The sequence below is a fragment of the Irregularibacter muris genome, from assembly GCF_024622505.1.
Lineage (GTDB): Bacteria > Bacillota > Clostridia > Eubacteriales > Garciellaceae > Irregularibacter > Irregularibacter muris.
Map to the genome: position 1 here is coordinate 230685 of NZ_JANKAS010000002.1, position 57671 is coordinate 288355.

A 57671-nucleotide genomic window follows, 5' to 3' on the forward strand; every position below is an offset into this window, starting at 1 on the left:
AGTTGTTTCAGAAGATGAATACCTAAGAAGTATTCCAGTTAAAGATGGAATACGGGAGAGAGTCCGTGTATATAGTAAAAAAGAAATAGAAATCCCTATAAAAGAAATAGAAAAACAGAAGGTGAAAGTAAAACTAGCATTACCAAAAACAATTGAAGCTCCTATATTAAAAGAAAAGATAATAGGAAAATTAGAACTATATCTTGCAGATGAAAAAATTGATGAAGCTGAAATATATGTTAAAGAGGATATTCCTAAGAAAAACACAAAAAACTTTCTTGATAAAATTATAGATCACTGGTTAGAAAATTAAGTAAGCGAGAAATCGCTTATTTTTTATGATAGAGAAAAGTTAGTCTTGCTAGCAAGGGACTAAATTTTTCCATTTTATAGGTCTAGCAATAACTGTTTTCCTATTAGAAAAAGTTCCAATTAAAATTCTCCATAAATAATCTATTCTATAGGTTGAATATAAAATTAAATTTATTTGACTGTATTCTATGTTTTGTTAAAATTATATTATCATCATAAGATAAAATATATTCACTCGTTGTGCTAGTTAAATGGAAAGTTTGCTTTGTGCAGAGGTCAAGAGTTTGTTAATAAAGCTGAAAGCGTTTTAAATCAAGTGTTTGAGCGTAGCGAGTTTTTGATACTGCTGAAGGCAAATTTACAAACTCTTGACCTTGGAACATGAGAAAATTGGAATTTAACTAGTACAACGGATTATATTAAAATACCAATAGTGCTTTTATTATAAAAGGAGTGAGTTTATATGAGATTACAAAAATATCTTGCCTATTGCGGAATTGCTTCGAGAAGAAAAAGCGAAGAATACATAAAAAATGGTAGAGTGAAAATAAATGGTGAAATAACAAGGGAGTTGGGAAAGAAGATTAATCCTCAAATGGATGTCATTGAATTTGATAACATAGTGGTTAAAAATATACAGGAGCATATGTATATTCTTTTAAATAAACCCATAGGTTTTGTGACTACGGTAGAAGATCAATTTAATAGAAAGACAGTAATCGATTTAGTAAACCAGGTCAATGAAAGAATTTATCCCGTGGGGCGCTTGGATTATGATACTGAAGGATTATTAATTTTAACCAATGATGGTAATTTAACTTATAAGCTAACTCACCCAAAATATGAGATACAAAAGGAATACATAGCAGAAATTAGAGGAATTCCTACCAAAGAAAAGATACAATCCTTCAAAGAAGGTTTGGAAATTGATAACTACATTACCTCCCCTGCAGGATTTGACATTATTCATATTAAGAATGGAAATACAACAACGAAAATTACAATTCATGAAGGCAAAAATAGGCAAATTAGGAAAATGTGTGATAAAATTGGGCACCCAGTAATTACTCTTAAAAGAATAAAAATGGGAAATATAGAACTGGGGAATCTACCTAGGGGACAATGGAGAGAGTTAACTGAAAAAGAGATAGAAAATTTAAAAAATCTAGTAAGGGTAGGGTAGATATAGAATGATTGAATTTACTAAAATGAAGGATGTAGACATTAAAAATTTTTTGAAGTTTATAAATGAAAATGAAATAGAGATAAATAATATAGAAAAACATTTTTTAGACATATTTTTAGTTAAGTACGGAGAAAAAATCTATGGATTTAGCATTCTTACCCTACAAGTAAATCAATGTATTCTTGAAGAAGTATTTATTACGCCTGCTGAAAGATCAAAAGGCTATGGTGATGGCCTTTTGCGTTCTATGTTAAATTATGCCTATTGTATGAGTATAGAAAAAGCATATTATTTAAGGGAAAATCCAAAAGTATATGGCTTTTTATTAAAAGAAGGTTTTAATAGAGAGAAAACTGCAAATAATAATATTATATTCACTGTAAACTTAAAAGATTTTTTCACAAAACCCTGTGCAGGCGGCAAAAAATAGCTTTAACTTAAAAAGTATTTTTGGTATAATTTTGTTCTATATGAAATAAATAATGGGAGGAAAATAATTATGGAAATGTGGTTTACTGAGAAACAAACAGAAAATGTAGGCATAACTTGTAAGACCGGTAAGACTATACATATGGAAAAAACTGAATATCAAGATTTGGCTTTAATAGATACTCTTCAATTTGGTAAAATGTTAGTTTTAGATGGGACTGTGCAAACAACAGAGAAAGATGAGTTTATCTACCATGAGATGATAACCCATGTACCACTTTTTACTCATCCAAATCCTAAGAAAGTCCTGGTTATAGGGGGAGGCGATGGTGGAACCATAAGAGAAATTTTAAAACATCCATCGGTAGAAAAAGCTGTTTTGGTTGAAATTGATAATAAGGTTGTAGAGGTAAGTAAAAAATATCTTCCGACGATTAGCTGCTCTTTAGATGATTCAAGAGTAAGTGTATTGATTGAAGATGGCATAAAATATGTGCAAAATAATAAAAATGAATTTGATGTTATTATGGTTGACTCAACTGACCCTGTTGGACCGGCGGTTGGACTTTTTGCTGTAGATTTTTATCAAGCAATTTATCAAGCCTTAAAAGAGGACGGCCTTTTCGTGGCACAAACTGAATCACCTTTTTATAATAATTCTCTTATTTCTAATGTATATCGGGATATTCAATCTGTATTCCCAATTACCCAATTGTATCTATGTTCTATACCAACTTATCCTAGTGGCTTGTGGAGCTTTACCATGGGGTCAAAAAAATATCATCCATTAACTGTAGAACAGTCTAACAAAGCCGAGATTGATACAAAATATTATACAAAAGAAATTCACAAAAGTGCATTTTCCCTGCCTAAATTTGTAGAAGATTTGTTAAAATAGGAGGAGAATAATGGGCATAATAAAAGAAAGCATAGATAATCATGTGAAATTTATCGGAAGTATGGATCACTATAGTCATGCTGATATTATTATAGTCGGTGCACCCATGGACTATACGGTAAGTTTTAAACCAGGTTCTAGGTTTGGCCCACAAAAAATACGAGAATTATCTCTAGCGTTAGAAACCTATAGTCCATATTTAAATAGAGAGTTAGAGAAAAAGAAGTATTACGATTATGGTGATTTAGAGCTTCCCTTTGGCAATGTGAAAAATAGCTTAGAGATAATTGGGGAGGCAGCACAGGAAATATTGCAAGATAATAAAATCCCTATTTTTCTTGGGGGAGAACATCTAATTAGTCTTCCAATAATTGAAAAAATGGCGTCTAAATATAAGGAAGATTTAATTATTCTTCATTTTGATGCCCATACCGATCTACGAGATGAATATTTTAACGAATATAATTCCCACGCCACTGTGATTAAACAAGCAACTAATTTTGTATCTCCTAAGAATATTTATCAATTTGGAATTAGATCTGGAACCAAGCAAGAATTCCAATGGGCCCAAAAAAATAGTAATTTATTTATGGGAGAGGTCTTGCAACCGCTAAAATCTATTCTACACAAATTACAGGGACATCCCATTTACTTAACTATTGATATTGATGTGCTAGATCCAGCATTTGCACCTGGAACTGGAACCCCTGAAGCAGGTGGTATTACATCAAAAGAGCTGTTTGAATCCATTCATTTGCTAAAAGATTTGAATATTATTGGAATGGACTTAGTAGAGGTTTTGCCCATGTGTGATTTGGGAGATATAACGGCTGCCGTGGCCTGTAAAGCAATTAGAGAGTGTATACTTTCATTTTTATAAAAATATTAACGCTTCCATAGGATATTAACTGCAAAATTTTGCAGTTAATATTTTTATAAAAATAGAGTTATTTAAGGAGGAGCCAAATGGAATTATTGTTTGAGAACATTACTAGTCTTGCACAATATTTTATATATCAAATTATATCCCCTGGGGACTATGCCATAGATGGCACCGCTGGCAATGGCAATGACACTTTATTTTTAGCTAATCTTGTAGCTGAGCAGGGAAAGGTATTTAGTTTTGATATTCAAAAGCAAGCAATTGATAAAACGAAAGAAAAATTAATGAATTCTCTTTTATTTCAAAGGGTAGAATTGCTTCATTGCAGTCATGAAAATATATCAAAATACGTAAATGTAAAAGTCAAGGGAGCAATGTTTAATTTAGGTTACCTTCCGAGGGGAGATCATGCCATTACCACTAAGGGAGATAGTACTGTTATGGCTATAGAACAAACTTTAGAGCTGTTATTGCCAAAGGGAATAATCACTATATGTGTTTATCATGGTCATCCCGAGGGGAAAAATGAACAAAAGCAAGTATTATCTTTTGTTCATCAATTAGATAATCAAAAATATAATGTAATCAAAATGGATTATTATAATAAATTAAACAATCCACCTCAATTAATCATCATTGAAAAGAAATAGAATCATTATTTTTGTAAGTTTTCTTTACAATTTTCATGAACATAAATACGATACTTACGATTACTATGATAGGTAATGATTTTCACTATAGAATAATCCAGGATTTTCATTCCACATAACAAGCAATAATAATTCGATTTATTAATTTTATCAATAGAAGTATTCCAAGCTAAATTACCATACTTTTTCCAACTTTTCCAGCCTGTTTTACATAAACTAGCTCTATTATCATAATCAGCATAAACCCATTTTAATAATTGGTGAAAATGAAAGGGATACTTAGTATATTTTATAAAGTTTTCAGGTAATCCCAGGTTAATCGTATAATTTTCAAAGGAAGACTCAATATGATCTTGGAGGGGATTTTCAATCACGGTACTATACCAATTATATCCTCTTTCAGTAAGCCATATCCTTAAATGATCAAACATATACCCTCTGCAAACATATATTTCTTCATTTAGTGGTACATTGAATTTTTCAAACAAATTTGAAACAATATATACAACATAATTTAAATATTCTTTAGATTTAAAATTTTTTTCATTATAATAATCAATAGGTATAATACCATATTGATATTCATTAGTTTCTATGCGATAAATACCAATTAAAGTACCACCAACTAAGCTACCACTTCCTGCATCATCAATTTGTATCAAAAATATCACTCCTAAGTTTGTTTTGAAATTATTATTCTCATTTTAGATAGTATTTGTAGATAAAGAAAACTTATAATAAAACTGATATAATTTATATATTAGCCCCATAGTAATTTCTTCATATCAAAAAATAAGGAGAGTAAATCATGGCCAATAGTGATAATATTAAATTAATAAGCAGGAAAATAGTAGAAAAAGATGAACAAATTTATCAAATAGTAGATTTTTTAAACAAAAGTCTAAAGGAAAAAAATTTAATTTTTGGATTATGTTTAAAAGATTCTACGAAGATGGAAATTTCTATATATGAATCATGACGACCTTGTTGTGCCAGTTTTAAAGAGATTTGCTTTATAAAAGCTTGAATTTGTTAGTAAAACAGGAAAAATGATGTTAAGGAACCCTTAAAAAATTATTAAAACTTTAAAAAGTAACTCGCTCAATAAAGTATTTTAATCATGTAAAAGGAGATCATTCCATGGAAGAACATAGGAAACTGGAGAAAAGTAATAATTTAATAGAAAATATTAAAAGACAATACCCCAAACTAAGTAAAAGTCAAAAAATGATTGCTGATTTTATCTTATCTCAATACGATAAGGCGGCTTTTATGACAGCTTCTAAGCTAGGGCAGAGTGTAAATGTTAGTGAATCTACGGTAGTAAGGTTTGCAAATACTCTAGGATATAGCGGATACCCCAAGTTGCAAAAGGCTTTGCAAGAATTAATTAAAACTAAGCTTACTACGATACAAAGGATGGAATTATCCAACAATCAAATTGCCCAAGATACGTTAATTAAGGATGTTTTTAAATCAGATATAGAAAATATTCAAGCTACCTTAGAAGAATTAAATAAAGAAGAATTTACTAAAATTGTAGACAAGCTTTATCATTCAAGGAGGATTTATATCATTGGATTTAGGACAACAACAGTTCTGACAGAGTTTTTAGGTTTCTATTTAAACTTAATCTTAGACAACGTTACCGTTGTGACCTATGGTATTAGTGATATATTTGAGCAGTTGATAAATGTAACATCAGAGGACATGGTCATAGGAATTAGTTTTCCAAGATATTCAAGCAAGACTACTGAAATTCTTAAGTTTATTCAAAAGAAAGGTGCCCAGATTATTACCATTACAGATAGTGAGTTGTCTCCTATAATAGAATATAGTGATCATAATTTAATTGCTAAAAGTAATATGGTATCCTTTGTTGACTCTCTAGTGGCCCCCCTTAGCTTAATAAACGCATTACTAATATCTCTGGGTATGAGGGAAAAAGAGAAAATAACCAAGACCTTCAAAGAGTTAGAGAATATATGGGAACAATATGAAATCTATACCAGCAAAGAAAATTTTTCAGAGCAATAAAAAACACATGATTTTATTGCCGATATAATTTAGGAGGAATATATATGAATAATGATAATTTAAATCCATTTAAAATAGTACAAAATCAACTGAAGGATGTATGTGAAACCTTAGGAGTTGAACAAGAGGTATATGATATATTGTGTGAGCCTCAAAAGACATTGGAGTTTTCTATTCCTATAAAAATGGACGATGGAACAACAAAAGTATTTAAAGGATATCGATGTCAACATTCTAATATTACAGGTCCTTTTAAAGGAGGAATACGTTATCATCAAAATGTATGCTTAGATGAAGTGAAGGCCTTAGCCACTTGGATGACCTTTAAGGTAAATGTTGTGGGCATACCTTATGGTGGCGGTAAAGGGGGAATTTGCGTAAATCCTAAGGAATTATCTAAGCATGAACTTGAAAGACTTACAAGAGGCTATATTCACGCTGTTTATCATTTTATTGGACCCGATATTGATATTCCTGCTCCCGATGTCAATACCAATGGTGAAATTATGGCTTGGATGATGGATGAGTATAGCAAGATTGCCGGATATGATGTTCCGGCTATTGTAACAGGAAAACCCGTGGAGATTGGCGGATCTTTAGGTAGAACCCCTTCAACAGGTTATGGTGTGGCCTTAATGGCTAAAATGGCCGCTGAGAAGTTAAATTTACAATTACAAGATTTAAGAGTTTCTGTACAAGGATTTGGAAATGTGGGTTCTTTTGCTGCACTTACTCTTCAAAACTTAGGAGCTAAAGTTATTGCAGTGACAGGTACAAAGGGTGGTATATATTGTCATAACGAAAAAGGCTTAGATATAAAATCATTAATGGCCTATTATAAAGAAAAAGGCACTGTAAAAGGTTTTGAAAAGTATACAGAAGATTGTGATTCAATTCAAAGTACAGATATATTGGGTTTAGATGTCGATGTACTATTGCCTTGTGCATTAGAAAATGTAATAACTAGCGAAAATGCCTCGGATATTCGTGCTAAAATAATTGTAGAAGGAGCCAATGGTCCTACAACTATAGAAGCTAATAAAATTTTAAATGAGAAAGGGATTTTAATCGTTCCAGATATCTTAGCTAATGCAGGGGGAGTAACTGTATCCTACTTTGAGTGGGTTCAAAATAAGATGGGTTATTATTGGACAGAGGAGGAAGTATATTCTAAATTACAGTTGATTATGAGTAAAGCATTTAAAGAAGTTTGTGAAATTGAAAAAATACATAATGTTGATATGAGGACAGCAGCATATATGTTATCCGTTAGAAGGATTAGAGAATCTTTAAAAATAAGAGGGCGAATTTAAACATCAACATACACCTATGACCTATGAAGACCTACGAAAGATCTCATAGGTTTTTTAATGTTTTGAAAAATGCTATAATAGGCATGATATTATTATAGGGAGGATGAATATGACACGTTTATATTTGATTAGACATGGTGAAACCCTTTGGAATAGAAAAGGAAAAGCACAAGGAATGAAAGATATTCAGTTAACTGATGTTGGAATACGTCAGGCCAATTATTTGGCGGAACATCTAAAAAATGAAAATATTGATATTATTTATGCCAGTGATCTTTCTAGAGCCTATGATACTGCTGAAATAATAGGAAAACATATAAATAAATCTGTTATTCCTCTGCCAGGCATTCGGGAGATGAATTTCGGGCAATGGGAAGGTCTTACAACTAATGAAATAAAAGAAAAGTATCATGGTATTTTTAATGATTGGAGCTTAAAACCCCACAATACTCAAATTCCTGAGGCAGAGACTTTATTACAGGTCCAAACAAGATCGCTCAAAGCTGTAAAAGAAATTATTGAAAAAAATCCTAATAAAAATATTGTTATGGTCTCCCATGGGGTTGCTATAAAAACAATTATTTTTGGACTATTAGACATAGATTTAAGCTATTATAAAAAAATCAGGCAAGACAATACGGCTATTAATATTATAGATTTCAAAAAAGACTACAATGTACTTGTACAACTAAATGATACATGTCATTTGAAAAATTTTAAAGAATAAGAGGTAAAAAGAATGGAGCAAAAAATAATTGTAATCGGTGGTGGGGCAGCAGGAATGATGGCAGCAGGAATTGCTGCTCAAAAAGGTCTAGAGGTACATCTATTAGAAAGAAATGATAAACTAGGGAAAAAAATATTTATTACCGGAAAGGGAAGATGTAACTTTACCAATTCAGGAGATATTGACTCTTTAATAGAAAATATAATGAGAAATCCATATTTTTTATATAGTGCATTATATACTTTTTCCAACAATGATTTAATAGACTTTTTCCATGGTTTAGGGGTTCGATCAAAAATTGAAAGAGGTAATAGAGTATTTCCCCAATCGGATAAATCCAGTGATATTATTAAAGCTCTTTCAAATTTTATAAATAGTGTAAATGTAAATATCCATTTAAACCAAAGGGTGAAGGAGATTTTAGTACATAATAAAAAAATTAAGGGTGTTATCTTAGAAAATGGAGAGAAAATTAATGCTAGTAAAGTAATTTTAGCAACAGGAGGACTATCCTATCCCAAAACTGGTTCAACAGGTGATGGATTTTATATGGCTAAAAAGCTAGGACATAATATTATCAAGCCTAGTCCATCCTTGGTACCCATGGTAGTAGATCAAGATTGGATTAGAGAGTTACAAGGGTTATCCTTAAGAAATGTTGAAGTGAATTTAATAAAAAAAGATAAAATAGTAAAAACCGCCTTTGGGGAGATGGTTTTTACTCATTATGGTGTATCTGGACCCATTATCTTATCCCTAAGTGCTTGTATGGAGCAGCCTTATTCCAATTATTTTTTAAGCTTAAATTTAAAACCAGCTCTCACTGAGCAACAATTAGACTTAAGAATGCAGAAGGATTTTGAAAAATACTCTAAAAAACAATATAAAAATTCTTTGCAGGATATTCTACCTAGAAAAATGATTCCTATCCTTATTAGACGCTCAGAAATAGATGGAGAAAAATTTGTTAACCAGATTACTAAAGAAGAAAGAAAAAAGCTAGTAAAACTAATGCAAAACTTTACACTTCCAATTAAAACATTAAGACCTATTGATGAGGCAATTGTAACATCAGGGGGTATAGACACAAAAGAAATAAACTCCTCTACTATGGAATCCAAACTTATTGAAGGATTGTATTTTGCTGGGGAGATAATAGATGTTGATGCCTTAACGGGAGGATATAATCTACAAATCGCATTTTCTACAGGTTATCTAGCGGGTTTAAATTCTTAGTTTTTTGCATCATTTCAATTGACAATGCATACCATAAAATATAATAATTTCAATCATTAGGAGGAAAAAGTTATGAAAAAAAATAAGAAATTAAAAAACCCTTCTACAATTATAGAAAATGCATTGTTAAGATTATCCATATTGGGTTTATTGTCATTGGTTCTTGTACAATTTTCTTTATCTAATAATTCCATAAAATCTATTATACAAAACAATAATGAGGCAATTGCCGTCAAAGAAAGTTCATCCTATATGGTTAAGGGTATTGTAGAGGTAGAAATTGAAAAATATGAGCAATATGAAAAAGTGGTATTTTTAAAAAATGGTGAAGCAATTCAAGATCTTGCTATAGACAACAATATCATAAAGCTGGAAGTCTATGATGGAGATGTCATAGAATTAGATACTACAAATTATGATATACCCATTAATATTAAAATTAAAAATACTAGCGAAAATGTAGAGATACCTGATAAAAGTGATACATATAAAAGTGATGGAAATATAGTATATCTATTCAAAACAAAGATTGCCCAACAATGATAATAGTTGAGTTATCTTTCATATTAACATATAATATGAGTGTTGGAAGAATCATCAAGTTAGCTACCCTACAGGGAAAATCACATTTTAAAGCTATACTTAATTATTTTATCATAGCGGATTTAGTAAAATGAACAGGGGGACATATATGAGTCATATACATATTGCAATAGACGGACCAGCTGGGGCAGGGAAAAGTACAGTAGCTAAGGTAATTGCCCAAAAACTAAATATAACATATATTGATACGGGGGCTATGTATAGGGCATTAACCTTAAAAATTATACAGTCTAAAGTTAAATTTGAGGATATTGATCGTATAATTGAGGTATGTAAAGGAACATCTATTGAATTAGATAATAATAGGGTTATTTTAGACGATGTCGATGTTACAGAGAAAATACGAGAACCTATAGTAAATTCTAATGTATCTCTTATTGCCAAAGTGCCTGAAGTGAGAAAGATACTAGTAGAAATACAACGTCAAACCGCTCAAGGTAAAAGTGTAGTGATGGATGGAAGAGATATTGGTACATATGTTCTACCCAATGCACCTTACAAATTTTATTTAACTGCCGCTATAAGCGAAAGAGCACAAAGACGCTATTTAGAGTTAAAGAATAAGGGGTTTAATATAGGTCTAAAGGAGATAGAAGACGAAATAGCACAACGGGATAAAATTGATCAAGAACGGAGTATATCTCCATTAAAACCTGCACAAGATGCTATTATTATTAATACTACATCTAAAACAATTAAGCAAGTTGTAGAGGAAATTATTGATTTTATATATAGGGGGTAAAATGCATGTTATATAGGATTGTAAAATCAGCAATTAAGCCCTTTTTAAAATTATTTTATAAAATTGAGGTAAAAGGCTTAGAAAATATCCCGCAGGATGGGGGTTGTATCGTTTGCTCCAATCACTATCACTGGCTAGACCCAATTATGGTAGCGTGTTTTACTAATAGACAAGTCCATTACATGGCAAAAAAAGAATTGTTTAAAAATAAATTCCTTAATAATTTTTTAAAAAGAATAGGTGCTTTCCCTGTGAATAGAGGAGCAGCAGACATCTCAGCCATCAAAAATGCGCTGAGGATTGTAAAGGAAAATAAGGTTTTAGGAATATTTCCTGAGGGTACAAGAGTAAAATCAAAAGATCAACTTCCAGCAGAACCAGGCATAGCAATGATTGGTATAAAGGGTAAGGCTACAATCGTTCCTATAGGCATATCTGGAAATTATACATTTAGATCCTCTGTTACAATGAATGTAGGACAACCCATTAGCCTAGAGAAGTATTATGGAAAAAAAAGCTCTATTAAAGAATTTGAAAGTATTAGTGAAGAGATTATGGTTGAGGTAAGAAATCTTATTGATACTATCTAGTATTAGAATTAAGGTATATACTTTAGGTAGAATAATAAAGGAGGTAATTTATAAATGGAAAGAGAATTAGTGCATGGAGAGAATAAAAATAATGAGGAGCTTAGTTTCCAAAAGTCCTTAGAACAGACTATAGTAAATATTAAACCTGGAGATATCATTGAAGGAGATGTAATTTCTATAAATACAGATGAAATAGTAGTAAATATTGGATATAAGGCTGATGGAGTTATTAGAAAAAGTGATTTTTCAAATAAGGATGACATCATTCTTTCTGAGGTTATCAACCCAGGAGAGAAAGTCAATGTTATGGTATTATCCCTCAATGATGATCAGGGAAATGTAATTTTATCAAAAAGAAAAGTCGATGAAAAGATAGCGGAAGAAAAAATCAAAAATGCCTATGAAAAAGAAGAAATTCTAAGAGGAAAAATTATCAAAAGTATAAAAGGTGGTTTTATAGTAGACATAGGGGATAAAGAAGTTTTTATGCCCATATCTCATTATCATGTTAAATTTATTAAAAACCCAGAATTAGCAGTCAATGAAGATGTACGAGGAAAAATCATTGAATATAATATTAAAAACAACAGAATAATTTTCTCCCAAAAAGTTGTCCTACAAGAAGAACAAGAAAAGAAAAAGAAAGAAGTATTGGAAAATCTAGAAGAAGGAAAAATAGTTTCTGGTACGGTAAAGAGTATAGTAAAATTTGGAGCTTTTATTGATCTAGGCGGAGTAGATGGATTAATTCATATTTCAGATTTATCCTGGGGAAGGACAAACAAACCAGAAGATGTACTATCAATTGGCGATATTGTCAAAACCAAGGTAATGGAAGTTAATAAAGATACAGGAAAAGTAAAACTAAGCTTAAAACACCTAGTAGAAGAGCCATGGGCAAAAGTTCTTAGAATACATACTCTTGGTGATAAGATAAAGGCCAAAGTTGTTAAAATAACTGCCTTTGGTGCTTTTGCTGAAATCATCCCAGGTGTAGAAGGACTTATTCATAAATCTCAAATTTCCTTTGAACCAGTGGAAAAGGTAGAAGATTATTTAAAACCTGGTCAAGAAGTAGAAGTTCAAATAATTGACATGGATAAGGATAAGAGAAAAATCGGCTTAAGTATGACCGCTCTTCAGGACAAACCTGTAAAAAAAATACAAGAAAATGAAACTGTTTACGCAGAGGAAGATACGTTAACTTTAGGGGATGTATTCGGGAGTATGTTTAAAGAATAAAAATATATTTGTGTGAGTATATTCCATAAAAAATGGGTAAAATATTATTGACCTCACATAATAACATTGAAACCCCCTTTACATTCTTATTAGGTGATATGCGCCTCCGCATATCACCCTTTTTCTTAAAATTAAAAAGTGCTAAAATTAAAGGAGAATTGATAATGGAAAAAACACTCGTTATAATAAAACCCGATGGCGTAAAAAGAGGGTTAATAGGAAATATAATTAAAAGAATTGAGGATAAAGGATATATAATCAGTGCTATGATGATGAAACAATTATCCAAAGAACAACTTGATCAACATTACGAGGAACATAAAAACAAAACCTTTTATCCTAGTTTAGTTTCTTATATGAGCTCAGGAAATTCCCTTATTATGATAGTAGAAGGGGTAAATGCTATAAAAGGAATGAGGAAAATCATGGGGGCTACTGATCCAATAGAGGCAGAGCCAGGATCAATTAGAGGCATGTATGGAAACAATAAAACTCAAAATCTTATCCATGGTTCTGATTCATTAGAAAGCGCTGAGCGAGAAATAAATTTATTCTTTAATTCTTTTTAATAAAATAAAATGATCTATACATAATGAACTTTAAAAAGGAGGGAAGACTGTTGTTGGATATACAAAAAACTTTAGAATTAATTACACCTATTGCCGGTGTATCCGGTAATGAAATGAAAGTTTCAGGCTACATTAAGGATTTGTTTTCAAAGACCTGCAACACTGTCAAAGAAGATGCTTTAGGTAATATCATAGCTATAAAAGAGGGATCTGGAAACAAAAAGGCAAGAAGAAAAATAATGTTAGCTGCTCACATGGATGAAATAGGGCTAATGGTAAAAAAAATTGACAAGAAAGGCTTTGTTTTTTTTACCAATGTAGGGGGTATGGATTATAGAACATTACTATCTCAAGAAGTTACTATTCATGGAAAGAAAGATATTTTTGGAGTTATAGGAGCAAAACCACCTCACCTACAAAAACAAAATGAGAAAAATAAGTCGATCAAAATGGATGAACTCTATATAGATGTTGGCCTTTCAAAGGAAGAACTAGAAAAATGGATAGACATTGGAGATTTTATTACCATCAATAGAGACCTTACTTCTTTACAGGGTGAGTACATAACAGGTAAAGCCTTAGACGATAGAGGGGGTATTGCAGCTTTGTTGGAGTGTATGAAAGAATTAGAACATATCAATCACCAACTAGATGTATACTTTGTTGCTACCGTTCAGGAAGAAGTAGGCTTACGAGGGGCAATCACTAGTACCTATGGGATTATGCCAGATTTGGGAATTGCCATTGATGTGGGCCATGGAAGAACCCCAGGAGTGCCAAAAGAAGACACTATAGAACTAGATAAAGGACCCGCTATAGGTTTAGGCCCTAATATTCATCCTAAAATAAATAAAAAACTAATTGAAATAGCTAAAAAATTTAATATCCCCTATCAACCTGAAGTTATTCCAGGCAGATCGGGTACAGATGCTTGGGCTATGCAAGTGACGCAAAGTGGAGTACCTACAGGACTTTTATCGATTCCTTTAAGATATATGCATACGTCAGTGGAAGTAGCTAGCAAGAAAGATATTGAATTAACAGGTAGAATGTTGTCCCTATTTATTGCTAGTTTAAATGACATAAATTGGGAGGAATGGCTATGCTATTAAAAAAGCTAACTGAATCTTCAGGTGTATCAGGTAATGAGCAAGAAGTAAGAGCTTTAATTATCCAAGAAATTAAGGATAAAGTAGACCATATACAGATTGATAATTTAGGGAATGTGATTGCCTATAAGAAAGGTAAAGGCAATGTTAACAAAAAAGTAATGCTTTGTGCTCACATGGATGAAGTGGGATTAATCATTACAAGTATTGAATCAGACGGACTTCTTAAATTTAAGCCAGTAGGGGGTATAGATCCCAGAATACTGGTATCTAAAGTAGTTAATATAGGGGAAAATAAAATACCCGGAGTAATAGGAGCAAAGGCAATACATCTCCAAGAGCCCAAGGAAAGGGAAAAGGCATTAAAAGTTAGTGAATTATATATTGATATTGGTGCCACCTCTAAAGAAGAAGCAGAAAAAATAATTGATTTGGGGGATTATGCTACTTTTCATAGTAAATATATTGAATTTGGGGATGGGTTAATTAAAGCTAAGGCCCTAGACGACCGTGTAGGATGTGCGATTATCACCCAGATGTTGGATGAGGACTATGACTTTACATTATATGCTGTCTTTACTGTGCAGGAAGAAGTCGGGCTGAGGGGAGCAGGTGTAGCTGCTTTTGATGTGGATCCTGATATCGCTTTAGTAATAGAAGGAACTACTTGTTCAGACGTACCAGGAACAGCTGAACATGAATATGCTACAAAATTAGGACATGGACCTGCTATTTCCATTATGGATATGGCCTCTTACTCAGACAAGAATATTTCTAGGATGCTATATGAACTAGGAAAATCAAATAATATCCCTGTTCAGTATAAAAAAACAACTTTTGGAGGAAATGATGCTGGTGCAATCCATCTCACTAAAGAAGGGATAAGAACAGGTGCTATATCTATTCCTTGTAGATATATCCACTCTCCTTCATCGGTAATGAGTCTAAATGACTATAAAGGGTGTAGGGATATAGTAAGGTTTTTCTTAGAACATATTGAGAAGGGAGAAATTTAAATGGATAACACGAAACTGAATTTTTTAAAACAATTATTAGATACCTTTGGACCTTCAGGTAATGAAGAACATATTCGAGAACTAATACAAAAGGAAATAAAAGACTATGTAGACGAAATAAAAATAGATTCTCTAGGCAATTTAATTGCCCATAAAAAAGGTATAGGAAAGAAAATCATGTTAGCGGCCCATATGGATGAAATTGGACTTATTATTACTCATATAGATAAAAATGGATTTTTAAGGTTTTCTAATATTGGTGGAGTTTCTGCTTCTATATCTCTTGGTCAAAAAATATCTCTTAAAGATGGCACTATTGGGGTTGTATCTAGTGAGCATTTGGAGGAAATAAAAGAGTTAAAACTAGACAAACTATATATTGATATAGGTGCAAATAGTAGGGAAGAAGCTGAGAAAAAGGTTTCTATTGGAAGTGTTGTGAGTTTTTATGGTCCTTTAAGTGTAAATGATAATCGTGCGATATCAAAAGCTATGGATGACCGAATAGGATGTTTTGTTCTTGTCGAGATCATTAAAAATATGAAAGATAACAATAAAGACTTATATTTTGTCTTTACCGTACAAGAAGAACTAGGTATTAGGGGCGCAAAAACCTCTGCCTATGGCATTGATCCTGACCTAGGCATTGCCGTTGATGTTACTTCCACAGGTGATACCCCTAAATGTAAAAGCATGGAAGTGTCCTTGGGAAAAGGTCCCACAGTAAAAATCATGGATGGTTCTGTAATGTGTCATCCTAGAGTAAAAGAACTATTAATTTCTACAGCTAAGAAATATAATATACCTTATCAATTAGAAGTATTAGAATATGGTGGAACAGATGCAGGTGCCATTCACTTGACGAGGGAAGGTATTCCTTCTGGTGCAGTATCTATTCCCACTCGTTATATTCATAGCCCTGGTGAAATGGTAGACTTAAAAGACGTGGAATATGCAATAGAACTATTAGCAAAATCTTTACAAGAAGAAATATAGACAAGAAAGCGAATAGAACCGCTCTATTGATAGAGGAAAGTTTGGTTCCTTATTCGTAAAACCAACTTTCCTCTATTAAAATAATCAAAATAAAAAAAGGAATCTTAGAAGATTCCTTTTTATTATGTATTCTTTTAAAAAATGGAGCTGGCGATAGGAATCGAACCTACAACCTGCTGATTACAAGTCAGCTGCTCTACCGTTGAGCCACGCCAGCACTACCAAGAAAAATGGTGCCCAAAGGCGGAATCGAACCACCGACACGAGGATTTTCAGTCCTCTGCTCTACCGACTGAGCTATTTGGGCAATTATGGTGGGCCTTCAGGGACTCGAACCCCGGACCGACCGGTTATGAGCCGGTTGCTCTAACCAACTGAGCTAAAGGCCCCAAATTATATGGTCGAGGTGGAGGGATTCGAACCCCCGGCCCCATGGTCCCAAACCATGTGCGCTACCAAACTGCGCTACACCTCGTTATAACGACAATTAATAATATACATCATAAAAGATAAAAAGTCAAATAAAATTTTTAATTTTATTATTTTTTAATAATAGGGGGCAATGATGTCAACCTACTTGCATTATTATTCATAATTTATGAAATAAAATATAAGTTAACTCGTTGTGCTGGTTAAATGGAGAGTTTGCTCTGTGCAGAGGTTTAGAGTTTGTTAATACAGCCGAAAGCGTTTTAAATCAAGTGTTTGAGCGTAGCGAGTTTTTGATACTGCTGAAGGCAAATTTACAAACTCTTGACCTTGGAACATGAGAAAATCGGAATTTAACTAGCACAACGAGTTAAGTTATAAAAAGTTTATAATTCGCACTATAATAATAGTTTTTCATAAAATAATGATAAGAAAAACAATGATTTATCTATGCTTAAAACTGGCAAGAAAAATATACTAATTTAGTGCAGGGATAGGAGGACAATACTATGATACAGGTACGGCGAAGGAATTCAGTAGGGAGAATTGTTAAACTATATCCAAAAACTGCAGAATTTTTTAGTAAAAAAGGTTTAAAAGTAAAAGGATGAGGAAATTGTAAATCCCTTACCATTGAGCAGGCTGCTCAAAAAAGTAAGATTGATATACAATATTTTATTAAAAGTTTAAAACAATATATAGAACATCACTATTATTAAACAAAGGATCTAAACCTAGGATAACTTCTGTTATCCTAGGTTTAGATCCTTTGTAATGAAATAGCTGTTTTATTTCTAAATACGCAAAAGATCTAGGCATTTTAAAAGAACTTTTATTTCATATACAAATATATGTTATAATATTATAGTTATATATTTATATTCAGGAGGACTTACTATGACAAATATTAATATAAACAAAAAAAAATATTATAAAATTATTACCTACGGTTGTCAGATGAATGAAAATGATTCAGAAAAACTGGCTGGTATGCTTAATATATTAGGATATTCTCCTATTGAGGATGAAGAAAAAGCAGATATTGTAATATTCAATACATGTAGCGTAAGAGAAAATGCTGATGTGAAAGTTTTTGGGAATTTGGGGCATTTTAAGCCTCTTAAAAAGCGAAATCCTAATATGATATTAGCGGTGTGTGGTTGCATGATGCAGCAGCAGGAAATTGTTAATAAAATAATGGACAAGTATCCTCAAGTAGACTTGGTTTTTGGAACACATAACCTTCATAAGTTCCCTGAATTATTAGCGAATGCTCAGCAATCTCCTCGAATTGTTGTTGATGTATGGGAAGAGGGAGGAGAAATAGTCGAAGCTCTACCTATTGAACGAAAATATGAACATAAAGCCTATGTAACGATAATGTATGGTTGTAATAACTTTTGTAGCTATTGTATCGTACCTTATACTAGAGGTAGAGAAAGAAGTAGAAGACCTGAACAAATTGTTCAGGAGATTACTAAATTGGCCCAAGAAGGATGTAAGGAGATTACATTGCTAGGTCAAAATGTTAATTCCTATGGGAAAAGTTTAGAGGAAGACATTACCTTTGCCGATCTTTTAAGAAGATTAAACAATATAGAAGGTATTGAGCGAATACGCTTTATGACCTCCCATCCCAAGGATCTTTCTGATGATTTAATAGCGGCTATGAAGGAATGCGATAAGGTTTGTGAACATCTACATTTACCATTTCAGGCAGGAAATAATAAAATATTAAAAATAATGAATAGAAGATATACGAAAGAATCCTATTTGAATCTAATCAATAAGATAAAAGATGCAATACCAGGTATTGCTCTAACCACTGATATTATCGTAGGGTTTCCAGGAGAAACAGATGAAGACTTTGAGGATACACTCGATATCGTACGAGAGGTAAAATTTGATTCAGCATTTACATTCCTTTATTCGGTAAGGGAAGGTACACCGGCCGCTAAAATGGAAAATCAAATACCTGACGAAATTAAACATAAGAGATTTCAAAAACTATTAGATCTTCAACATCAAATTAGTGCAGAGGAAAACAAATTATTGGAAGGTACAATAGCCGAAGTGTTTGTAGAGGGTGTTAGTAAAAATGATACAGAGAAAATGAGTGGAAGAACACGAACCAATAAATTGGTAAACTTTATAGGCAAAAAAGATTCTATTGGTGAACTTGTTCAAATTAAGATTACTCAAGGACAAACTTGGAGTTTGAATGGTGTACAAATTGGTTATGATGATAAAGAATAAATAAATAAATTAAAAATTCGGGTTATCCCGGGTTTTTTAATTTGAACAATAAAAGTTGATGGTGTATCATTATGTAAAAATACATTGGTTTCAAGGGGGAATCGGAATTGTCAAAACTTACTCCTATGATGCAACAATATTTAGAAATTCATAGTCAAGCGAAGGATGCTATTTTATTCTTTCGATTGGGTGATTTCTACGAAATGTTCTTTGATGATGCTATTTTAGCCTCTAGGGAGTTGGAAATAACACTTACAGGCAGGGATTGCGGTTTGGAAGAAAGAGCACCTATGTGCGGAGTACCTTATCACTCAGCAGATAATTATATCGCAAAGTTAGTAGAAAAGGGATATAAGGTAGCTATTTGCGAGCAGGTAGAGGAACCTTCTGAGGCTAAGGGCATTGTCAAAAGAGAAATAACTAGAATTATTTCTCCTGGTACAATTATTGATAGTACTGCTCTAGAGGATAAAAAAAATAATTATCTTTTGTGTATATATAATGAACTGAACTCCTATGGACTTGCTTTTACAGATGTTTCAACTGGAGAATTTAAGACCAGCCAAATAGTCGGAGAGAATTCAACCAATATACTCATGGATGAAATAGGAAAGATAAATCCTTCTGAAATATTGGTTAATAATACTCTATATAAAGCAGAGGAAATAAAAAACTTCATTGAAAAAAAGTTTCAAATACAATTAAGTCCATTTCCTAATAAATATTTTAATTATAATGATGCCAAAGATAAAATAAAAGATCATTTTAATGTATATTCATTAACTGCATTAGACTTAGAAGAGCATATTCTAGGTATTCGGGCGGCTGGGGCCCTAATGGGTTATTTAGAGGAAACACAAAAAACAGCATTGCCTCACATAAATGAAATAAGCAGGTATGATGTTGAAGAATATATGATACTTGACCTATCTACACGAAGCAACTTAGAGTTAACAGAAACCATTCGGGGGAAAGAAAAAAAAGGAAGTCTTTTGTGGATATTAGATCAAACCATTACTGCTATGGGGGGAAGGCAACTTAGGCAATGGGTAGAGCAGCCCTTAGTAGATAAAAACCTCATTCAAAAAAGATTAGATAGTGTGGAGGAAATATACTCGAATATAATACTTAGAAAAGATATCGAACAATTATTAAAAAATGTCTATGATATTCAAAGACTAATATCTCGGCTATCCTATGGTAGTGCTAATAGTAGAGATCTTTTAGCATTAAAACAATCTATCGGTATCTTACCCTCGCTGAAAAAAATACTTTTACAGTGTAAATCCTCATTTTTAGTTGAAATATACAATAATCTAGATTTACTAGAAGATATACATAAATTAATCCAAGATAGTATACATGAAGAGCCTCCTATATCTCTTAAGGAAGGAGGTATTATAAAAGACGGATTTAGTGAAGAGGTTGACCAATATAGAATAGCAACAAAATCTGGTCAAGAATGGATCGTAAAACTTGAAATGGAAGAAAAAAAGAAGACGGGTATACGCTCCTTAAAGGTGGGATTTAATAAAGTTTTTGGGTATTATTTAGATGTTACCAAAAGCAATATTCATTTAGTGCCAGACGATTATATCCGGAAACAAACTCTAGCTAATTCTGAGAGATACTTTACCCCTGAATTGAAGGATATAGAAGCAAAAATTCTCGGTGCACAGGAAAAAGTGGTACAGCTAGAATATCAATTGTTTCAGGATATAAAAAATCAGGTCTTAGCTCAGATTAATCGAATTCAGGCAGTGGCTAAAAATATTGCCTTTCTCGATTCTCTCTGGTCATTAGCGAGTATTGCCTATGATAACCATTATGTTAAACCAGTGATACTAAATAATGATGAAATCATTATCGAGAGTGGACGACATCCTGTAGTAGAGAAGATGATGAAATATAATGAATTTGTACCTAACAACTGTAGTCTTGACTGCAAAGATCAGCGGACAATCATCATAACAGGTCCTAATATGTCAGGTAAATCCACTTATATGCGTCAAATAGCGCTGATTGTATTAATGGCGCAAATAGGGAGTTTTGTCCCAGCAAAAGATGCTCAAATAGGTATTGTGGATAGAATCTTTACTCGTGTAGGAGCATCTGATGATTTAGCCTCTGGCCAAAGTACATTTATGGTTGAAATGAGTGAGGTGTCAAATATATTAAAAAATGCTACCTCTAATAGTTTAGTTATTTTGGATGAGGTGGGAAGAGGAACGAGCACCTTTGATGGCCTTAGTATCGCATGGGCTGTAATAGAATATATTAATGATCTAAACATTATAGGATGCAAGACTATGTTTGCCACCCATTACCACGAACTTACTGTTTTAGAACAACAATTACAAGGGATAAAGAACTATTCAATTGCTGTTAAGGAAGGAAAAGATAACATTATATTTTTGAGAGAAATTATCCCAGGAAGTGCAGACCAAAGTTATGGGATTGAAGTCGCCAAATTAGCGGGTTTACCTGCTGAAGTTATTGAAAGATCCAATGATATTTTATACGCCTTAGAGAATAAAGAAGATTCTTTAAAACATCAAACCGCTATTTGCAGTGAAGATATGATGGTTAAAACCAAAAAAGATCAGTCCTTAAATAATACCAATTTAACCTTGCTTAACTACAGAAAAGAGGAGGTTCTTGAAGAAGTAAGAACATTAGCCTTGGATCAAATAACTCCTCTTGAATTAATGAATATTGTTTCTCATTTGCAAAAAAAACTTAAAGATAGTGGAGTGTTTTAGATGTCAAAAATAAGATTATTAGATGTACGTACCGCAAATAAAATAGCTGCTGGTGAAGTAATTATTAACCCTGCATCGGTAATTAAAGAACTATTAGAAAACTCTATAGACGCTCAAAGCAATACAATTACTATTGAAATAATCAAAGGTGGCAAAGAGCTAATTTCTATTACCGACAATGGTATTGGCATCCCAGCCAAAGACGTTAAATTGGCTTTTCAAAGACATACTACCAGTAAGATTAGCAAGGTAGAAGATTTAGAGAAAATCAATACTTTAGGCTTTAGAGGAGAAGCCTTGGCTAGTATAGCCGCTATATCTAAAGTAAAGATGACCACTAGGGAGAAAGACCAAGAGAGCGGAGTTTTTATTAGTATTCAGGGTGGTAAAGTTGTAAAAGAGCAAGAGCTAGGTTGCCCTAGGGGAACAAATATAAAAGTTGAGGATATATTTTACAATACTCCCGCACGATATAAATATTTGAAAAAAGATTCTATTGAATCAGGCTATATTGGCCAAATTGTCGAAAAAATTGCCTTATCTCACCCAGAGATTTCATTTAGATTTATTAACAATGATAAACAGGTATTTCATACCCCTGGAAACAATGACCTATTTAGCTGTATTTATAGTATTTTTGGAAAAAACTTTGCCCATGATTTAATCGAGATTAATTATACAAATGACCCTCTGCGTATAAAAGGTTTTATTGGTAAACCAGGGTTGTCAAGATCAAACCGAAACCGTCAGATTTTTTACATTAACCAAAGATATGTTCAGAGTAAGATCCTTTCACAGGCTTTGGAAGATGCTTATAAAGGTCTAATTATGGTTCACAAATTTCCTGTAGCCATATTTAATATCGAACTACCACCTGAAATGTTGGATGTCAATGTTCATCCTGCAAAAACCCAAATACGGTTTCAAAATGAAAGCTTGATCTATTTATTAACTAAACAAGCTCTTTCTGACCGTTTGAAGACCACGTCCTTAATACCTGAAGTTAGCCTTCCTAGGACCAAAGTAGACAAGGATCAAAAAAACCATAATGAAATTCAAGCTGAAATCCCTCTTGATCATCCTATTTCTTATGTAAATCACCTTCAAAATCTAGCAGAAGCTAAAGGAACTTCTAGCGATTGGAAGAAAGAGGATTTGCATTATAATAGAAATAAAGAGAAGAAGAAAGAAAAAGTTTATGAAGATAACTTCCTAGGATATAATAATAAAAAATACAATAAAGATCCTATTTCTCCTGTTTTTGAGAAGGAAAAAACAATCCCTAAAACTGAACCACAGATTATAGAAGAACTAAAATTAGGGAAAATAATTGGCCAAATTTTTTCCACATATATCATCCTTGAAATCCCTAAAGGAATATTGCTCATTGACCAACATGCTGCTCATGAGCGAATAAAGTATAATGAACTAAAAAAACAGTATAAAAAGAATGAAGTTGCATCCCAAAAATTATTAGTACCTATATCCATGAACTTGTCTTTTCAAGAATGTCAATTAATCAAAGAATTTTCAACGATTATCCATAGGATGGGCTTTGAAATTGAGGAATTTGGTAGCAATAGCATTATTATAAGATCAGTACCTCTAATATTAAGTCAACCTCAGGGTGATGCCTATATCACCCAAATAATTGATTATTTACAAGAATTGCAGAATGTTGAATCTATAATAGAACGAGAAGATAAGCTTATTTCCATGGCTTGTAAAAGTGCTATCAAAGCCCATGATAAACTGGATGTAAAGGAGATGACACAGCTAGTTCATGATTTAATTTTTACAGAACAACCGTATACATGTCCCCATGGAAGACCAACGATTATAAGATTAACCCAATATGAACTAGAAAAATTATTTAAAAGAATACAATAAGGAGATTTCATAATGAAGAAACCATTAGTAGTAATAGTGGGACCTACGGCAGTAGGGAAAACAGATATTTCAATTAGTGTTGCTAAAAGGTTGAATAGTGAAATAATCTCGGCAGATTCTATGCAGATATATAAATATATGGATATTGGCACAGCAAAACCTACTAAAGGGGAAATGCAAGGGATTCCCCATTATTTAATAGATGAAATTGAGCCAGATGAGGAATTTAATGTTGCATTATTCCAACAAAAAGCTTTTAAATACATTGACTATATTCTTGAAAAAAAGAAGACTCCGATGGTAGTGGGAGGAACGGGACTTTATGTAAATTCTTTAGTCTATCCTTTAAACTTTACCGAAAGTATTTCTGATCCGGAATATCGAATAAAAATTCAAGCCTTAGCAAAGGAAAAAGGAAATCAATATATTCATGACCTTTTAAAACAGGTAGATTCTCTTTCTGCAGAAGCCATTCATCCTAATAATACCAAACGAATTATTAGAGCATTAGAAGTCTATAAGAATACAGGTAAAACAATGTCCTATTATAAAGAAAAAACTCAAATAGAAGATATTCCCTTCTCTCTTGTTATGATTGGACTAATGATGGATAGAGATATTCTATATCAAAGAATAAACCAACGGATTGATAACATGATAGAAGAAGGATTAATAGATGAAGTAAAAGGACTTTTAGACAAAGGATATGATAAAGATTTAGTTTCCATGCAAGGACTTGGGTACAAAGAAATTATAGGGTTTCTGGAAGGACAATTGACCTTAGAAGAGTCAATAAATCTTCTTAAAAGAGATACAAGAAGATTTGCAAAACGTCAACTAACTTGGTTTAGACGAGATAAAAGAATACATTGGATCAAAGTAGATGAATATACTTCAAAAGCAGACATAATAGATGATATAATAATGCTCATAGAGACAAAGTTTCCATTCAGCAAAAGAGTATAAGGAAAAGACTAAATTATTGGAGGGAATAAAATGATAAAAAACAATATTAATCTTCAAGAGGTTTTTTTAAATCATGTTAGAAAGGAACGTATGCCCATCACAATATATCTAGTAAATGGCTATCAATTAAAGGGAATTGTAAAAGGTTTTGATAACTATACTATTGTTTTGGAGAGCGATAATAAACAACAAATGGTGTACAAACATGCCATTTCAACTATTTCTCCTAGTAAACAAATTAATTTTCAAAGCATAACCTCTACCAATGAGCAATAATTCTATTATATAAAATATATAAAAATTTGTTCCTAAATCTACAATAAAACAATCACCTTTTTATATACTCTACATATAATGGTAACACCAGATTTTTATATCACGCTATATTAAATAAAAGGGTGATTATATGAGTTTTTGGAACATATTGCAGACAAAAATTAATCAAACCTCTCTCTTTAAAGAGGAAGTGCCTTCAAAAAAAGAAAAACCTCATTTGTTAACTAAGGATAAATTGGATACTGAAGAAAATATTAATATTGAAGAAATTTATCAAGAACTAAACTCTTTAGTAGGATTAAAAATGCTCAAAAATCTAGTCCGGGAAATTGAAGCTTTTGTGATGATCAATAAAAAACGACAGAAAGAAAATCTAACCATAGAACCCTTGGTTTTTCACATGATTTTCAGGGGGAACCCAGGGACTGGAAAAACAACGGTAGCTCGAATATTAGGAAAACTATTTAAAGGGTTAGGGGTATTAAAATCAGGACATGTCGTTGAGGTAGAGAGAGCCGACCTAGTGGGCGAATTTGTTGGGCAAACTGCTCAGAAAGTAAAAACTAAAATTCATGAATCACTTGGTGGTATATTGTTCATTGATGAAGCTTATTCTTTAGCAAGGGGAGGGGAAAAGGACTTTGGTAAGGAAGCTATAGATACCCTTGTTAAAGCCATGGAGGACTACAAGAATGAGTTCATTCTTATTTTAGCAGGCTATAAAATAGAAATGGACTTTTTCCTTATGAGTAACCCAGGACTACGATCTAGATTTCCCGTACATATTAATTTTGAGGATTATTCAATTGATGAATTAATGAGTATAGCAGAAATAATGGCCCTAAAAAGACAATATGAAATTACCTTAGAAGGTAAAAAAGTTCTGTATAAATTACTTGTACAGAGGCGATTAGACTATGATCATGATAAGTTTGGTAATGCTAGAGAAGTAAGAAATATTATAGAAAAAACCATACGAAAACAAGCATTAAGATTATCAAAAAAAACAAATATCGACAGAAAAGACTTAATTTATTTAAGAAAAGAAGATTTTATGTGAAACCATAAACTACGTAATAATATAAAGAAATGAGTGAATAAGATTTGTTACAAAAAACTAAAGATTATTTAATGGATGAGTTTAAAATTAAAGGAAATATTTTAGATTTCTGTAGTGAAATAGAAAAAAAAATGAATAAGAGATTAAGGGATATAGATGAGATAAGGGAATACAATCAACTTAAAGTTTTGAAAGCAATGCAAAGTATAGGTTTAAGTGATAGACATTTTTCTGTGTCTACTGGATATGGATATGATGATATAGGAAGAGATGCTATTGAACAGGTTTATGCAGAAGTATTTAGAACAGAGGATGCCTTAGTTCGACCTCAGATAATTTCAGGAACCCATGCCTTATCCTTATGTCTTTATGGAATTTTAAGACCTTCGGATGAAATGCTGTCAATTACCGGAAAGCCCTATGATACATTGGAAAATGTTATTGGTATCAATGATATTGAAAATGGGCAGGGTTCCCTAAGAGATTATAATATTCAGTATAAACAGATTGATTTAACCGCTAAAGGTGAGGTTGACATAAAAAAAGTTATGGATACCATTTCCCCTAAGACAAAATTGATTTATATACAAAGGTCAACCGGTTATGAATGGCGAAAAGCATTGACTGTAAATAAAATAAAAGATGCTGTTCAGCAAATCAAGAAACAATTTCCCAATATACTTGTTATGGTAGATAATTGTTATGGAGAATTTATCGAACCTTTAGAGCCTACCGAAGTAGGCGTAGATATTATGGCAGGTTCACTGATTAAAAATCCTGGAGGAGGATTGGCACCAACAGGAGGATATGTTGTAGGCAAAAAACACCTAATTGAATTGGTTGCTAATCGGTTATCTGCTCCGGGATTAGGAAAAGAAGGTGGAGCTACCCTGGGGATAAATCGCACATTTTTTCAAGGGCTATTTTTAGCACCACATATCGTTGCAGAAGCTTTAAAGGTAGCTATACTTGCCGCAAGGGTGTTTGAAGAATTAGGATTTGAAGTTTGTCCTACTTCTGAAGATGAAAGAAGCGATATTATTCAAAGCATAAAACTCGGGACACCGGAAAGTGTTATTACATTTTGTAAAGCTATCCAGGAAAGTGCCCCTGTGGATGCTTTTGTTACTCCTGAACCTTGGGATATGCCAGGTTATAATGATCCAGTCATTATGGCCGCAGGAGCATTTATACAAGGATCCTCTATTGAACTTAGTGCCGATGCCCCTATTAAAGCCCCCTATATTGCCTATTTACAAGGTGGATTAACCTTTGAACATGGTAAAATAGGAATATATATTGCATTACAACGTCTGGCAGAAAAGAATATTATAAAACTGTAAAATGATAAAACCTCTCAGGAGACCCTGAGAGGTTTTATCATTTTGTAAAAAAAGTTTACATTTTTCTAAAAACACCTACAACCTTACCAAGTATTTTTACCTCTTTTACTATAATAGGACTCATATAAGGATTTTCAGGTTGAAGACGAAATGTATCATTTTCTTTATAAAAACGTTTTACGGTGGCCTCATCATCTAAAAGGGCAACCACTATATCTCCATCCTGTGCTATACTCTGTTGACGAACAATAACATAATCACCATCTAGTATACCTGCATTAATCATACTTTCTCCCTGAATCGTTAGAATAAAGGAATTATCATTTTCTGTATTCACAAAATCTAAGGGAAGAGGAAAGGTATCCTCTATGTTTTCTACAGCAAGAATAGGGTGACCAGCAGTCACTTTTCCTACTATAGGAAGTTCAATTAACTCTTTTTTAGTAAAATAAGGATTGTGGTCAATTATTTCTATTGCTCTTGGTTTAGTAGGATCTCTACGGATATATCCAAGTTTTTCTAACTTTTCTAAATGCCCATGGACAGTAGAAGTAGATCTAAGATTTACCGCCTCACATATTTCTCGCACAGAAGGAGGGTAGCCTTTACTAGATAACTCACTTTTAATAAAGTCTAGGATTCTTAGTTGTTTACTGCTGATATTTTCATACACCTATTATCTCCTCCAAGTAATTTCCAAGTTTTTTTTATTATAACATAAAACATAAAAAAGGACAAACAAATGTTCGTAAATATCTTGACAAAAGAACATCTGTTTGTATATAATGTATTTAGAACATACGTTCGAGAATTGGAGGGTTAATTATGATCTTAAATGGAACAAAAATAGTTATTAAAAATAAGAAAAGATTTTTTTTATTTCTCACTTGTATTTCATTAATATCACTAATTGCACTAAATTTTATTTTTCTAGACAAGGCAGAAGGCTATGAAAAAAATGCATTACAGATTGTTACCGTTAGCCGTGGAGATACACTTTGGGATATTGTTAGCCAATATTCCTCTAAACGGGAGGACATTAGAGAGCAGATATATCACATAAAAATAATTAACGATCTAGAGACTTCATACATATACCCAGGACAACAATTATTAATTCCAACAGGAGAATAGCTTGCTATTCTCCTGTTTTATTTATAAAATAAAACTATATCAATGAAATTATTTTTGGACGGAGGATTTATTAAGATGAGACAGTGTGTTCTACAGGAAAAACTATGCGAAGAATGTGGTAGGTGCAACTACTGCGATATAAATAAAAATAAGATATGTGATAATTGCTGTGAATGTGTAGAGGGCAATAGTACTAAAACTGATTACAAAATTTTGACAATAAATGAAATAGAAGAGGTGGCAGACTATTCCTTTAACAAAAAGGAACAGAAGCTTTATTTTGACTGGTTACAGGAGAAATATAGAGATAAGAATAAAATAAACTAGGCGGTGAACATATGAAAATTGAATTTAGAATTTGGCTCACAGATGAAAAAAAAGAAAATAAAATTTTCGGTGAGGGGCCTAAAAGATTGCTCATGGAGATTGAAGAATATGGTTCCTTGAGGCAGGCAGCAGCTTCTATGAATATGTCCTACAGTAAAGCCTGGGGGGTTATCTCTAAAATTGAAAAACACTTAAACATAAAACTACTGGAAAAACAAATAGGCGGTGCCAAGGGAGGAGGATCTACCTTAACTCCCACAGCTAAAGACCTATTGGAGAGATATCAAAAAATGGAACAGGAAGTTGAAACAAGCATCTCGGATATACAACAAAAATTCTTTGATGATTTCTTGTATTAACATTAAACTAAGGGAGGAATGAAATCATTCCTCCCTTAGTTTAATCACCTGGGCAGCCTTTCTCCTTTGATCATCACTAATAGCAGCATAATGTTTTTTAGTAGTATTTATATCTTTATGCCCTAGCACGTCAGCTACAATATAAATATCACCTGTTTCCCTATATAAATTAGTCCCATAGGTACTTCTTAGCTTATGGGGAGATATCTTTTTGAGGGGAGTGATCTTCTGTGTATATTTTCTAACCAATTTTTGTATTGAACTAACACTCATTCTTCGCTTTTGTAGGGAGAGAAATAAAGCGTCTTCATGGCCCTCTAATGGAATTATATCTTTTCTTTCGGTAATGTATGTTTTTAATACATCTGCAACTTCTTGACTAAAATACAAAATGACCTGATTCCCACCCTTTCTAGTAATTTTAAATCCATTAATGGAAAAATCAAAATCTGAAATATCAAGGCCTACGCATTCACTGACGCGGATACCTGTGCCTAACAGAAGAATCAGGATAGCTAAGTCACGATTTTTGGTATATTTATGATAGCGTAATTGAGTTTTGGTTAATTTCTCCCCTTGTTCAACTAAATCTAAAAGATTGACTATCTCATTTACTTCCATTCTTATAATGGGCTTGTCATGTATTTTAGGCATATCAACCAGTAGGGCAGGGTTGGTTTTTATTATTCTTTTCTTGAAAAGATACTTAAAAAAAGATCTAAGGGTAGATAGTTTTCTGGATTTGCCTGCATTATTATTGGAGTAAGGAATAATAATAGAACAATCTAAGTAGTGGGGAAGAGTGTAATAAGATAGAAATTCTAAAAATTGCTCTATATGTAATGGAGTTACCTTTTCTAGATCTTCAGCAGTAAAGCCCTTGATAGAAAGGGAAGTAAAGCAATCAACATTTGTATTTAAAAAATAAAAAAAGGTTCTAAGATCAAAAGCATAGGCAATTCTTGTTTTAATTGATGTAGTAGGTTCAATTCCTCTAAAAAAAGTTTCACACTGCAAAGGTAATTCTTTTATTAACGTCCTTAATTTCATCATGAGAGAAGCTTCTAAATTATCTTGATAATTATTTTCAAAATTTCCTTTGTTCATAAATAAGCACCACCTAAAGTTTATAAACAAATTATACTATAAACAGGAAGAATATACAATACTATACATTAAACTTGTCTTTAACAGAAAGTATTGTGTTGGTTTTTATAGATATTGAATAGTCTTCTCTATTCAATATCTATACTATCATAGCCAAAATTAGCTAGAGGATTTTTTTGTGAAGCACGGCGCAATTGTTCATTATCTATATGGGTATAGATTTGCGTGGTTGATATATTTTCATGACCTAATATTTGCTGTAATGCACGAATATCAACTTCACCATATTGATACATTAAAGTCGCTGCTGTATGTCTTAATTTATGCACCGAAACTTTATCACTATCTAATCCTGCATTATTCAAATGTTTTTTGACCAAATGTTGAACCGTTCTCTCACTAATCTGTTTCTTTTGTTGACTTAAAAACAGCGCTGATTTATTCTTTATGCCTTCCGTCGATCTAACTTTCATATATTCCTCAATAGCTTTTAAACAGGCATTGCTTAGGTATACAGTTCTTTCTTTATTTCCTTTTCCAACAACTTTTAAAGTATCCTCTTGAATATCCTCTAATTTAATATTGGTTAGTTCAGATAGTCTAAGTCCACAATTTAGAAATAATGTAATAATAGCTTTATCTCTTTCTTTATGGGTTCCTTCTATGGAATTGATTAATTTCTGTGCTTCTTTTAATTGCAAATACACTGGATGCCTAGAATATATTTTTGGCGGTTCTAATTCCATTGCAGGATTAGAATCTAATATTTTCACTTTATCCATTAAATACTTAAAAAAAGATCTTAAACAAGCGACTTTTCTGGCTCTTGCATATTGAGCATTATTTCTAGTTTTTGCTGCGAAGGATATAAAGGCATAGAGATCATTTAATTTAATCTTTTGTATAAAAGTTTCATCTATGTCCGCTATGTTAATTTCTTCAAAATCCACATTCCCAGGAACTAATTTAAAGCGTTGTTTCATAAAACGAAATAATAATATCAAATCATATTGGTAAGCCTTCACAGTATTGGGGGATTTCCCCCTTATGGTTTCCATGTAATTCAAAAAGTCCTCCACGATTATGGGAAACTCCATATCATCCCTCCTAATTCGACATTTAATACCTATAATTGCGCGAAATGTTTATTTCGCGTAATTATTAATTCTATATTTATAAGGTATATTCCTTCTTTTTGAGAAAAAATAAGGAATTTGTCTTATTTCCCGTAAGAATTTATCCACCCTTTATCCACAGGCTGTATTTTCCCTTCTAATTGATTTTTTCTATCTAGCATCCGTTTATCTATATGAAACTATAAAAAAATTGTTATAATTGATTTTAAGAGGCAAAAAAAATAAATTCTAGCTTCAATCCAGAATTTATTTTTGAATACCTCCCGATTTTCACCCTTTTTAAAAAGTAAAAATAATTTTAAAAAAGGTTTGACTTATCCTATAGATGTTGCTATAATATATCTTGTGCATAGGGGTATAGCTCAGTTGGTAGAGCAGTGGTCTCCAAAACCACGTGCCGAGGGTTCGAGTCCTTCTACCCCTGCCAATTTAATATTTATAGATTTAAAGTTTTAAAAGTTTATAATAGCTTGTTAAAACTTTTTTTATTCTTATCATTCCTTTTAAAACCATAATCAGATCCAAACTAAAAGGGAACATAATATTAATTATGTTCCCTTTTAGTTTGGGTTTTTAATCTTCTTCTCCTACTTCTTGTCGTAAAGCCAATATACCGTTCATCATTTTAGGAAATCCCGCACTAGGTGCCACCAATAACATAACATGTTCTATTTCTTCCCGAGTACACCCAGCCTTTAAGGCTTTCTTTAAATGAGTAGTTAACGCATAGGGATATTCGCATACTGTTGAAATAGCAATTTTTATAAGCCATCTTGTCTTGTCATCCAAAGGCCCACCTTGCGTATGTACTAATTTGCCATACTCCCTGTAGGCTTGATAGATTTCGCTATGGTTTTCATTTATGTACTTTAGATTCCTTTCGATGATATCATTATTTACTATGGATTTGTCCTTCATAGGTATACTCCCCCTTTTTCATTTGTTCATAATGCTGTCTGTTTCAAGACAGTTATACTATACATATACCCCTGATCTCCATTGATAATCTGACTATTTACTAAATAATGATTTTAGCCATAACAGGAAAATGATCAGAAAAATAAACTGGGACTACTTTATGGCTAATGGTTTGAATATTTTTAGATAACATAATGAAGTCGATTTTTTTATTGATTTTAATAAGAGTAGGTGAATCTTGATCTTCCCTCCCTTGACTCGCATCATAGATTAGAGAGGACTGTAAAGGTAAATTGGTTGTGTTAAAATCACCCATGAGTATTACCGTATCCTTTATCCCTTCTAAATATTTTTGAATGATTTGAAATTGTTTTTTTCTTTCTAGTATATTTAGACCTAGATGGGTATTAAGGATGTGGACGTCTTTACTTTTAATTCTTAATTGGGTATGAATCATCCCCCTTTGTTCGCCGATACTGGGTAGAAGAATATGTTGTTTTCCAATAATCTCAAAGGGGGAAACAGTTGCAATGCCATATTGTCCTTTTCCAATATGGACATGGGGACCAAAATGAACATTCATATTTAATATTTCTTTTATTTCTCTTATTTGAAATCCTCTTTTTTTATTTTCATTAATCTCTTGTAGGGCTAGGATATCTGGAGAATAGTTCTTTATAAAATCAATTATTTTGGGAAGAGTATATTGCCCCTTTAAATTCTTTCCACTATGTATATTGTAAGTCATAAGTTTTAGAACATTTTCTATATTGTCCATATACACTCCTCCCTTCAAAGTATTATATAATACAAATACCCCATAGTGCAGACTATAGGGCATTTTGTTTTATATGTACAAAATACAATTTAAATTTCTTAACTTTTTATAAAGGCTTCTAACCGATCTAATCCTTCCTTTATATTTTCCATGGAAGTAGCATAGGATAAACGAATAAAATTATCCATTCCAAATGCTGTGCCAGGTATGACCGCTACATGGGCCTTTTCTAATAATAGTTCTGCAAAGCTTACAGAGGAATCTATAAGTCTTTCATTTACTTTTGCTCCAAAAGCTTTAGAAATATCTACAAATACATAGAAAGCTCCCTCAGGGTATATATAATCAATGTTGGCCATATTTTTTAAGCGTTCAACCATATAAAGTCTCCTCTTATTAAATTCCTCTGTCATCTCATATAAAACAGGGGAATGCTCTTGTAAAGCTGCCAGGCCAGCATATTGTGTAATAGAACTAGGATGAGATGTTGCATGACTTTGAATTGTGCCCATTGTTTTAATAACTGTTCTATTAGAAGCCGTGTATCCTAGTCTCCAACCAGTCATAGCATAGGACTTTGACATCCCATTAATTAATATTGTAAGTTCTCTTATTTCAGAATTTAATGATGCAATACTGGTATGCTTTTTACCATCATATACCATCTTTTCATAAATCTCATCAGAAATAACATATATTTGTTTCTCAATAGCTATATTCGCAATGGTCTCCAACTCATTTTTAGAATATATTGTCCCTAAAGGATTATTAGGTGTATTAAGAAATATGGCTTTTGTTTTAGGGGTTATTGCTGATAAAAGTTCCTCTCCCGTTATCTTAAAATTATTTTCTTTTTGTGTTTGAACAAATATTGGGACTGCTCCCACCAGTTTGACCATCTCAGGATAACTTACCCAGTAGGGTATGGGAATAATAATTTCATCTCCCGGATTACAAATAGCTTGAAGGGCCGTTGAAATACTATGTTTTGCTCCACTATTAATAATGATTTCTTCTGGGGAATAATCTATATTATTATCTCTTCTTAATTTTTCAGATATCGCTTCCCTTAAGGATAAAATGCCATTTACAGGTGTATATTTTGTTAAGCCTTTTTGTATTGCCCTAATACCTGCCTCTCTAATATATTCAGGTGTATCAAAATCAGGTTCACCTACACCAAATGTTATTACATCTAGACCCTCTGCTTTTAATTGGTTTGCAGTTGCTGTGACAGATAATGTTGCCGAGGGTGTAATATTTTTAATATAATCAGATAGCATCTTTTTCATTTTTGAACCTCCTTATTTATAGACTTCTTGTAGGATATTGTTGACCATCTCTAAAGAATCATCTAAAGTTGATTTATAACTCTTCTTAATGATCTTAAAATATTCTAAGCCTTGATCAGTAATTTTATAATATCTGATGGTTTTTTTATCAGGTTCTCTCCACCAACCCTTTATATATCCTTTTTCTTCTAAGTCTCTAAGTAGAGGATAGATCATTCCTGGACTTGGCTCCCATTTATCCTTAAATGTTTTGCTAATTGTCTCTATTAATTGATTTCCATAATAATCTTTTTTACTTAGAAAATTCAAAATAAGCAATTTCACTAAGGATGTAGTGCTTATTTTTAAAACAGCATTTCGGTTTCGTTCACCCTTATAGAAAGACATTATCATCTCACTCCAATATATCTTTTCTTTTTTTTAGTTCATGTAAAAGTGATTCATCAATATTTAATGAGCCTAGTATTGGCTGACCACCATATAAGTGACCATGGCAATCAGTTCCCCCTGTAATAATCAAATTATATTGTTTTGCAATATGGAAATACAAATTGGTTGTTTCGGGATTATGCTTTGAATGATAAACTTCTATTCCTTGCAAATCACAATCTACTAACTCTTTTACAATAGATAAATTTCCAATTAATCCTGGATGGGCCAGTACTGGTACACCCCCACAATCAATAATAGTTTTGATGGCTTCGCAGGGAGTTATTTTATATCTTTCCACATAAGCAGGTCCGGTGTTATTAATATATTTATCAAAAGCCTCTTTTATGCTTTGTACATAGTTATGTTTTTGTAAAATTCTAGCGATATGGGGACGACCAATAGATGCATCTCCAGCTAATTTTTCAACTTCATCTAGATCAATATGCAACCCTAAATTTTGAAGCTTTTCCACCATTTTTTTCGCTCTAATCTGGCGGGCATGGCGTATATTTTTTAATAATTCTTGAAACCAATTTGCACGATAATCAATATAGTAACCTAATATATGTACTTCTAGTCCGTTATAATCAGTATTAATTTCTATACCTGGTATAACTTCAACGCCTAACTGTTTCCCTGTAATTATGGCTTTTTCTATGCCATCTGTGGTATCATGGTCGGTAATTGCAATGGCCTTTAAATTTTTCTTATAGGCCCATTGAACAACTTCCTGGGGGGTAAATAACCCATCTGAGGCTAAGGTATGAACGTGTAGATCTATAAATCCCACTATATCTCCTCCAGTATTTTAAAAAACTAATTTAATATTTTTTCCAATTGCTTATTATTATACCCAAATTTATACAGAAATTTTACTATATTTATTATATCAGAAATACTAAATATTCTCATAGGAGATTTACTTATTTTATCAAAACTTATTGGAATCAAGTCTAATTATAAAAGGCCTGCTTATTATAATAAGCAGGCCTTTTATAATTAAATCTAGTTTTATCTAGGTTGAATAATCAATTTAATACCCGTTCTTTCTTCACCGTCAATTTCAATATCTGTAAATGCAGGTATGCAAATAAGATCTACACCACTAGGAGCAACAAAACCTCTTGCAATAGCTACTGATTTAACTGCCTGATTAAGAGCGCCGGCTCCGATAGCTTGTATCTCGGCTCCCCCTTTTTCCCTTAAAACCCCCGCTAAGGCACCAGCGACTGAATTTGGATTTGATTTAGCTGATACTTTTAATACTTCCATTTTATAGCCCCCTTTATTATTGTAATGAAAAGTTAAAAGTTAAATGTATTCATATAACATACTATTCTACATTTTGTATTAAAATCCTTTTTTTATTTTGCTATTTATAACAAGTGATGAATTATTTTCAGAATGAATTTTAAAGAGTGCACAATTGATAATATCTTTTTATGCTGGTGCACTTTCCATTGGTTTCATCTATTTCCGCAATTATAGCATTTATTTGTACTGGACCTTCTGCTAATTCAAATCGTATTGGTCGTTGAGTCATAAATTTCTTAATAATAATGTCTTTATCAACTCCAAGCACAGAGTTAGATGGACCAGTCATTCCTATATCCGTTATGTATCCTGTACCCTGTGTTAGAATCTTTTCATCCGCTGTTTGCACATGAGTATGTGTTCCAAAAACCAACGAAGCTCTGCCATCGGTAAACCAACCCATAGCCACTTTTTCTGCAGTGGCTTCGGCGTGAAAATCCAGTATGATAATATCTGCCTTTTCTTTAATCTGCATATAATCTTTTTCAAAAGTTCCAAATGGACAATCTAAAGGGGGAAGAAAAACCCTTCCAGATAAATTCATTATAGCGATATTTATGCCCTTTTTATCTATAATGGTATATCCTTTACCGGGACAGGGTGAAGGGTAATTAGAAGGACGAACCAATCTATCCTCCTCATCAATGTAGTCAAAAATTTCTCGTTTATCCCACACATGATTACCCATGGTAAGAATATCAATTCCATAGGATAATAGTTCCTGACTATTTTTATAAGTTAATCCATTTCCTCCTGAGGCATTTTCTCCATTTGCAATGACAAACTCTATATCATTGTCACGAATTATAGATGGCAGATAATCTCTTAGAACATGTCGACCTGGACGCCCCACGATATCACCTATAATAAGAAATTTCATTTTTGTCACCTCCTTTATTGGATTCCTAGTATCAATTATATTTTACCCTACTAGCTATAAAAATAAAGAAGCCGTACGGCTTCTTTATTTTTATGTTTTATTTAGCATATTCTATTGAACGTGTTTCCCTTATCACATTTATTTTGATCTGTCCTGGATATTCTAGCTCTTCTTCTATTTTCTTTGCAATGGATCTTGATATATGAATCATTTCAAGATCATCAATTTCATCAGGTTTTACCATGATTCTAATTTCACGCCCTGCTTGAATGGCAAAGGATTTTTCTATTCCTTGAAAAGAATTAGCGATATCTTCTAGTTTTTCTAGACGTCTTATATAGGATTCTAGGGTCTCACGTCTAGCGCCAGGACGGGCCGCAGATATTGCATCAGCCGCCTGTACAATAACTGCTTCAATGGATTGAGGCTCCACATCACCATGGTGTGCTTCCATTGCATGAATAACTTGTGGAGATTCCTTATACCTTCTTAGTAAATCTACGCCTATCTCAACATGTGGACCTTCCATTTCATGATCCACAGCTTTACCAATATCGTGAAGTAATCCTGCTCTTTTAGCTACTTTAACATCGACTTCTAGTTCTGTAGCCATAATGCCAGATAAATAGGCTACTTCAATGGAATGCTTTAATACATTCTGTCCATAACTTGTCCTAAACTTCAAACGACCTAACAGTTTAATTATTTCGGGATGAAGACCATGTATCCCTGTATCAAAGGAGGCCTTTTCTCCCTCTTCTCGAATATGGTTTTCTACTTCTTTTTTGGCCTTCTCTACCATTTCTTCTATCCGTGCAGGATGAATTCTACCATCGAGTATTAATTTTTCTAAAGCAATTCGTGCAGTTTCCCTTCTAATAGGATCAAATCCTGACAAAATCACTGCTTCTGGGGTATCATCAATGATTAAATCGATACCAGTTAGAGTTTCCAATGTACGAATATTTCGTCCTTCCCTTCCAATGATCCTTCCCTTCATCTCATCATTTGGTAAGGAGACAACGGATACAGTTGTTTCAGCTACATGATCAGCTGCACATTTTTGTATAGCGTAGGTAATAATTTCCTTGGCTTTCTTATCTGCATCTTCCTTAGCTTGGGCCTCTATATTTTTTATTAAAATGGCAGATTCCCTGGTAATTTCCTTTTCTACATCGGCAAGAAGAAGTTGCCTTGCTTCTTCATGGGTAAGTCCTGATAATCGTTCCAATTCTTCTAATTGTTTTTGATATAAATCCTGTACTGCGAGTTGGTTTGATTCAATTTCTTTAGATCTTTTTAGTAAGCCTTCTTCTCTTTTTTCCAAGCTATCTGATTTTCTTTCAAGATTTTCTTCCTTTTGAAGAACTCTTCTTTCCAGGCGTTGGATTTCATTTCTTCTTTCTCTGTTTTCTCTTTCAAGTTCATTTCTTATGGCATGAACCTCTTCTTTAGCTTCTAATAATACTTCTTTCTTACTGGTTTCAGCTTCTTTTAATGCGTCTTCTACAATTTTAGCTGCTGTCTCTTCTGCATTAGCAATTTTACCTTCTGCAATATATCTTCTAATATAATACCCTAAACCAAAAGTTATGATTGCTACTACAAAAGTTAGAATAATGTTTAAAAATACATTGTCAAAAATATTACCACACCTCCTTATTCAATTTTCACAAAAAAAATAAACCATAAAAGGCTGATTGAATCAGATTGAAAATAGATCTTTTATTTATTTCATAGATCAGTATTTTCCATTATACCTGTCTTAGCCTAAAAAATAAATTTCATTATTTTGATTTAATTGTATAACTTTTTCAAAATTGTGTCAAGGTTACAAAATCCTGATAGAGCTCTTTATTCAGGTACAATAAAGGGTGGTAAAATTTAAAAATCCCCTTATATAAGGGGATTTAATTATTCACTATCGGTTTGGTTATTCTCTTCTTCATTATTTTTAATAATAAGATTATAACGTTCTCTAATCTTATTTTCAATTTCTTGGAAAACTTGAGGATTATCTTTTAAGAACTGTTTTGCATTTTCTCGTCCCTGACCTAATCTATGATCGTTGTATGAATACCAGGCACCTGCTTTATTAATAATCTCACATTCAGCGGCAACATCTAATAGGTCACCCTCTTTGGATATTCCCTCTCCATACATGATATCAAATTCTGCCTGTTTAAAAGGAGGAGCTACTTTATTTTTAACCACTTTTACTCTTGTCCTATTTCCAATCATTTCTTGCCCCTGTTTTAAGGTTTCAATTCTACGAACATCTAAACGTACTGAAGAATAAAATTTAAGTGCTCGTCCTCCTGGAGTAGTTTCTGGATTTCCAAACATCACTCCAACCTTTTCCCTGAGTTGGTTAATAAAAATAGTGGTCGTTCTCGATTTATTTATAGCACCTGTGAGCTTTCTAAGAGCTTGTGACATTAATCTTGCCTGTAATCCCACATGGGAATCACCCATTTCACCTTCAATTTCAGCTTTAGGTACAAGAGCAGCTACCGAGTCCACAACGACAATATCCACTGCTCCACTACGAACTAAGGCTTCACAAATTTCCAAGGCTTGCTCCCCTGTATCAGGTTGAGAAACAATTAAACTATCTATATCTACTCCTAATGCTTTTGCATAGACTGGATCTAAAGCATGCTCAGCATCAATAAAGGCGGCAGCACCACCAGTTTTCTGAGCTTCAGCGATCATGTGTAGGGCTACTGTTGTCTTACCTGAAGATTCTGGTCCATATATTTCAACTACTCTCCCTCGTGGAACACCTCCAATACCCAATGCAATGTCTAAACCTATTGAAGAAGTGGAGATTGATTCAATATTTAACCTTGCTGATTGTTCACCTAGTTTCATAACTGAACCTTTTCCAAACTGTTTTTCAATTTGTTTTAAAGCCATCTCTAGTGCTTTTTTCTTTTCAACCATTTTTTACCAGACTAAGTCTGGTTCACCTACCTTTCAAGTAATAAAAGTTCGAACAAATGTTCTAATCTTATTATATATAATAATCCTTAATAGGTCAAACAATAGTATTAAGTTTTTCCCTAAGCAGATTTAACGCTAATTTGGCGGCTCTTTCCTGAATGTCCTCTCTATCTCCTCGCAAACGTAATTCTTTTACTAGGATATCTCCCTTATACAGCATTCCAATATAAACTAACCCCACAGGTTTAGTTTCTGTACTCCCCCCTGGTCCTGCTATGCCGGTAATAGCCATGACAATATCTGTTTTCGTATGTAAAAATAGCTTCTGACACAGCTCCTTTGCAGTTTCTGCACTTACAGCCCCATATTTCTCAATAGTTTCAGGAGATACTCCTATGATATTTTCTTTGGCATCATTTGAATAACAGACAACACCACTGTGAAAAACTTTTGAAATATCTGGGATTTTTGTTAGCTTGCTAGCCACTAAGCCCCCTGTACAAGATTCAGCTATAGAAAATGATCTATTTTTAGCTAATAATAGTTTTCCCACTATAGTTTCCAGTAAATCATTTTTGCCCCCATAAATATTTTCCCCCATTCTTTTCATAATAATATCTTCAAAGGGCTGTAAAATTTGACTTGCCTGTTCTTGACTATCAGCATTAGCGGTAAGTCTTAAGAGGACTTCGTGATTTCCAGCATAAGTAGCTATAGTTGGATTATACTGTTTATCGATTATATCCATAAGCTCACTTTCTAATGTGGATTCTCCCACTCCTATAATCCTATAGTATCTTGAAAAAAAATGAGTCTCGGTTTTTTGGGCGAGAAAGGGTTTAACATGGATAGAGAACATATGTTTCATTTCCTTTGGTGGTCCTGGTAATAGTATAATCACTTTATCATCTTTTTCGATAATTACTCCTGGGGCTGTACCTTTATCATTAGGTATGGGTGTACTTCCTAAAGGTATGTAACTTTGTTTTATGTTATTTTCTGTCATCTTGCTATGACTACAATTAAAAATAGCTTGGATATGTTCTAATGATGAATGATGTGGGACTAAGGGAATTTTTAGTAAATGGGAAAAAGTTTCTTTAGTTAAGTCATCTTGAGTAGGTCCTAGACCTCCCGTAGCAATAATAATATCTGAACGTTGAAGAGCTAACTCAATAGTGCTTTCTAATCTTTCAGGATTATCTCCTACAACAGAATGGTAGAACACATTAATACCCAAATGAGATAGTTCTTGAGAAAGATATTTTGAATTGGTATTTAAGGTATCTCCTAACAAAATTTCTGTTCCTATACATATTATTTCTCCATTCATTAGATCGTCTCCTTATCATATATGAGGATATTGAAAATGATAATAAGTAAGACAGATGTCTTACTTATTATCATTTTCAATAAATATTTTTCTATTAATATAAATATAATCTATACCCGAAATAATGGTGAAAACTACTGCCAACCCCAAAGTGATTCTACTAAAAGGAAATCCTATTAAAGAAAAGGGGAAATTGTTTAAAAGAATTGAAATAATAGCCACGATTTGAGTAATGGTTTTTATTTTTCCCCACCAGCTAGCTGCAATTACAATACCATCTGCAGCAGCTAAAATTCGAAAACCTGTAATAGCAAATTCTCTAGCAATAATAATCATTGCTGCCCAAGATGAAATTTCTCCTAGCTCAACCAAAGATATTAAAGCGGCACTAATAAGTAATTTATCCGCTAAAGGATCCATAAATTTTCCAAATACAGTAATTTGATTCCTACTTCGTGCAATATAGCCATCTAAACTATCGGTTAAGGCCGCAATAAAGAAAATAAAAGCAGCAATATAACGATAGTTGGGCACATCAATAAGTACAAAAATCATAAAAACTGGAATCAATAATACTCTTAGAATAGTTAATCGATTTGCAGTATTCATTCTCTTCCCTCCTGATAAAAGGTTATAAATTTTTTGTGATAATAAAGAATTATTGTTTATGATATCCTCCTATAGATCCACATTATTCAGAACAAATATATTATACATTAGAATTTCTGTCAATATTATTTATCTTCTCTCTCAATAAGTTTGCTACTTTTTGAAAATCATCCATATAAATAGTTGAAATATAGGGCTGATATTTCTCTTCTGAAAAACTATAAAGAGGATCATAATAGTCTACTAAAAGCATCTTTATAAAATAATCATAATCCTCATTATATAAGGATTGTAAAAGTTGGTTTACCCAATCTTTTCCCATTTTCTTTATAATAAATTTGTTATGAAGAATTAGCGAAGTTATATTATCCTTATTCTCTAAAGGCAAATATTCCTTTTTAATATTTTGAATTCTTTTTTCTATACTGGATTTAATTAAAATATGTTCTCCCTTATTCATAGAATCTACTAAAAAATCTGGTAACATAATATTCCCGATTCTCTTACTTTCAGATTCAATAAAGAAGTAGTCCTTTGTATTATTGCTTAATTCATTAAAGAGTAAAGAGTCAAACATTTTTTGACTTTGAGGTTTACCTAGACCCATGCTACCAAATATAGATCCCCTATTTTTTGCTAATTCTTCTAAATCCAACACAGGTTCTCCTTTTTCCTTTAAAGCATTTAATAAAATGGTTTTACCTACCCCAGTGTGGCCATGAAGATTGTAGTAGTAAAATTTATCTTTAAATTTATCTAGATTTTGAAGAATAAATCTTCTATAAGCTTTGTATCCTCCCTTTAATTGAAAAACATTTAAACCTGTTATGCTCAAATTTGTTGCAATAGATTTACTTCTCATTCCCCCTCGCCAACAAAAAATAATCACCTTTTGTTCTTTAAATTCTATTAATGCCTTTACTTGTTCATAGATATCATATAGTTTAGAACATCCTATTTTAAAACCTTTTTCATAAGCTAATTCTTTATCTGTATGATATAAGGTTCCTAATTCTTCTCTTTCCTTATTTGTAAATAATGGAATGTTTATAGCACCAGGTATGGTGCTCTCTTCATATTCAGAGGGTGATCTGACATCTATAATCAGGGACTTTTTACAATATATCGTATCTTCAACTGATATTACTTTCATTTTATCGATCCTCTTTTTTAAAATTTTTATCCTTGTGTTTCTTCCTTTTGCATTAACACCTTTCTAGGCTTGCTGCCCTCATATCCTCCTATAATATTTCTTTCCTCCATCTCGTCAATGATTCTTGCAGCCCGTGCATAGCCGATTCTTAATCGTCTCTGCAACATAGATATAGATATTTGTTGATTTTCTATGGCTAATTCTATAGCTTGTGGTAATAATTCATCGTCCTCAGAATTTGTATCTATACTATTTTTAGACTGTATTTCCTCTATGATTTCATGATTATATTCTACCTCATTTTGACTCTTAATATATTCTACAATTTGTTCCACCTCTTTATCCGAAATAAAAGCACCTTGAATTCTCATTGGTTTGGCTGTCCCTACAGGATAAAACAGCATATCCCCTTTTCCTAAAAGTTTTTCTGCGCCTCCCATATCTAATATTGTTCTCGAATCCATTTGAGAAGAGACGGCAAAGGCCACTCTAGAAGGTATATTGGCCTTAATAACTCCTGTAATAACATCTACCGAGGGTCGTTGTGTTGCAACGACTAAATGAATGCCTGCTGCTCTTGCCATTTGTGCTAGTCTGCATATGGCATCTTCTACTTCATGGGGGGAAACCATCATTAAATCTGCTAATTCATCTATAATAACTAAAATTTTAGGCATTTTTTTATTAAGGTCATTTTTGAACATCTCATTATAACCACCCAGATCTCGTACTCCACATTCTGCAAATTTTTTATATCGATCAGTCATTTCTTGAATTGCCCAATTTAATGCACCAGCAGCTTTTTTAGGGTCTGTCACTACTGGAATTAAAAGATGGGGAATTCCATTATATACACTTAACTCCACAACCTTAGGATCAATTAAAATAAGTCTTACTTGGTCTGGGGTAGATTTATATAAAATACTGGTAATTAAACTATTTATACATACACTTTTTCCTGACCCAGTGGCTCCGGCTATAAGCATATGAGGCATTTTAGACAAATCTGTAACAAGAACTTGCCCCGCAATATCCTTACCTACTGCAAAAGCTAACTCAGAAGAAAAACTCTCAAATTGATCTGATTCTATTAATTCTCTAATAAATACTGTAGATGTATTGGGATTAGGTACCTCTATGCCGATAGCAGCTTTGCCTGGTATTGGAGCCTCAATTCTAACCCCTGAGGCTGCTAAATTTAAAGCGATGTCATCGGTTAAATTGATAATTTTACTTACTTTTACCCCAGGGCTAGGTTGCAATTCATACCGGGTAATGGTTGGGCCCATATTTACCTGAACTACTTTTGCCTTTACCCCAAAATCCATCAGTGTTTTCTCTAATACTCTAGCATTATTAATTACTTGTCGTTTATCATTTGATACTTTTTCCCCAGCAGGATTATTGAGTAAGTTGATAGATGGGATTTTATATTCAGAATGAATATAATTAAGGGAAGAAATTTTATTAACCTCTTCCTCTTTTTCTGTAAGTGCAACTTCTTTCATTCCTTGCATGTCCTCTTCTAATGGGTTATTTCTATCCCCTTCCTGGGTGTAGTCAAGAATTTTTATTTTTTTATCTAATTGTTGAATTTTATTTTCAACATCACCAGATTTTGGCGTGGAATCTATAACTTTAACTGGCTCATCCTTAGGTTTTTTTATGAAATTTAAGATACTGTCTATTACCGTCTTTATCCACTGATGAATAGTTTCTATAACTTTTTTAGTATATCCCATAAAGGATTTTTGGGTAAGGAGTATGAAAGAAATTGCGAAACCAAGGAGGATAATAATTAATGATCCTACTGTAGAAAACAAGGAATCTAATGTAGAGGCAAAAAATAATCCAATAATACCGCCTCTAGTTATGTAAGGTGCATTATTCCACGAAATTTTGATTACATCTAAATTCAAAGGGCTGGAGACTAAATTTTCCACTATAAAAATATATTGCAAGATACAATAATTAATAATAATTATGACTATACCGCTCAACTTGCTACTCCATTTAAAGGGTCTACACTTTATGACAAGGGATAAGGAGATAAAAGTAAGTACAAGAGTAAAAAGTATACTTCCTTTTCCTAAAATAAATCCTAAAATAAACTTTAAGGACATTCCAACTCTCCCTGGATTTTGTATAAATACCGCATAAGTACCGTATATTCCCATGGCAAGATTTATTAAACCTATTATTTCATGTTTTAAGATATTGTTCTTATTTTTTTTCTTTTTCCTTTTTTTAGTTGCCATTTATATCACCCCGAGAAAAAATTCTACAAATTGCCTACAGCCTCTTATTAATTATATGATAACACTTTAAATAATAAAAGCACAGATAATCTGTGCTTCAATAAAATTTGGCTTTTACAATGGCTATTGCCCTGTGATGAAATAGGAAAGTTTGGCCCTGAAAAGCAAGACCAACCTTCTTATTTCATACGAGCTCTAAAATATCTTCTTCCTTAAAACCTCAATCATTATATCATAATTTTAAATATTTCATCAATAATTTTTAATCCTTTTTATTTAGCCTAATTAATTCTTGTAATTTTTCTCTAGCCTGAGCCAGTCCACCAACTTCATCAATGAGTCCATACTGAACAGCCTCTTTACCAATTAGAATTGTTCCTATATCGTTGGCTAATTCGCCTGTATTGAGCATTAAGTTTCTAAATTTCTCCTCTGTCATGCTAGAATTTCTTGCTATAAACTTTACTACCCTCTCTTGCATTTTATTAAAGTAGGCAAAGGTTTGAGGGACTCCAATAACTAATCCTGACATTCTTATTGGGTGAATAGTCATTGTAGCCGTCGGTACAATAAATGAATAATCTGTGGATACAGATAAAGGTACTCCAATGCTGTGTCCTCCACCTAGCACAATGGATACACTGGGTTTTGAAAGACTTGAAATAAGTTCAGAAATAGCTAATCCTGCCTCTACATCTCCCCCCATGGTATTGAGTAAAAGTAATAACCCATCAATATCAGGATTTTCATCAATACCTAAAAGTTGAGGAATAATATGTTCATATTTTGTAGTTTTATTTTGTGGTGGAGAAACCATATGCCCCTCAATTTGTCCTATAATCACTATATTCTGTATATTAGATTTAAAAGTTGGTATGTTTAATTGGCCTAATTTTTCAATAGATTCAATTGTTTGGTCACTTTTATTAGAACTTTCTTCTTTATTGTTATTTATATCTTCCTTTATTTTTTCCTTCATCACTAGTACACCTCATTTATTTTTAGTATAGTCCTATTATTTGTAATTCATTAATTAATATGTAACTATACATAAAAATATAAAATAATCATTAGCAGGAAAATGGATTTACATAATTATAATTATGTAAATCCATTTTCCTGCTAAATACATGTGTACTTTGTTATCAATTATCCTAAATCAAATTCTGCATGCAATGCCTTTATAGCTATCGGTACATCCTCCTCTTTTATCAAGCAGGATATGGTCGTGTGGGAATCAGAGGTTTGTAATACCTGAATATTTTTTTTAGAAAGCACTGTAATAATTCTTGCCATTATTCCAGGCACTCCCCTCATCTCATTCCCTATTAGGGTAAGCTTACAACAGTTTTTAATTATAGTGTAGGAACATTGTAGTTTCTCCATTAACTTTCCAAAAATATAAATATCCCTGTCATCAATGATAAAAACTTTCTCTTCTGGAAAGATATTCATTAAGTCTATACTAATATTGTTATTCGCAATTTCAGAAAAAAGAATAGAATCAAAATTGCTTTTTAGCAATTTCTGAGTCATTGGAATTTTCACCTGAGCTTTTTGATAAATATGAGCAATTCCAGTAACTACATTAAGAGACTCTTCATCTTTATGTATTTTATTATAATGACTAATTAAAGTTCCCGGAGAGTTGTTCTTAGTATTTCTAATATATATAGGAATGTCACATCTCATAGAAATTTCTACTGCTTTGGGATGAATTACTTTGGCGCCAGATTCTGCTAATTGAAATACTTCATCATAGCCCACGGTAGAAAGTACTTGTGCATTGGGAACTAATCTGGGATCAGCAGTCATTATACCGTCTACATCGGTATAAATCTCAACACACTCTGCTTGTAATGCCTTACCCAGTATAGAAGCCGTTATATCACTACCACCTCTTCCCAGTGTAGTTATATATCCTTCTTTAGTTATACCCTGAAAACCAGCAACTACGGGTACAATATCTTTTTTTAAGATATCCAATAAATTGTTTGTATCTACCTCTGTAATTTTAGCCTTACCAAACTGATTGTTGGTAATTATACCTGCCTGCCCCCCTGTTAAAGGGATAGCATCACACCCGTTATGACTAAGATTGGCTGCTACAATTACAGAAGATATGATTTCCCCACAGGACATCATTAAATCTAAATCCCTACTTGAAACTGATTTTTGGGAATCTAAGAGTTGAATCAATGTATCTGTTGAGTAAGGATCACCCTTCCTGCCCATGGCTGATACCACCACTATAGGGGAAGTGTTTTGTTGTTTAGCATTTATGACTTTTTTTACAATTTGCTCTCTTAAATGTTTTGTACCAATGGAAGTACCACCAAACTTTTGAATAATAATCCTCATGATTATAAATCCTCCAAACCATATTTGTATGATAATACAAATATATTAGAGAATCTACTCTTCTATGAGTATCATATCTGGTCCTATTTTTTTTATTTTTCCCCAGGGCAGACTATACATCTTTTTATCTGATGCAAAGGAAAAATACCCCTTACTTTCAGGAATTAAGATTGATTTTATTCTACCATCATTAATATCAAATTCGATATCACAATCACCAAAAATCCCTAGTCTCTCTCCAGTGGTAATATTGATGATTTCTTTATTTTTCATATCTTGCCAGCGCATAGATACACCTCCCAATGGATAATGACAAACTGTCCTATCCTTTATTTTCCCGAATGACCAAAACCACCTACTCCTCTTGGTGTTTGGTCTAAATGATCTACTAATTCCCATTCTGCCATAATGTATTTTTTGATCACCATTTGTGCAATTCTTTCCCCTGGTTGAAAAACATAATCTTCTTGGCCTAAATTTATTACAATTATCTTAATTTCACCCCTATAATCTGAATCAATTGTTCCTATACCATTGATCAATGTTATGCCATGTTTAATTGATAGTCCACTACGCGCTCTTATTTGTGCTTCATATCCTATAGGCATTGAAATGAATATCCCCGTGGGAATAAGTACTCTTTCTCCCGGTTTTAATAATATATTCTTATTAATATCTGCATATAAGTCCATACCAGCTGAACCTTGGGTTTGGTATTGCGGTAAGCTGTATTTTGATTGATTAATAATTTTAATTTTACATTTTTCCAAAGCAATAACCCCTTTTATCTTAAATTCGTTTATTTACTACATATTATCATATTTAAGTTTCTATTCATTTTTCATTTTCTTTTATTCCTTTATAAGCTCTGAAACAGTCACTAGGTCAACATTTTTTTCCTTAATGGTTTTTATGATGGAGGGTAAAGCTTTCACAGTTCCATCAGTGGGATGGGTTAATACAATTCCTCCCTCCAACTTTTGCTTAAACACTCTATCATATATAACCTTAGGATCCTTGTATTTCCAATCTATTGTATCAATACTCCACATGATTACCTTGTAACCAAGTTTTTCTGCAATTTCGGTGGTTTTTTCATTAATATCCCCATAGGGTGGAGCAAAAAGATTAGTCTTAAAGCCAAGAACTTCATAGATTGCCTCCTCAGCATTTACTATTTCATTGGTATTATCTGTATCATTTAACTGAGTATGTTTTTTATGATCATAACCATGATTACCAATTTCATGTCCTTCAGAAAATATTCTTTTTAAAAGTTCAGGATTGTCCTCTGCCCATTTACCCCCAATATAAAAAGTCATCTTTACATTTTCATTTTTAAGAATATCCAGCATTGGTGGAATAAACTCCGTTCCCCATACTACATTACAGGTCAAGGCAATTTCATCTCTTCCTGTTTCCACCTCATAAATAGGTTTAGGATTAAAAATACTTATAGATTGAGGTGATAAAAGAGTTGCAGAAATAATTAAAATTGCTACTATTATAATACCGATGATTATAAATAGTTTCTTATTAAACGGGATAAAGTACATTTTCATAATAACCCTCCTAAAAATAATCATTTATATTAGATAATTATTTTTTAAGAGGAAGAGTTATGCCCGATTTGATGAAATAAAAAACATAAACCATTTTGGTTTATGCTTTCTATGCATCCTTGTCCTTTGTTTCATTTTTATTTTCTTTAGGAAGAGTAGCTTTTCTTGAAAGATTAATTCTTCCCTGTTTGTCAATCTCTACGACTTTTACTAATATTTCATCTCCGATACTTACCACATCTTCTACTTTTTCTACTCTCTCATGGGCTAGTTTTGAAATGTGAACTAATCCTTCTTTTCCACCTGGTAACTCTACAAATGCACCAAAATTTAAAATCCTTGCTACTTTGCCTAGGTAAACTTCACCTATTTCAATTTCCCTAACAAGATCCAGTATAATCTCCTTAGCCTTATGTGCCGCATCAACATTTTGGGCTGCAATAAAGATCTTACCATCGTCCTCAATATCGATTTTCACATCAGTTTCAGCGATTATTTTATTAATCACTTTTCCACCGGGTCCTATTACATCCCGTATTTTGTCAGGATCAATTTTCATAGTAATAATACGTGGTGCATAGGGAGATAATTCACGTCTGGGTTCTTTGATTACTTCTAACATTTTATTTAAAATAAACATTCTACCTTTTTTAGCTTGCTCAAGGGCTCTTTCTAAAATAGGTTTATCAATACCTTCTATCTTTATATCCATTTGAATAGCAGTAATGCCTTTTGCAGTGCCGGCGACTTTAAAATCCATATCTCCTAAAAAGTCTTCCATGCCTTGGATATCTGTTAGGATTGCAACATTATCCTTTTCTTTTATAAGTCCCATAGCAACCCCTGCAACCGGTGCCTTCAAAGGTACTCCAGCATCCAACAAAGCTAATGTGCTACCACATACACTGGCTTGAGATGAAGAACCATTGGAACTTAAAACTTCGGATACTACTCGCATGGTATAGGGAAATTCTTCTTCTGAAGGAATCATAGGCTCTAGTGCTCTTTCCGCAAGTGCGCCATGACCTATTTCTCTCCTACCAGGTCCCCGTAAAAATCTTGTTTCTCCCACACTATAGGGGGGGAAATTGTAATGATGCATATATCTCTTTGATTCTTCTTCTGATAGTCCATCGAGGATTTGAACATCCCCCAAGGCTCCTAAAGTTACAACAGATAATACCTGGGTTTGTCCCCTAGTAAATAATCCAGAACCATGAGTTCGATTTAACAATCCAACGGATGAAGATATTGGCCTTATTTCATCTGTTTTACGATTGTCGGGACGAATACCATCTATTGTTATCATTTTTCTAACTTCTTCTTTCACCATGCTATTGATAACTTCATCTATTGTTCGTTGGTCTTCAGGATATTTTTCTATAAAGGTTTCTAAAATAAGTTGTTTTACCTTATCAATATTTTCTTCTCTTTCCTGTTTTTCCTTGGTTTGTATAGCATTTTTTAATTTTTCACTAGCAAACTCTTTAATTTCAGCTTCGATTACTGCATTTGGTTTAAATAACTCAATTTCAATTTTTTCCTTACCCACTGCCTTAATAATTTCTTCTTGAAATTCAATTATTTTTTTAATTTCCTCATGGGCAGTTAATATAGCTGTCAACATGACCTCTTCTGTGACTTCATTGGCCCCAGCTTCTACCATCATAATCGCTTCTTTAGTACCTGATACAACCAAATTCAATTCACTAATCTCTCTCTGAGCACTAGTGGGATTTACAACCAACTCACCTTCTACCAATCCCATAGATACTGAACCCGTAGGTCCATGAAAAGGGATATCAGAAATAGATAAAGCAACGGATGATCCTATCATAGCTACAATTTCTGGTAAGTTATCCTGATCCACTGAAAGGACTGTAGCAATTACCTGTACATCATTCCTAAAACCTTTGGGGAACAAAGGTCTTAAAGGTCTATCCATTAATCTGGAGGATAAGACAGCTTTTTCAGTTGGTCTCCCTTCCCGCTTAATGAAACCACCTGGAATTTTACCTACGGCATATAATCTTTCTTCATAATCACAGCTTAAAGGAAAAAAGTCAATTCCTTCTCTAGGTGCTTTAGACGCGGTTGCAGTAACTAAAACTGTTGTATGACCGTAACTGACTAAGACTGAACCATTGGCAAGCTGTGCTAGTTGTCCAGTTTCTATTTTTAATTCTCGTCCAGCGGAAATGGTTTTAAATATCTGTTTCTCCATAAACATTAATTCCTCCCTTCTAAGTTTATTGTATCCTATTCTTGTGCATTCATTCTTTTCATAATAAAATAATAGGCGGCTTTTACCGCCTATTATTATTTACGTAGGTTTAGTTTAGCAATAATAGCCCTATATCTTTCAATATCTTTGTCCATTAAGTAATTTAACAAACCTCTTCGTTGCCCAACCATTTTCAATAATCCTCTTCTAGAATGATGATCTTTTTTGTGGGTTTTTAAATGTTCTGTCAAATCATTAATTCTCTTTGTTAACATTGCAATTTGAACCTCTGGTGAACCAGTATCAGACTCATGTAATTTATACTGGTCAATAATGCTTTGTTTTTGCTCATTAGACATTGTCATAAAATGTCACCTCCTTTTGGTATATCCCCATTAGCCCAGAATATCGTCGGAGACTCGATAATCCGTGCAAATGGATCAAGTTTCGTCAAAAATCATTTTATCATACTGTCTTATATTTGTAAATACAGCTAATTTTTAATTTTATGTCTTACAAAGTCAATATCTGTTTTTATTTGATGAACTAAGTCCTCTAAAGACATAAACTTCATTTCATCCCGTATTCTCTCTATGAAAAATACCTCAATTGTTTTATCATATAAATTATCATCAAAATCTAGGATATAAGTTTCAATGGATAAGGGATGTTCTTCAAAAGTTGGATTGAAACCAACACTAGTAACTGCATGATGTAAAGTATTATCGTAGTTAACCATTGTATGATATACCCCTAATTTGGGGAGAAGGACATTATACTGTACATTAATATTTGCCGTTGGAACAAATAGTTTTTTCCCAAGCCCTTTCCCATGGACAACTTTTCCTTCAATAGAATAATGATGACCTAAATATTTTATTACCTCTTCTACCTGACCACTTTGAATTAATTCCCGTATTAATGTACTGCTTATTACTTTCCCGCTTATTTGTACCGGTTTAATTATGGTCACCTCAAATCCAAACTTTTCACCTAAACTCATTAAAAGTTCTGGAGTACCTTGTCCTTTATATCCAAATCTATGATTAAAACCGACAATAACCTGTCGAGTATTAAATTTATCCACTAAAATATCTTTCACAAAGTCCTCGGGTGTAGTGCGCATAATATCCGACGTAAATTTGGGAAAAATCATATAGTCAATGCCCATAGATTCAATGATCTCTATTTTTTTACTATTAGAAGTTAATAAGTTTGGAGCGCTGGAAGGAGAAAGAATAGATAGTGGATGGGATTGAAAGGTAAAAACTACACTTTTGATTTTTTTTTCTACCGCAATTTTTTTTGCAGCCATAATTAGCTCTTGATGTCCTAAATGTATACCATCAAAATATCCCAGGGCAACAACTGATGGTTGTATTTGATTTTGAATATCCCCAATCTGTTCTATTAGTTCCATTACATTCTCTCCTTACTACAACACACGTATAGGTTTAAAATAATATCTATTTCTTGCTTCTTCATATTTAATATTTCCAATTGCTGCTAAATGATTATTTAAATAGGCTAATATAAATTGGTCAGTTTTATATGGAGATAAATCCTCTTCAATCCCTTGAGGATAAATTGAATTTCCATTTTTCAGGGAATTGCTTGCACTATTTTTAATATGAATTTTTTGATATTCATCTAATGAGAATTCCAGTGGAAGTAACATTTTCTCCAACTGTCCTTTTTGATTACTTTCTTCTAGCTCCTCTAGAGTATGGGAAGAAAATATATTGAACTTACCTGAAGCAGTTCTCAATAAAAAACCCATATATGCACCACAACCTAAAGTTTCCCCTATATCTGCACACAGGCTACGAATATAGGTGCCCTTGGAACACGTTACTTCTATAAAAGCATATTGTGGGATATTGTGATGCAAGATTTTTATTTCATTGATGAATATCTTTCTTACGGGGATATCTACTTCTTTCCCTTGACGAGCATAATCATATAACTTTTTCCCTTTTACTTTAATAGCCGAATATATTGAGGGTTTCTGTAGAATTTCACCAGTAAAGCTGTCCAATACTTCCTTAAAGTGAGAAAGACCAAAATCTGGAGTAACGTTGCTTAACACTTGTCCAAAACTGTCCTGGGTATCCGTTGTAGCACCAAAAACAATTTTGGCTCTGTAGGTTTTTTTTTCATCATTAATATAAGGTATCACTTTTGTAGCTTTACCTAAATAAACGGGTAATACTCCCGCTGCACCTGGATCTAATGTTCCTGTATGGCCTGCCTTTTTTTCTTTAAAATTTCTTCTAGCCCAGTTTATAATATCATGGGATGTCATTCCTGGGGGCTTTAGTATATTCAATATTCCATCCATTATTATCACCATATTATAGTTTTTTTGATATTATCTCTTTAAGCTGTTCTATAATATCATCGATATTCCCTCGCATCGTACATCCTGAAGCTCTAATATGACCGCCTCCACCTAAACTCAAGGCAATCTCTCCTACATCAATGTATTCGTTGGAACGAAAACCTACTTTATATTCACCAGGCTTATTTTCCTTGATTAGTACTGCCACCTCAACACCTATAATATCTCTGCCGTAATTAATAATTCCCTCAATGTCTCCTGGGGTAGCCCCTACTTCTTCTAGGTCATTTAAATCTATTTGGATTAAAGCTAATTTGCCGTTAAAGTATAGCCTAAGGCTATTCATTGCTTTTCCAATTAAAAAAATCTTAGACTTGCTGTGCTCATCAAATAATTTTTTATTGATTTTCCATGGGCTTATGGGGAGTTTTAGTAATTCACTTGTGATAAGATGCGTTCTAGAAGTAGTGTTGCTATATTTAAACCCACCTGTATCCGTTACTATTGCAGTATATAAAGCAATGGCCATATCCTTGTCTACATCAACTCCCAATTGCTTAATCAAGTCATATATGATTTCTCCTGTAGCCCCGGCCTTTGAATCAATAAAATTAATAGAACCATAACGATGATTATTGATGTGATGATCAATATTTATAATTTGCTCACCATGTTTTATAGAATTAGAATCATATAAGTGATTAATATCACTACAATCTAAGCAAATGGCTACATCATATTTATTTATATTTTTATTAGGGGATAATTGAGTTATGTCCGTCAAGAAGGATAATTTATCCCCTAAGGAAGGATCTATGTTATAAATCACTTTTTTTCCAAGCTTTTTCAGCGCCAATCCCAAAGCTATGGAAGAACCAAGTGCATCTCCATCAGGTGATACATGAGATGTAATGATAAAAGAATTATATTTTTTTATTGTGTTTGTTATTTCCTTAAACATATTAATCCTCTGATTCATTAATATTTTTTAGAATACTTTCAATATGCATTCCATATTCTATGGAATGATCAATTTCAAATAACAACTCTGGTGTATATCTTAAACGGATTTTTTTACCTACTTCTCGCCTTAAAAGTCCCGCTGCACTTTCTAAGCCTTTCAAGGTATCCTTTTGCTTTTCCTTATCATCATAAACACTGATAAAAACTTTTGCATATCTTAAGTCATTTGTAACATCTACTTGAGTTATACTTAAAAGCTCTGATATTCGCGGATCCTTTATTTGATTCTTAATTAACGTGCTTAATGCTTTTTTCATTTCTTCATTAATTCTGTTAATTCTATGGGACAATATTCTCACCCTCTTTAATTTATAACTATCTAGGTATTTCCTCCATGGTAAAGGCCTCTATGATATCATTCTCTTTTAAATCATTATATTTTTCTATGCCAATTCCGCACTCATAACCTGATGCAACTTCACGCACGTCATCCTTAAATCTCTTTAAAGATGAAATACCGCCTTCATGTACAACAATTCCGTCTCTAATAATTCTTACTTCATTGTTACGATTTATTTTCCCATCAATAACATGACAGCCTGCAATAGTACCTATATTGGGGACTTTAAAAGTTTGTCGTATTTCTGCTCTTCCCATGATTACTTCTTTATATTCAGGGTCTAGCATTCCCTTCATTGCATCTTGGATATCTTCAATTGCATTGTATATAACTCGATATAAACGTATATCAACTTTTTCTTTTTCGGCAATGCTACGGGCATTATTATCAGGTCTAACATTAAATCCAATAATAATAGCATTAGAGGCAGAGGCTAGCATTACATCTGTCTCGGAAATTGCCCCTACTCCTGTATGAATGACATTAACCTTTACTTCATCATCGCTAAGTCTTACTAAGGACTGTTTTAAAGCCTCTATAGATCCCTGAACATCAGCCTTAATAATAATATTAATTTCTTTTACTGTACCTTGTTGTATTTGATTAAATAAATCTTCTAAGGATAGTCTTTGGGTTTGATGTATATGTTGCTCTCTTATTTCTTCTTTTTTCGTCTCTGCAATTTGTCGAGAGATTTTGTCATCTTCTACAACATAAAAAGTATCACCTGCTGAGGGAACCTCAGATAGACCAATTATCTCTACAGGCATAGAGGGTCCTGCCTCTTTAACTCTCTTGCCCTTATCATCTACCATCGCTCTTACCTTACCGTGAGATACACCAGCTACAACTGAGTCTCCGACGTGTATTGTGCCTGTTTCTATTAATAGGGTTGCTACTGTTCCCCGCCCCTTATCAAGTTGAGCCTCCACAATAGAACCTTTAGCTCTACGATTAGGGTTTGCCTTTAATTCCTGCATTTCAGCAACTAATAGTATCATTTCTAACAATTGATCTAAACCTTCACCGGTATGGGCAGACACTGCTACAGATATAATATCTCCGCCCCATTCCTCTACTAATAAACCATGTTCTGTTAACTCCTGTTTTACTCTATCGGGATTAGCGGCAGGTTTATCAATTTTATTAATGGCAACAATAATCGGAACATTAGCCGCTTTAGCATGGTTTATAGCCTCTATTGTTTGTGGCATTACTCCATCATCGGCAGCTACAACTAAAATAGCTATATCCGTTATACTAGCCCCTCTAGAACGCATAGCTGTAAAAGCCTCATGGCCCGGAGTATCTAAAAAGGTTATGGTTTCACCGTCCACCTTAACTGTATAGGCACCTATATGTTGTGTAATCCCGCCTGCTTCTCTTTCAGTAACCTTAGTTTTTCGTATAGCATCTAGCAAAGAGGTTTTCCCATGATCAACATGCCCCATAACTGTAATAACAGGAGGACGTTTGACTAAATCCTTTGGTTCATCCTTTTCATCTATATTCAACTTTTCCTCTATACTTTCTTCTTTTGCTTCTACTACAGCATATCCAAATTCTTCAGCAACCATACTCGCAGTATCAAAATCAATTTCCTGATTAATAGTTGCCATTATCCCTAAAAGCATCAGCTTTTTAATGACTTCACTGGAAGACTTAGAAAGTTTTTCAGCTAAAACGCCCACTTGTATAGAGGATAACAATTCTATTTCTTTTTTGCTGCTGTGTCCTGCACTCTTCTCCACAATATTTTCCTCATGATGCTCAGGTTTCTGTGTCTTCTTATTTTGTTCTTCTTTCGGGGAATGATGGCTTTTGTTCCTCGAAATATTTTTCTGGTTTTTTCTTTTCTCAGTAGATTTTATATTTGTATCCTCCAAATCATTATTGATATTATTCACTTCATGTTTCTCCTTGTCTATATCCAAGGTTTCATCTTTTAGTAAATCCATAATTAGACTTGCTTGTTCTGCTTCTAAAGTACTCATATGGTTTACCACACGAATATCTAAATCCTCTAACTGTGCTATCAATTCCTTACTACTTATATTCAATTTTTTTGCTAACTCGTAAACTCGAATTTTTGCCACGAGCTTCACCCCCTAAATTATTTGTTACTATAAATCCTCATAAGATTTTCTGCCATATTTTTGTCTTTAATTCCAACGATAGATCTATATTCCTTTCCTATCGCATTTCCAAGGCTAACTTTATCCCCTAGAATGATTAAAGATACGTTATATTTTTTAGACTCATTAATATAAGTTTTCTTTGTATTTTCCGACGCATCCTCAGCTATAATCACTAATTTTAATTTC

The 57671-nt window shown here is 32.9% G+C and carries 59 protein-coding genes and 5 tRNA genes (2 of these 64 cut by a window edge); 30 read left to right on the plus strand and 34 right to left on the minus strand.

What is annotated here, in order from left to right; genetic code table 11:
• The 6 genes from NSA47_RS03475 to mnmM all read left to right on the plus strand — a co-directional run.
• Positions 1-313, plus strand: partial view of a D-alanyl-D-alanine carboxypeptidase family protein gene (locus NSA47_RS03475; protein ID WP_257529510.1) — the 3' end only. Its footprint begins 818 nt before the window's first position; 313 of the gene's 1131 nt are visible here — the last part of the coding sequence; the start codon falls outside the window, past its left edge; the stop codon is at positions 311-313.
• A gap of 462 nt (positions 314-775) precedes the next feature.
• The gene (locus NSA47_RS03480; protein ID WP_257529511.1) at positions 776-1495 is read left to right on the plus strand and encodes a pseudouridine synthase; all 720 of its coding nucleotides are present in this window, start codon (positions 776-778) and stop codon (positions 1493-1495) included.
• 7 nt (positions 1496-1502) lie between these two features.
• The gene (locus NSA47_RS03485) at positions 1503-1928 is read left to right on the plus strand and encodes a GNAT family N-acetyltransferase (RefSeq protein WP_257529512.1); all 426 of its coding nucleotides are present in this window, start codon (positions 1503-1505) and stop codon (positions 1926-1928) included.
• A gap of 69 nt (positions 1929-1997) precedes the next feature.
• On the plus strand, positions 1998-2825 hold the full coding sequence (gene speE / locus NSA47_RS03490) for a polyamine aminopropyltransferase (protein ID WP_257529513.1): 828 nt from the start codon (positions 1998-2000) through the stop codon (positions 2823-2825).
• A 10-nt stretch (positions 2826-2835) separates the two neighbouring features.
• A complete protein-coding gene (gene speB / locus NSA47_RS03495; protein WP_257529514.1) occupies positions 2836-3705 on the plus strand; it encodes an agmatinase in 870 nt (289 codons plus the stop codon).
• A gap of 86 nt (positions 3706-3791) precedes the next feature.
• Entirely contained in the window at positions 3792-4358 is a 567-nt protein-coding gene (mnmM, locus tag NSA47_RS03500; RefSeq protein ID WP_257529515.1) for a tRNA 5-(aminomethyl)-2-thiouridylate-methyltransferase MnmM, read from the plus strand.
• A 5-nt stretch (positions 4359-4363) separates the two neighbouring features.
• Here the strand turns inward: mnmM and NSA47_RS03505 are convergent, their stop codons facing one another.
• Entirely contained in the window at positions 4364-5020 is a 657-nt protein-coding gene (locus tag NSA47_RS03505; RefSeq protein WP_257529516.1) for a hypothetical protein, read from the minus strand.
• Between the two features lie 146 nt (positions 5021-5166).
• On the opposite strand from NSA47_RS03505, the gene NSA47_RS03510 reads away from it, so the two are divergent.
• From NSA47_RS03510 to NSA47_RS03570, 13 genes are all read left to right on the plus strand, one after another.
• Positions 5167-5337, plus strand: a complete 171-nt coding sequence (locus NSA47_RS03510) for a DUF4264 family protein (protein ID WP_257529517.1) — start codon at positions 5167-5169, stop codon at positions 5335-5337.
• A gap of 161 nt (positions 5338-5498) precedes the next feature.
• Positions 5499-6395, plus strand: a complete 897-nt coding sequence (locus NSA47_RS03515; RefSeq protein WP_257529518.1) for a MurR/RpiR family transcriptional regulator — start codon at positions 5499-5501, stop codon at positions 6393-6395.
• 44 nt (positions 6396-6439) lie between these two features.
• Positions 6440-7708 carry a Glu/Leu/Phe/Val family dehydrogenase gene (locus tag NSA47_RS03520; protein WP_257529519.1) on the plus strand — a complete coding sequence of 423 codons (1269 nt, stop codon included), beginning with the start codon at positions 6440-6442 and terminating at the stop codon, positions 7706-7708.
• Positions 7709-7817: 109 nt separating this feature from the next.
• Positions 7818-8435 (plus strand): histidine phosphatase family protein, encoded by a 618-nt coding sequence (locus NSA47_RS03525; RefSeq protein WP_257529520.1) that lies wholly within the window; start codon positions 7818-7820, stop codon positions 8433-8435.
• A 12-nt stretch (positions 8436-8447) separates the two neighbouring features.
• Positions 8448-9671 carry a BaiN/RdsA family NAD(P)/FAD-dependent oxidoreductase gene (locus NSA47_RS03530; RefSeq protein ID WP_257529521.1) on the plus strand — a complete coding sequence of 408 codons (1224 nt, stop codon included), beginning with the start codon at positions 8448-8450 and terminating at the stop codon, positions 9669-9671.
• Between the two features lie 72 nt (positions 9672-9743).
• Positions 9744-10214 carry a hypothetical protein gene (locus NSA47_RS03535; RefSeq protein ID WP_257529522.1) on the plus strand — a complete coding sequence of 157 codons (471 nt, stop codon included), beginning with the start codon at positions 9744-9746 and terminating at the stop codon, positions 10212-10214.
• A gap of 148 nt (positions 10215-10362) precedes the next feature.
• Positions 10363-11016 carry a (d)CMP kinase gene (cmk, locus tag NSA47_RS03540; RefSeq protein ID WP_257529523.1) on the plus strand — a complete coding sequence of 218 codons (654 nt, stop codon included), beginning with the start codon at positions 10363-10365 and terminating at the stop codon, positions 11014-11016.
• A 5-nt stretch (positions 11017-11021) separates the two neighbouring features.
• Positions 11022-11606, plus strand: a complete 585-nt coding sequence (locus NSA47_RS03545; RefSeq protein WP_257529524.1) for a lysophospholipid acyltransferase family protein — start codon at positions 11022-11024, stop codon at positions 11604-11606.
• 54 nt (positions 11607-11660) lie between these two features.
• On the plus strand, positions 11661-12848 hold the full coding sequence (gene rpsA / locus NSA47_RS03550; RefSeq protein ID WP_257529525.1) for a 30S ribosomal protein S1: 1188 nt from the start codon (positions 11661-11663) through the stop codon (positions 12846-12848).
• 164 nt (positions 12849-13012) lie between these two features.
• On the plus strand, positions 13013-13417 hold the full coding sequence (gene ndk, locus NSA47_RS03555) for a nucleoside-diphosphate kinase (RefSeq protein ID WP_257529526.1): 405 nt from the start codon (positions 13013-13015) through the stop codon (positions 13415-13417).
• Positions 13418-13467: 50 nt separating this feature from the next.
• The gene (locus tag NSA47_RS03560) at positions 13468-14529 is read left to right on the plus strand and encodes a M42 family metallopeptidase (RefSeq protein WP_306811088.1); all 1062 of its coding nucleotides are present in this window, start codon (positions 13468-13470) and stop codon (positions 14527-14529) included.
• Complete coding sequence (locus NSA47_RS03565) at positions 14520-15542, plus strand: M42 family metallopeptidase (protein WP_257529528.1); 1023 nt, start codon at positions 14520-14522, stop codon at positions 15540-15542. Before NSA47_RS03560 ends, NSA47_RS03565 begins: the two co-directional genes overlap by 10 nt.
• Positions 15543-16538, plus strand: a complete 996-nt coding sequence (locus NSA47_RS03570) for a M42 family metallopeptidase (RefSeq protein ID WP_257529529.1) — start codon at positions 15543-15545, stop codon at positions 16536-16538.
• 142 nt (positions 16539-16680) lie between these two features.
• Here the strand turns inward: NSA47_RS03570 and NSA47_RS03575 are convergent.
• From NSA47_RS03575 to NSA47_RS03590, 4 genes are all read right to left on the minus strand, one after another.
• Positions 16681-16755: transfer RNA gene (locus NSA47_RS03575), tRNA-Thr, on the minus strand.
• A 14-nt stretch (positions 16756-16769) separates the two neighbouring features.
• Positions 16770-16845 (minus strand) — tRNA-Phe (locus NSA47_RS03580).
• Between the two features lie 5 nt (positions 16846-16850).
• A tRNA-Ile gene (locus tag NSA47_RS03585) sits at positions 16851-16927 on the minus strand.
• Positions 16928-16936: 9 nt separating this feature from the next.
• Positions 16937-17013, minus strand: a tRNA-Pro gene (locus NSA47_RS03590).
• Between the two features lie 866 nt (positions 17014-17879).
• On the opposite strand from NSA47_RS03590, the gene miaB reads away from it, so the two are divergent.
• The 7 genes from miaB to NSA47_RS03625 all read left to right on the plus strand — a co-directional run bounded on the left by miaB (position 17880) and on the right by NSA47_RS03625 (position 27520).
• On the plus strand, positions 17880-19223 hold the full coding sequence (gene miaB / locus NSA47_RS03595; RefSeq protein WP_257529690.1) for a tRNA (N6-isopentenyl adenosine(37)-C2)-methylthiotransferase MiaB: 1344 nt from the start codon (positions 17880-17882) through the stop codon (positions 19221-19223).
• 107 nt (positions 19224-19330) lie between these two features.
• On the plus strand, positions 19331-21985 hold the full coding sequence (gene mutS / locus NSA47_RS03600) for a DNA mismatch repair protein MutS (RefSeq protein WP_257529530.1): 2655 nt from the start codon (positions 19331-19333) through the stop codon (positions 21983-21985).
• Complete coding sequence (gene mutL / locus NSA47_RS03605) at positions 21986-23875, plus strand: DNA mismatch repair endonuclease MutL (protein WP_257529531.1); 1890 nt, start codon at positions 21986-21988, stop codon at positions 23873-23875. It begins immediately after the preceding gene.
• 12 nt (positions 23876-23887) lie between these two features.
• Positions 23888-24841: a tRNA (adenosine(37)-N6)-dimethylallyltransferase MiaA gene (gene miaA, locus NSA47_RS03610; RefSeq protein WP_257529532.1), complete on the plus strand. Its 954-nt coding sequence runs from the start codon at positions 23888-23890 to the stop codon at positions 24839-24841.
• Positions 24842-24871: 30 nt separating this feature from the next.
• Complete coding sequence (gene hfq, locus NSA47_RS03615) at positions 24872-25117, plus strand: RNA chaperone Hfq (RefSeq protein WP_257529533.1); 246 nt, start codon at positions 24872-24874, stop codon at positions 25115-25117.
• Positions 25118-25265: 148 nt separating this feature from the next.
• Positions 25266-26177, plus strand: a complete 912-nt coding sequence (locus NSA47_RS03620) for an AAA family ATPase (RefSeq protein WP_257529534.1) — start codon at positions 25266-25268, stop codon at positions 26175-26177.
• 71 nt (positions 26178-26248) lie between these two features.
• Complete coding sequence (locus NSA47_RS03625) at positions 26249-27520, plus strand: methionine gamma-lyase family protein (RefSeq protein WP_373370301.1); 1272 nt, start codon at positions 26249-26251, stop codon at positions 27518-27520.
• Between the two features lie 55 nt (positions 27521-27575).
• On the opposite strand, the gene lexA is transcribed toward NSA47_RS03625, so the two are convergent.
• A complete protein-coding gene (lexA, locus tag NSA47_RS03630; protein ID WP_257529536.1) occupies positions 27576-28193 on the minus strand; it encodes a transcriptional repressor LexA in 618 nt (205 codons plus the stop codon).
• A 152-nt stretch (positions 28194-28345) separates the two neighbouring features.
• Here lexA and NSA47_RS03635 point away from each other — a divergent pair, with 152 nt between their 5' ends.
• From NSA47_RS03635 to NSA47_RS03645, 3 genes are all read left to right on the plus strand, one after another.
• Positions 28346-28654, plus strand: a complete 309-nt coding sequence (locus NSA47_RS03635; protein WP_257529537.1) for a LysM peptidoglycan-binding domain-containing protein — start codon at positions 28346-28348, stop codon at positions 28652-28654.
• A 75-nt stretch (positions 28655-28729) separates the two neighbouring features.
• Positions 28730-28981 carry a hypothetical protein gene (locus NSA47_RS03640; RefSeq protein WP_257529538.1) on the plus strand — a complete coding sequence of 84 codons (252 nt, stop codon included), beginning with the start codon at positions 28730-28732 and terminating at the stop codon, positions 28979-28981.
• A gap of 11 nt (positions 28982-28992) precedes the next feature.
• Positions 28993-29340 (plus strand): winged helix-turn-helix domain-containing protein, encoded by a 348-nt coding sequence (locus NSA47_RS03645; protein ID WP_257529539.1) that lies wholly within the window; start codon positions 28993-28995, stop codon positions 29338-29340.
• Positions 29341-29364: 24 nt separating this feature from the next.
• On the opposite strand, the gene NSA47_RS03650 is transcribed toward NSA47_RS03645, so the two are convergent.
• Together NSA47_RS03650 and xerA are read right to left on the minus strand one after the other, a co-directional pair.
• The gene (locus NSA47_RS03650) at positions 29365-30447 is read right to left on the minus strand and encodes a tyrosine-type recombinase/integrase (RefSeq protein ID WP_257529540.1); all 1083 of its coding nucleotides are present in this window, start codon (positions 30445-30447) and stop codon (positions 29365-29367) included.
• Between the two features lie 128 nt (positions 30448-30575).
• A complete protein-coding gene (xerA, locus tag NSA47_RS03655) occupies positions 30576-31544 on the minus strand; it encodes a site-specific tyrosine recombinase/integron integrase (protein ID WP_257529541.1) in 969 nt (322 codons plus the stop codon).
• Positions 31545-31934: 390 nt separating this feature from the next.
• On the opposite strand from xerA, the gene NSA47_RS03660 reads away from it, so the two are divergent.
• Positions 31935-32010, plus strand: a tRNA-Trp gene (locus NSA47_RS03660).
• A 146-nt stretch (positions 32011-32156) separates the two neighbouring features.
• On the opposite strand, the gene NSA47_RS03665 is transcribed toward NSA47_RS03660, so the two are convergent.
• From NSA47_RS03665 to NSA47_RS03790, 26 genes are all read right to left on the minus strand, one after another.
• Complete coding sequence (locus tag NSA47_RS03665; RefSeq protein ID WP_257529542.1) at positions 32157-32501, minus strand: carboxymuconolactone decarboxylase family protein; 345 nt, start codon at positions 32499-32501, stop codon at positions 32157-32159.
• A gap of 100 nt (positions 32502-32601) precedes the next feature.
• Positions 32602-33279, minus strand: coding sequence for an endonuclease/exonuclease/phosphatase family protein (locus tag NSA47_RS03670; protein WP_257529543.1), 678 nt, complete (start codon positions 33277-33279; stop codon positions 32602-32604).
• A 98-nt stretch (positions 33280-33377) separates the two neighbouring features.
• On the minus strand, positions 33378-34571 hold the full coding sequence (locus tag NSA47_RS03675; protein WP_373370302.1) for a pyridoxal phosphate-dependent aminotransferase: 1194 nt from the start codon (positions 34569-34571) through the stop codon (positions 33378-33380).
• 12 nt (positions 34572-34583) lie between these two features.
• Complete coding sequence (locus NSA47_RS03680; RefSeq protein WP_257529544.1) at positions 34584-34958, minus strand: PadR family transcriptional regulator; 375 nt, start codon at positions 34956-34958, stop codon at positions 34584-34586.
• A 7-nt stretch (positions 34959-34965) separates the two neighbouring features.
• Positions 34966-35793 carry a PHP domain-containing protein gene (locus NSA47_RS03685; RefSeq protein ID WP_257529545.1) on the minus strand — a complete coding sequence of 276 codons (828 nt, stop codon included), beginning with the start codon at positions 35791-35793 and terminating at the stop codon, positions 34966-34968.
• Positions 35794-36014: 221 nt separating this feature from the next.
• A complete protein-coding gene (locus tag NSA47_RS03690; RefSeq protein ID WP_257529546.1) occupies positions 36015-36275 on the minus strand; it encodes a stage V sporulation protein S in 261 nt (86 codons plus the stop codon).
• 139 nt (positions 36276-36414) lie between these two features.
• Entirely contained in the window at positions 36415-37197 is a 783-nt protein-coding gene (locus NSA47_RS03695; RefSeq protein ID WP_257529547.1) for a TIGR00282 family metallophosphoesterase, read from the minus strand.
• 97 nt (positions 37198-37294) lie between these two features.
• On the minus strand, positions 37295-38842 hold the full coding sequence (rny, locus tag NSA47_RS03700; protein ID WP_373370305.1) for a ribonuclease Y: 1548 nt from the start codon (positions 38840-38842) through the stop codon (positions 37295-37297).
• 269 nt (positions 38843-39111) lie between these two features.
• Complete coding sequence (recA, locus tag NSA47_RS03705) at positions 39112-40143, minus strand: recombinase RecA (protein ID WP_257529548.1); 1032 nt, start codon at positions 40141-40143, stop codon at positions 39112-39114.
• 94 nt (positions 40144-40237) lie between these two features.
• On the minus strand, positions 40238-41476 hold the full coding sequence (locus NSA47_RS03710; RefSeq protein WP_257529549.1) for a competence/damage-inducible protein A: 1239 nt from the start codon (positions 41474-41476) through the stop codon (positions 40238-40240).
• A 60-nt stretch (positions 41477-41536) separates the two neighbouring features.
• Entirely contained in the window at positions 41537-42085 is a 549-nt protein-coding gene (pgsA, locus tag NSA47_RS03715) for a CDP-diacylglycerol--glycerol-3-phosphate 3-phosphatidyltransferase (protein WP_257529550.1), read from the minus strand.
• Positions 42086-42185: 100 nt separating this feature from the next.
• Positions 42186-43238 carry a tRNA 2-selenouridine(34) synthase MnmH gene (gene mnmH / locus NSA47_RS03720; protein ID WP_257529551.1) on the minus strand — a complete coding sequence of 351 codons (1053 nt, stop codon included), beginning with the start codon at positions 43236-43238 and terminating at the stop codon, positions 42186-42188.
• A gap of 26 nt (positions 43239-43264) precedes the next feature.
• Positions 43265-45496 carry an FtsK/SpoIIIE family DNA translocase gene (locus NSA47_RS03725; protein ID WP_257529552.1) on the minus strand — a complete coding sequence of 744 codons (2232 nt, stop codon included), beginning with the start codon at positions 45494-45496 and terminating at the stop codon, positions 43265-43267.
• Positions 45497-45758: 262 nt separating this feature from the next.
• Entirely contained in the window at positions 45759-46475 is a 717-nt protein-coding gene (locus NSA47_RS03730) for a ClpP family protease (protein ID WP_257529553.1), read from the minus strand.
• Positions 46476-46645: 170 nt separating this feature from the next.
• Entirely contained in the window at positions 46646-47857 is a 1212-nt protein-coding gene (gene dapG / locus NSA47_RS03735) for an aspartate kinase (protein ID WP_257529554.1), read from the minus strand.
• A gap of 54 nt (positions 47858-47911) precedes the next feature.
• Entirely contained in the window at positions 47912-48145 is a 234-nt protein-coding gene (locus NSA47_RS03740; RefSeq protein WP_257529555.1) for a YlmC/YmxH family sporulation protein, read from the minus strand.
• 41 nt (positions 48146-48186) lie between these two features.
• On the minus strand, positions 48187-48627 hold the full coding sequence (gene dut, locus NSA47_RS03745) for a dUTP diphosphatase (RefSeq protein ID WP_257529556.1): 441 nt from the start codon (positions 48625-48627) through the stop codon (positions 48187-48189).
• An 81-nt stretch (positions 48628-48708) separates the two neighbouring features.
• Positions 48709-49419 (minus strand): polysaccharide deacetylase family protein, encoded by a 711-nt coding sequence (locus tag NSA47_RS03750; RefSeq protein WP_257529557.1) that lies wholly within the window; start codon positions 49417-49419, stop codon positions 48709-48711.
• Between the two features lie 109 nt (positions 49420-49528).
• Positions 49529-51643 carry a polyribonucleotide nucleotidyltransferase gene (locus NSA47_RS03755; protein ID WP_257529558.1) on the minus strand — a complete coding sequence of 705 codons (2115 nt, stop codon included), beginning with the start codon at positions 51641-51643 and terminating at the stop codon, positions 49529-49531.
• A 95-nt stretch (positions 51644-51738) separates the two neighbouring features.
• The gene (gene rpsO / locus NSA47_RS03760; protein WP_506323671.1) at positions 51739-52008 is read right to left on the minus strand and encodes a 30S ribosomal protein S15; all 270 of its coding nucleotides are present in this window, start codon (positions 52006-52008) and stop codon (positions 51739-51741) included.
• A 128-nt stretch (positions 52009-52136) separates the two neighbouring features.
• Positions 52137-53063 (minus strand): bifunctional riboflavin kinase/FAD synthetase, encoded by a 927-nt coding sequence (locus tag NSA47_RS03765; RefSeq protein WP_257529559.1) that lies wholly within the window; start codon positions 53061-53063, stop codon positions 52137-52139.
• A gap of 15 nt (positions 53064-53078) precedes the next feature.
• Positions 53079-53996 (minus strand): tRNA pseudouridine(55) synthase TruB, encoded by a 918-nt coding sequence (truB, locus tag NSA47_RS03770; RefSeq protein ID WP_257529560.1) that lies wholly within the window; start codon positions 53994-53996, stop codon positions 53079-53081.
• A 1-nt stretch (position 53997) separates the two neighbouring features.
• On the minus strand, positions 53998-54945 hold the full coding sequence (locus tag NSA47_RS03775; protein WP_257529561.1) for a DHH family phosphoesterase: 948 nt from the start codon (positions 54943-54945) through the stop codon (positions 53998-54000).
• 1 nt (position 54946) lies between these two features.
• A complete protein-coding gene (rbfA, locus tag NSA47_RS03780; RefSeq protein ID WP_257529694.1) occupies positions 54947-55300 on the minus strand; it encodes a 30S ribosome-binding factor RbfA in 354 nt (117 codons plus the stop codon).
• 22 nt (positions 55301-55322) lie between these two features.
• Entirely contained in the window at positions 55323-57443 is a 2121-nt protein-coding gene (gene infB, locus NSA47_RS03785) for a translation initiation factor IF-2 (RefSeq protein WP_257529562.1), read from the minus strand.
• A gap of 17 nt (positions 57444-57460) precedes the next feature.
• Positions 57461-57671, minus strand: partial view of a L7Ae/L30e/S12e/Gadd45 family ribosomal protein gene (locus NSA47_RS03790; RefSeq protein ID WP_306811091.1) — the 3' portion only. The gene runs 110 nt beyond the window's last position; 211 of the gene's 321 nt are visible here — the last part of the coding sequence; its start codon lies beyond the right edge, outside the window — the gene reads right to left on this strand; the stop codon is at positions 57461-57463.

Bases quoted from the DNA above. Each gene is read 5' to 3' on its own strand.
- NSA47_RS03480 (WP_257529511.1), top strand. From the start codon at position 776: ATGAGATTACAAAAATATCTTGCCTATTGCGGAATTGCTTCGAGAAGA.
- NSA47_RS03485 (WP_257529512.1), top strand. From the start codon at position 1,503: ATGATTGAATTTACTAAAATGAAGGATGTAGACATTAAAAATTTTTTG.
- speE (WP_257529513.1), top strand. From the start codon at position 1,998: ATGGAAATGTGGTTTACTGAGAAACAAACAGAAAATGTAGGCATAACT.
- speB (WP_257529514.1), top strand. From the start codon at position 2,836: ATGGGCATAATAAAAGAAAGCATAGATAATCATGTGAAATTTATCGGA.
- mnmM (WP_257529515.1), top strand. From the start codon at position 3,792: ATGGAATTATTGTTTGAGAACATTACTAGTCTTGCACAATATTTTATA.
- NSA47_RS03510 (WP_257529517.1), top strand. From the start codon at position 5,167: ATGGCCAATAGTGATAATATTAAATTAATAAGCAGGAAAATAGTAGAA.
- NSA47_RS03515 (WP_257529518.1), top strand. From the start codon at position 5,499: ATGGAAGAACATAGGAAACTGGAGAAAAGTAATAATTTAATAGAAAAT.
- NSA47_RS03520 (WP_257529519.1), top strand. From the start codon at position 6,440: ATGAATAATGATAATTTAAATCCATTTAAAATAGTACAAAATCAACTG.
- NSA47_RS03525 (WP_257529520.1), top strand. From the start codon at position 7,818: ATGACACGTTTATATTTGATTAGACATGGTGAAACCCTTTGGAATAGA.
- NSA47_RS03530 (WP_257529521.1), top strand. From the start codon at position 8,448: ATGGAGCAAAAAATAATTGTAATCGGTGGTGGGGCAGCAGGAATGATG.
- NSA47_RS03535 (WP_257529522.1), top strand. From the start codon at position 9,744: ATGAAAAAAAATAAGAAATTAAAAAACCCTTCTACAATTATAGAAAAT.
- cmk (WP_257529523.1), top strand. From the start codon at position 10,363: ATGAGTCATATACATATTGCAATAGACGGACCAGCTGGGGCAGGGAAA.
- NSA47_RS03545 (WP_257529524.1), top strand. From the start codon at position 11,022: ATGTTATATAGGATTGTAAAATCAGCAATTAAGCCCTTTTTAAAATTA.
- rpsA (WP_257529525.1), top strand. From the start codon at position 11,661: ATGGAAAGAGAATTAGTGCATGGAGAGAATAAAAATAATGAGGAGCTT.
- ndk (WP_257529526.1), top strand. From the start codon at position 13,013: ATGGAAAAAACACTCGTTATAATAAAACCCGATGGCGTAAAAAGAGGG.
- NSA47_RS03565 (WP_257529528.1), top strand. From the start codon at position 14,520: ATGCTATTAAAAAAGCTAACTGAATCTTCAGGTGTATCAGGTAATGAG.
- NSA47_RS03570 (WP_257529529.1), top strand. From the start codon at position 15,543: ATGGATAACACGAAACTGAATTTTTTAAAACAATTATTAGATACCTTT.
- mutL (WP_257529531.1), top strand. From the start codon at position 21,986: ATGTCAAAAATAAGATTATTAGATGTACGTACCGCAAATAAAATAGCT.
- miaA (WP_257529532.1), top strand. From the start codon at position 23,888: ATGAAGAAACCATTAGTAGTAATAGTGGGACCTACGGCAGTAGGGAAA.
- hfq (WP_257529533.1), top strand. From the start codon at position 24,872: ATGATAAAAAACAATATTAATCTTCAAGAGGTTTTTTTAAATCATGTT.
- NSA47_RS03625 (WP_373370301.1), top strand. From the start codon at position 26,249: ATGGATGAGTTTAAAATTAAAGGAAATATTTTAGATTTCTGTAGTGAA.
- NSA47_RS03635 (WP_257529537.1), top strand. From the start codon at position 28,346: ATGATCTTAAATGGAACAAAAATAGTTATTAAAAATAAGAAAAGATTT.
- NSA47_RS03640 (WP_257529538.1), top strand. From the start codon at position 28,730: ATGAGACAGTGTGTTCTACAGGAAAAACTATGCGAAGAATGTGGTAGG.
- NSA47_RS03645 (WP_257529539.1), top strand. From the start codon at position 28,993: ATGAAAATTGAATTTAGAATTTGGCTCACAGATGAAAAAAAAGAAAAT.
- NSA47_RS03650 (WP_257529540.1), bottom strand. From the start codon at position 30,447: ATGAACAAAGGAAATTTTGAAAATAATTATCAAGATAATTTAGAAGCT.
- xerA (WP_257529541.1), bottom strand. From the start codon at position 31,544: ATGGAGTTTCCCATAATCGTGGAGGACTTTTTGAATTACATGGAAACC.
- NSA47_RS03665 (WP_257529542.1), bottom strand. From the start codon at position 32,501: ATGAAGGACAAATCCATAGTAAATAATGATATCATCGAAAGGAATCTA.
- NSA47_RS03670 (WP_257529543.1), bottom strand. From the start codon at position 33,279: ATGGACAATATAGAAAATGTTCTAAAACTTATGACTTACAATATACAT.
- NSA47_RS03675 (WP_373370302.1), bottom strand. From the start codon at position 34,571: ATGAAAAAGATGCTATCTGATTATATTAAAAATATTACACCCTCGGCA.
- NSA47_RS03680 (WP_257529544.1), bottom strand. From the start codon at position 34,958: ATGTCTTTCTATAAGGGTGAACGAAACCGAAATGCTGTTTTAAAAATA.
- NSA47_RS03690 (WP_257529546.1), bottom strand. From the start codon at position 36,275: ATGGAAGTATTAAAAGTATCAGCTAAATCAAATCCAAATTCAGTCGCT.
- NSA47_RS03695 (WP_257529547.1), bottom strand. From the start codon at position 37,197: ATGAAATTTCTTATTATAGGTGATATCGTGGGGCGTCCAGGTCGACAT.
- recA (WP_257529548.1), bottom strand. From the start codon at position 40,143: ATGGTTGAAAAGAAAAAAGCACTAGAGATGGCTTTAAAACAAATTGAA.
- NSA47_RS03710 (WP_257529549.1), bottom strand. From the start codon at position 41,476: ATGAATGGAGAAATAATATGTATAGGAACAGAAATTTTGTTAGGAGAT.
- pgsA (WP_257529550.1), bottom strand. From the start codon at position 42,085: ATGAATACTGCAAATCGATTAACTATTCTAAGAGTATTATTGATTCCA.
- mnmH (WP_257529551.1), bottom strand. From the start codon at position 43,238: ATGAAAGTAATATCAGTTGAAGATACGATATATTGTAAAAAGTCCCTG.
- NSA47_RS03725 (WP_257529552.1), bottom strand. From the start codon at position 45,496: ATGGCAACTAAAAAAAGGAAAAAGAAAAAAAATAAGAACAATATCTTA.
- NSA47_RS03730 (WP_257529553.1), bottom strand. From the start codon at position 46,475: ATGAAGGAAAAAATAAAGGAAGATATAAATAACAATAAAGAAGAAAGT.
- dapG (WP_257529554.1), bottom strand. From the start codon at position 47,857: ATGAGGATTATTATTCAAAAGTTTGGTGGTACTTCCATTGGTACAAAA.
- NSA47_RS03740 (WP_257529555.1), bottom strand. From the start codon at position 48,145: ATGCGCTGGCAAGATATGAAAAATAAAGAAATCATCAATATTACCACT.
- NSA47_RS03750 (WP_257529557.1), bottom strand. From the start codon at position 49,419: ATGAAAATGTACTTTATCCCGTTTAATAAGAAACTATTTATAATCATC.
- NSA47_RS03755 (WP_257529558.1), bottom strand. From the start codon at position 51,643: ATGGAGAAACAGATATTTAAAACCATTTCCGCTGGACGAGAATTAAAA.
- rpsO (WP_506323671.1), bottom strand. From the start codon at position 52,008: ATGACAATGTCTAATGAGCAAAAACAAAGCATTATTGACCAGTATAAA.
- NSA47_RS03765 (WP_257529559.1), bottom strand. From the start codon at position 53,063: ATGGAACTAATAGAACAGATTGGGGATATTCAAAATCAAATACAACCA.
- truB (WP_257529560.1), bottom strand. From the start codon at position 53,996: ATGGTGATAATAATGGATGGAATATTGAATATACTAAAGCCCCCAGGA.
- NSA47_RS03775 (WP_257529561.1), bottom strand. From the start codon at position 54,945: ATGTTTAAGGAAATAACAAACACAATAAAAAAATATAATTCTTTTATC.